53 protein-coding genes, 1 tRNA gene and 1 pseudogene (2 of these 55 running past the window's edge) are annotated in these 55820 nt (G+C 65.3%); 27 read left to right on the plus strand and 28 right to left on the minus strand.

Annotated elements, in window-relative coordinates:
• Nucleotides 1–79: the final stretch of an SDR family oxidoreductase gene (locus tag IFR23_RS00460; RefSeq protein ID WP_192974285.1), read on the plus strand. Its footprint begins 785 nt before the window's first position; only the last 79 of its 864 coding nucleotides appear in the window; the start codon falls outside the window, past its left edge; its stop codon occupies nt 77–79.
• A 158-nt stretch (nt 80–237) separates the two neighbouring features.
• On the opposite strand, the gene IFR23_RS00465 is transcribed toward IFR23_RS00460, so the two are convergent.
• Nucleotides 238–1725, minus strand: a complete 1488-nt coding sequence (locus IFR23_RS00465) for a deoxyribodipyrimidine photo-lyase (RefSeq protein ID WP_192974286.1) — start codon at nt 1723–1725, stop codon at nt 238–240.
• 200 nt (nt 1726–1925) lie between these two features.
• On the opposite strand from IFR23_RS00465, the gene IFR23_RS00470 reads away from it, so the two are divergent.
• Together IFR23_RS00470 and IFR23_RS00475 are read left to right on the plus strand one after the other, a co-directional pair.
• The gene (locus IFR23_RS00470) at nt 1926–2123 is read left to right on the plus strand and encodes a hypothetical protein (protein ID WP_192145383.1); all 198 of its coding nucleotides are present in this window, start codon (nt 1926–1928) and stop codon (nt 2121–2123) included.
• A 6-nt stretch (nt 2124–2129) separates the two neighbouring features.
• Nucleotides 2130–2387 carry a hypothetical protein gene (locus IFR23_RS00475; RefSeq protein ID WP_107961612.1) on the plus strand — a complete coding sequence of 86 codons (258 nt, stop codon included), beginning with the start codon at nt 2130–2132 and terminating at the stop codon, nt 2385–2387.
• A gap of 148 nt (nt 2388–2535) precedes the next feature.
• On the opposite strand, the gene IFR23_RS00480 is transcribed toward IFR23_RS00475, so the two are convergent.
• The 10 genes and pseudogenes from IFR23_RS00480 to IFR23_RS00525 form a co-directional block, all read right to left on the minus strand.
• Complete coding sequence (locus IFR23_RS00480; protein ID WP_192974287.1) at nt 2536–3411, minus strand: SDR family oxidoreductase; 876 nt, start codon at nt 3409–3411, stop codon at nt 2536–2538.
• 192 nt (nt 3412–3603) lie between these two features.
• Nucleotides 3604–4434 (minus strand): EAL domain-containing protein, encoded by an 831-nt coding sequence (locus IFR23_RS00485; RefSeq protein WP_446740877.1) that lies wholly within the window; start codon nt 4432–4434, stop codon nt 3604–3606.
• Nucleotides 4431–5603: an AMP-binding protein gene (locus IFR23_RS00490; RefSeq protein WP_244655407.1), complete on the minus strand. Its 1173-nt coding sequence runs from the start codon at nt 5601–5603 to the stop codon at nt 4431–4433. The genes IFR23_RS00485 and IFR23_RS00490 overlap by 4 nt, the downstream gene beginning before the upstream one ends.
• A 2-nt stretch (nt 5604–5605) precedes the next feature.
• A complete protein-coding gene (locus IFR23_RS00495; RefSeq protein ID WP_192974289.1) occupies nt 5606–6895 on the minus strand; it encodes a sensor domain-containing diguanylate cyclase in 1290 nt (429 codons plus the stop codon).
• Between the two features lie 10 nt (nt 6896–6905).
• On the minus strand, nt 6906–7220 hold the full coding sequence (locus IFR23_RS00500; RefSeq protein WP_244655374.1) for a phosphonate transporter: 315 nt from the start codon (nt 7218–7220) through the stop codon (nt 6906–6908).
• Nucleotides 7221–7568: 348 nt separating this feature from the next.
• On the minus strand, nt 7569–8039 hold the full coding sequence (locus tag IFR23_RS00505) for a PaaI family thioesterase (RefSeq protein ID WP_192974291.1): 471 nt from the start codon (nt 8037–8039) through the stop codon (nt 7569–7571).
• A gap of 43 nt (nt 8040–8082) precedes the next feature.
• Nucleotides 8083–9172: pseudogene (locus IFR23_RS00510) on the minus strand (aldo/keto reductase).
• Nucleotides 9108–9971, minus strand: coding sequence for an alpha/beta fold hydrolase (locus IFR23_RS00515; protein ID WP_192974292.1), 864 nt, complete (start codon nt 9969–9971; stop codon nt 9108–9110). Before IFR23_RS00515 ends, IFR23_RS00510 begins: the two are co-directional and overlap by 65 nt.
• Nucleotides 9972–9999: 28 nt before the next feature.
• Complete coding sequence (locus IFR23_RS00520; RefSeq protein WP_192974293.1) at nt 10000–11001, minus strand: NADP-dependent oxidoreductase; 1002 nt, start codon at nt 10999–11001, stop codon at nt 10000–10002.
• A 52-nt stretch (nt 11002–11053) separates the two neighbouring features.
• Nucleotides 11054–11836, minus strand: a complete 783-nt coding sequence (locus tag IFR23_RS00525; protein ID WP_192974294.1) for an SDR family NAD(P)-dependent oxidoreductase — start codon at nt 11834–11836, stop codon at nt 11054–11056.
• Nucleotides 11837–11907: 71 nt separating this feature from the next.
• Between IFR23_RS00525 and IFR23_RS00530 the strand changes: the two genes are divergently transcribed.
• From IFR23_RS00530 to IFR23_RS00540, 3 genes are all read left to right on the plus strand, one after another.
• Nucleotides 11908–12483, plus strand: a complete 576-nt coding sequence (locus tag IFR23_RS00530) for a TetR/AcrR family transcriptional regulator (RefSeq protein ID WP_197978224.1) — start codon at nt 11908–11910, stop codon at nt 12481–12483.
• Between the two features lie 25 nt (nt 12484–12508).
• Nucleotides 12509–12772: a hypothetical protein gene (locus IFR23_RS00535; RefSeq protein ID WP_192974295.1), complete on the plus strand. Its 264-nt coding sequence runs from the start codon at nt 12509–12511 to the stop codon at nt 12770–12772.
• Between the two features lie 275 nt (nt 12773–13047).
• Nucleotides 13048–16110, plus strand: coding sequence for a TonB-dependent receptor domain-containing protein (locus IFR23_RS00540; protein ID WP_192974296.1), 3063 nt, complete (start codon nt 13048–13050; stop codon nt 16108–16110).
• Nucleotides 16111–16275: 165 nt separating this feature from the next.
• On the opposite strand, the gene clpA is transcribed toward IFR23_RS00540, so the two are convergent.
• Complete coding sequence (gene clpA / locus IFR23_RS00545; RefSeq protein ID WP_107961623.1) at nt 16276–18594, minus strand: ATP-dependent Clp protease ATP-binding subunit ClpA; 2319 nt, start codon at nt 18592–18594, stop codon at nt 16276–16278.
• Nucleotides 18595–18737: 143 nt separating this feature from the next.
• Nucleotides 18738–18932 (minus strand): DUF1192 domain-containing protein, encoded by a 195-nt coding sequence (locus tag IFR23_RS00550; protein WP_056060574.1) that lies wholly within the window; start codon nt 18930–18932, stop codon nt 18738–18740.
• A gap of 123 nt (nt 18933–19055) precedes the next feature.
• On the opposite strand from IFR23_RS00550, the gene IFR23_RS00555 reads away from it, so the two are divergent.
• The 7 genes from IFR23_RS00555 (at nt 19056) to IFR23_RS00585 (ending at nt 26360) form a co-directional block, all read left to right on the plus strand.
• On the plus strand, nt 19056–20036 hold the full coding sequence (locus IFR23_RS00555) for an NAD(P)H-quinone oxidoreductase (protein WP_192974297.1): 981 nt from the start codon (nt 19056–19058) through the stop codon (nt 20034–20036).
• A 431-nt stretch (nt 20037–20467) separates the two neighbouring features.
• On the plus strand, nt 20468–21352 hold the full coding sequence (locus tag IFR23_RS00560; RefSeq protein WP_192974298.1) for a UDP-2,3-diacylglucosamine diphosphatase: 885 nt from the start codon (nt 20468–20470) through the stop codon (nt 21350–21352).
• A gap of 160 nt (nt 21353–21512) precedes the next feature.
• Nucleotides 21513–22535 (plus strand): glycosyltransferase family 4 protein, encoded by a 1023-nt coding sequence (locus IFR23_RS00565; protein ID WP_192974299.1) that lies wholly within the window; start codon nt 21513–21515, stop codon nt 22533–22535.
• Nucleotides 22536–22634: 99 nt separating this feature from the next.
• Complete coding sequence (locus IFR23_RS00570; RefSeq protein WP_055873545.1) at nt 22635–23312, plus strand: DUF1013 domain-containing protein; 678 nt, start codon at nt 22635–22637, stop codon at nt 23310–23312.
• Nucleotides 23313–23613: 301 nt separating this feature from the next.
• Nucleotides 23614–24678, plus strand: coding sequence for an MBL fold metallo-hydrolase (locus tag IFR23_RS00575; RefSeq protein ID WP_192974300.1), 1065 nt, complete (start codon nt 23614–23616; stop codon nt 24676–24678).
• 34 nt (nt 24679–24712) lie between these two features.
• Nucleotides 24713–25582, plus strand: coding sequence for a dienelactone hydrolase family protein (locus IFR23_RS00580; protein ID WP_192974301.1), 870 nt, complete (start codon nt 24713–24715; stop codon nt 25580–25582).
• A gap of 163 nt (nt 25583–25745) precedes the next feature.
• Nucleotides 25746–26360: a glutathione S-transferase N-terminal domain-containing protein gene (locus tag IFR23_RS00585; RefSeq protein ID WP_192974302.1), complete on the plus strand. Its 615-nt coding sequence runs from the start codon at nt 25746–25748 to the stop codon at nt 26358–26360.
• A 518-nt stretch (nt 26361–26878) separates the two neighbouring features.
• On the opposite strand, the gene IFR23_RS00590 is transcribed toward IFR23_RS00585, so the two are convergent.
• From IFR23_RS00590 to IFR23_RS00600, 3 genes are all read right to left on the minus strand, one after another.
• Nucleotides 26879–27403: a thioredoxin family protein gene (locus tag IFR23_RS00590; RefSeq protein WP_192974303.1), complete on the minus strand. Its 525-nt coding sequence runs from the start codon at nt 27401–27403 to the stop codon at nt 26879–26881.
• Nucleotides 27403–29112, minus strand: coding sequence for a DEAD/DEAH box helicase (locus tag IFR23_RS00595; RefSeq protein WP_192974304.1), 1710 nt, complete (start codon nt 29110–29112; stop codon nt 27403–27405). Before IFR23_RS00595 ends, IFR23_RS00590 begins: the two co-directional genes overlap by 1 nt.
• A 272-nt stretch (nt 29113–29384) precedes the next feature.
• Nucleotides 29385–29852: a hypothetical protein gene (locus tag IFR23_RS00600; RefSeq protein WP_192974305.1), complete on the minus strand. Its 468-nt coding sequence runs from the start codon at nt 29850–29852 to the stop codon at nt 29385–29387.
• A 121-nt stretch (nt 29853–29973) separates the two neighbouring features.
• Here IFR23_RS00600 and IFR23_RS00605 point away from each other — a divergent pair, with 121 nt between their 5' ends.
• The 4 genes from IFR23_RS00605 to zwf all read left to right on the plus strand — a co-directional run bounded on the left by IFR23_RS00605 (nt 29974) and on the right by zwf (nt 35624).
• On the plus strand, nt 29974–31401 hold the full coding sequence (locus tag IFR23_RS00605; protein ID WP_192974610.1) for an FAD-binding oxidoreductase: 1428 nt from the start codon (nt 29974–29976) through the stop codon (nt 31399–31401).
• Nucleotides 31402–31463: 62 nt separating this feature from the next.
• Nucleotides 31464–32249 carry a SapC family protein gene (locus IFR23_RS00610; RefSeq protein WP_107952090.1) on the plus strand — a complete coding sequence of 262 codons (786 nt, stop codon included), beginning with the start codon at nt 31464–31466 and terminating at the stop codon, nt 32247–32249.
• Nucleotides 32250–32493: 244 nt separating this feature from the next.
• Complete coding sequence (locus IFR23_RS00615; protein WP_192974306.1) at nt 32494–34041, plus strand: cation:proton antiporter domain-containing protein; 1548 nt, start codon at nt 32494–32496, stop codon at nt 34039–34041.
• An 83-nt stretch (nt 34042–34124) separates the two neighbouring features.
• Nucleotides 34125–35624, plus strand: a complete 1500-nt coding sequence (gene zwf / locus IFR23_RS00620) for a glucose-6-phosphate dehydrogenase (protein WP_192974307.1) — start codon at nt 34125–34127, stop codon at nt 35622–35624.
• A 119-nt stretch (nt 35625–35743) separates the two neighbouring features.
• Here the strand turns inward: zwf and IFR23_RS00625 are convergent, their stop codons facing one another.
• The gene (locus tag IFR23_RS00625) at nt 35744–36031 is read right to left on the minus strand and encodes a hypothetical protein (RefSeq protein ID WP_056047554.1); all 288 of its coding nucleotides are present in this window, start codon (nt 36029–36031) and stop codon (nt 35744–35746) included.
• 52 nt (nt 36032–36083) lie between these two features.
• Nucleotides 36084–36314, minus strand: a complete 231-nt coding sequence (locus IFR23_RS00630; protein WP_192974308.1) for a hypothetical protein — start codon at nt 36312–36314, stop codon at nt 36084–36086.
• Between the two features lie 119 nt (nt 36315–36433).
• On the opposite strand from IFR23_RS00630, the gene IFR23_RS00635 reads away from it, so the two are divergent.
• Nucleotides 36434–37495, plus strand: a complete 1062-nt coding sequence (locus IFR23_RS00635) for an SDR family oxidoreductase (RefSeq protein WP_192974309.1) — start codon at nt 36434–36436, stop codon at nt 37493–37495.
• Nucleotides 37496–37661: 166 nt separating this feature from the next.
• On the opposite strand, the gene IFR23_RS00640 is transcribed toward IFR23_RS00635, so the two are convergent.
• Nucleotides 37662–40049 (minus strand): hypothetical protein, encoded by a 2388-nt coding sequence (locus IFR23_RS00640; RefSeq protein WP_244655377.1) that lies wholly within the window; start codon nt 40047–40049, stop codon nt 37662–37664.
• Nucleotides 40050–40377: 328 nt separating this feature from the next.
• Between IFR23_RS00640 and IFR23_RS00645 the strand changes: the two genes are divergently transcribed.
• Nucleotides 40378–41697 carry a hypothetical protein gene (locus IFR23_RS00645; RefSeq protein WP_192974310.1) on the plus strand — a complete coding sequence of 440 codons (1320 nt, stop codon included), beginning with the start codon at nt 40378–40380 and terminating at the stop codon, nt 41695–41697.
• A gap of 304 nt (nt 41698–42001) precedes the next feature.
• Here IFR23_RS00645 and rplL read toward each other — a convergent pair whose 3' ends face one another.
• Nucleotides 42002–42376, minus strand: coding sequence for a 50S ribosomal protein L7/L12 (gene rplL / locus IFR23_RS00650; RefSeq protein ID WP_056047577.1), 375 nt, complete (start codon nt 42374–42376; stop codon nt 42002–42004).
• Between the two features lie 64 nt (nt 42377–42440).
• Nucleotides 42441–42956, minus strand: a complete 516-nt coding sequence (gene rplJ, locus IFR23_RS00655) for a 50S ribosomal protein L10 (RefSeq protein ID WP_055879768.1) — start codon at nt 42954–42956, stop codon at nt 42441–42443.
• Between the two features lie 469 nt (nt 42957–43425).
• Between rplJ and IFR23_RS00660 the strand changes: the two genes are divergently transcribed.
• Together IFR23_RS00660 and IFR23_RS00665 are read left to right on the plus strand one after the other, a co-directional pair.
• A complete protein-coding gene (locus tag IFR23_RS00660; RefSeq protein WP_192974311.1) occupies nt 43426–43692 on the plus strand; it encodes a hypothetical protein in 267 nt (88 codons plus the stop codon).
• The gene (locus tag IFR23_RS00665) at nt 43689–44936 is read left to right on the plus strand and encodes a hypothetical protein (protein ID WP_192974312.1); all 1248 of its coding nucleotides are present in this window, start codon (nt 43689–43691) and stop codon (nt 44934–44936) included. Before IFR23_RS00660 ends, IFR23_RS00665 begins: the two co-directional genes overlap by 4 nt.
• A gap of 262 nt (nt 44937–45198) precedes the next feature.
• On the opposite strand, the gene rplA is transcribed toward IFR23_RS00665, so the two are convergent.
• From rplA to IFR23_RS00685, 4 genes are all read right to left on the minus strand, one after another.
• Nucleotides 45199–45891: a 50S ribosomal protein L1 gene (rplA, locus tag IFR23_RS00670; protein WP_056047582.1), complete on the minus strand. Its 693-nt coding sequence runs from the start codon at nt 45889–45891 to the stop codon at nt 45199–45201.
• Nucleotides 45892–45895: 4 nt separating this feature from the next.
• Nucleotides 45896–46327, minus strand: coding sequence for a 50S ribosomal protein L11 (gene rplK, locus IFR23_RS00675; protein ID WP_056047586.1), 432 nt, complete (start codon nt 46325–46327; stop codon nt 45896–45898).
• A 196-nt stretch (nt 46328–46523) separates the two neighbouring features.
• Nucleotides 46524–46712, minus strand: a complete 189-nt coding sequence (locus IFR23_RS00680; protein WP_192145324.1) for a DUF1508 domain-containing protein — start codon at nt 46710–46712, stop codon at nt 46524–46526.
• Between the two features lie 88 nt (nt 46713–46800).
• Nucleotides 46801–47991 (minus strand): EAL domain-containing protein, encoded by a 1191-nt coding sequence (locus IFR23_RS00685; protein WP_192974313.1) that lies wholly within the window; start codon nt 47989–47991, stop codon nt 46801–46803.
• Nucleotides 47992–48632: 641 nt separating this feature from the next.
• Between IFR23_RS00685 and IFR23_RS00690 the strand changes: the two genes are divergently transcribed.
• The 5 genes from IFR23_RS00690 to IFR23_RS00710 all read left to right on the plus strand — a co-directional run bounded on the left by IFR23_RS00690 (nt 48633) and on the right by IFR23_RS00710 (nt 53131).
• Nucleotides 48633–49286, plus strand: a complete 654-nt coding sequence (locus IFR23_RS00690; protein ID WP_107961644.1) for a carbonic anhydrase — start codon at nt 48633–48635, stop codon at nt 49284–49286.
• 254 nt (nt 49287–49540) lie between these two features.
• Entirely contained in the window at nt 49541–50488 is a 948-nt protein-coding gene (locus IFR23_RS00695; RefSeq protein WP_192974314.1) for a hypothetical protein, read from the plus strand.
• 99 nt (nt 50489–50587) lie between these two features.
• A complete protein-coding gene (locus tag IFR23_RS00700; RefSeq protein ID WP_192974315.1) occupies nt 50588–51367 on the plus strand; it encodes a hypothetical protein in 780 nt (259 codons plus the stop codon).
• Between the two features lie 13 nt (nt 51368–51380).
• Nucleotides 51381–52526: a M48 family metallopeptidase gene (locus tag IFR23_RS00705; RefSeq protein ID WP_244655378.1), complete on the plus strand. Its 1146-nt coding sequence runs from the start codon at nt 51381–51383 to the stop codon at nt 52524–52526.
• 11 nt (nt 52527–52537) lie between these two features.
• Nucleotides 52538–53131 (plus strand): hypothetical protein, encoded by a 594-nt coding sequence (locus IFR23_RS00710; RefSeq protein ID WP_192974317.1) that lies wholly within the window; start codon nt 52538–52540, stop codon nt 53129–53131.
• Between the two features lie 246 nt (nt 53132–53377).
• Here the strand turns inward: IFR23_RS00710 and nusG are convergent, their stop codons facing one another.
• From nusG to IFR23_RS00725, 3 genes are all read right to left on the minus strand, one after another.
• Nucleotides 53378–53914 (minus strand): transcription termination/antitermination protein NusG, encoded by a 537-nt coding sequence (gene nusG / locus IFR23_RS00715; protein WP_055872668.1) that lies wholly within the window; start codon nt 53912–53914, stop codon nt 53378–53380.
• A gap of 13 nt (nt 53915–53927) precedes the next feature.
• Entirely contained in the window at nt 53928–54125 is a 198-nt protein-coding gene (gene secE, locus IFR23_RS00720; protein WP_056047594.1) for a preprotein translocase subunit SecE, read from the minus strand.
• A gap of 538 nt (nt 54126–54663) precedes the next feature.
• Nucleotides 54664–54740: transfer RNA gene (locus tag IFR23_RS00725), tRNA-Trp, on the minus strand.
• A 168-nt stretch (nt 54741–54908) separates the two neighbouring features.
• Between IFR23_RS00725 and IFR23_RS00730 the strand changes: the two genes are divergently transcribed.
• Nucleotides 54909–55820: the 5' portion of an alpha/beta fold hydrolase gene (locus tag IFR23_RS00730; RefSeq protein ID WP_192974318.1), read on the plus strand. Its footprint extends 102 nt past the window's final position; the window shows 912 of its 1014 coding nt (coding positions 1–912); it begins with the start codon at nt 54909–54911; the stop codon falls past the right edge of the window.

Raw genomic sequence — 55820 nt, forward strand, 5'->3', positions numbered from 1 at the left:
GCTCAGCACGCTGATAGGCCGCCCGACGACGCCGTGGCGGACGACGCTCGCCGCCGCGGTGAAGGGCAGCCAAGACTGACAATCGTAGTGAAAAAGCGCCGGCCGGATCGCCCCCGGCTGGAACGCGCGCGGGAACGTCGACGACCGTCGTTCCCGCGGCGACTTCCAAGGGCGTGATCGAAGCCGGACTTGGAAACGCACCCGATACGTCGATGCCGCGCACCTGCCGGACCGCAGTCAGGTGGCTGGCTGATCCGACAGATACAATTCGACGGGTAGTCGTGGTGCAGCGCCCGGCTCGGGCCTTGCGCGCGTGGCTGCCGCTTCGATCCACTCGGGCCCCCCAGGACGGCGGCGGGTCGACCCGTCGGAGCGCGTCGGCACCTTGCCGTAGATCGCGGGTCCGTCGCTGCCAGGCGACCCGCCGCCAAAGGATGCGGCGATGTTGCCATAGGTCGAGGGATCACGGCCATCGAGGCTCAGTCGGTCGTTGAGGTAACAGGCGGTAGCCCACGCCGTTTTGGGGTCGGGCGTCATCGCGATGATCCGCTTGCCCCAGTACATGCGGAGATTGTTGTGCATCCATCCATCGATCAGGAACTGGCGCTGGCAGGCGTTCCAGGTTTCGTCGCGCGTCTCGCCGCGCAGTAGCGCTTCGAGCGTTTCGAGGTCCGGCCGTTCGTCCGATGAATGTGCCTCGAGCGTTTCGCGTGCCCATCCCGAAATCCGCTCGTACTGCTCGGGCGCGGGCAAGGCGCGTGCCTGATAGTGGAACCATTCGCGCCACGTCAGCAGCTCGTCGGCAAACTTCTCCTTGGCATTGACGGGGGCAGCCGCCGCCTCGACCGTGGCCATGATCTCGCGCGGCCCGATCACGCCGAAATGCAGATACGGCGACAACATGCTGGCGCCTTCGGGGCGGGTCGCATCGTTGCGAACCGCCGCATAGCTCGGCAACACGTTGTCCATCAGCCGCTCGAGCATCGAAAGCGCGCCGTCGCGGCCGAGGGGGAACAGCGGGCTCAGCGTCAGCGAGTGATCGATCGCCGCGTTCCCGATCAGATGATCAATATCCGCATCGGTACGATCTTCGAGCCGATCCGAGGCAAAGGGCAGGGGCCCGTCATACGCCGCTGCTGCCGGATGAAGATCGTCCATAGCGCTCCAGTCTCCGCGCAGGGGCTGATGCCGCCGCCGAAATCCGGTGGTCGAGCCGATGTCGTCGCCAAGCACGGCGGGCGGTACCAGGCAGGCCGCATTGACGGCGAGTACGGCGCGATCGGTGCGCGCTGCGAACCGTTCCGACTGCCAGCGCGCGACGAAGGTCGGCTGGTCCTCGACGATCACGGCCGCGCTGTCGGCGGCGAGGCGGTAGACCAGTCCTTTTTCACGGGCATCCGCCTGTTCGACGTGCTGGACACACGCCAACCCGCGCTGCCGGCATTCGCGTGCGAGGTCGCGGCTTGCCCCCAGGATGAAGCGGTGGAGACGATCCGAGGCGTACGGATAATCCTCGCGTAGCCCGTGATAGACGAGCACGGGCAGGCCGAGGTCGTTGGCGAGGCAGATCGCCGCGTCGATCACGGGATTGTCGCGTGCGCGCAGCGCTTGCTGAAGCCAGCACAGGACGTAGCAGCCGTCGGTCCGGACGCTGCACGCGTTCAGGGAACGAACGCGGGGGGCTTCGGACCAGGTGGCCAACGCGTTGGGGAGGGACGATGTCATAGCGCCCCAACCATCGGCATGCCCTCGCGATCCCGCAGCATGTATCGACCGTAGTGTCCGGGGCGCCACCGTCGAAATCGGGGCGCCTTCGACGGCAGCAAGCCGTAGCCATGCTCTTGTCCGGAAGTCGGTCCGGACGGCGTGCGCGCGCTGTTTTGCGGTCCCTGTCGTGCGACGTGCGATGCTGCTATCGATTGCCGATGCTGAACCTACGAACGAAGCGTCGCGTCGCAACGGGAGACCGGGCTTCTGCGCGGCTTGCTGAGATACAGGCGTCGGTCTCGGCGCTTGTCGACGATGATCTGCTCGATCTCGCGGATATCTTCAAAAGCACCGCGCCGACACCGTTGTGGGATATCGCACAGGCTGAAATGACTCGGCGCGACCTGAAGCTGTGACCGTTCGTGGTTGACGATTACGCGCATGGCCAGCGCGACGGCCTTCGGCTCGCTTTATCGATCCTGGCAGCGGAGGAGGCCAAATGGGCGGCCTTGCTCGGTGAAAGCTCCTCGTGGCGGACCAACGCTACCCGGGAGGTGCGGCACAAGACGTTGCAGGTGGCGCAGGCACGGTTGCAGACCGCGCTGAACCGGATGAGCCGGAAGAATGCCCCCGAAGCCGAGGCCGAGATCGCATTGGCCCTGACGAAGCTGGGACTGTGATCCACGGTCCAGCTACCGATCCCTGTCTCAAGGCACTCACGTCTCCGGATTTTGGAAACAGCGCGCAGGCTGCAGCGCTTCGGGTCTGGCCCTGCATCCGATGAATGGACGCGGTGGTCACGTACGTGCCCGACCGCCTGTTCTTCGGTCAGTTGATCGGCACGCCGCCGGTCACCGCGATCACCGCGCCGGTCATGTAACTTCCCTCCGACGAAGCAAGCAGGACATAGGCGGGGGCGAGCTCGGCAGGCTGTCCGGCGCGGCCCAAGGGCGTATCCTGGCCTAGCGTCTCCAGTTCTTCCGGCGATTTTGCGATCGGCTGGATCGGTGTCCAGATCGGGCCGGGCGCGACCGCATTGACGCGTATCCCCTTCGCGACGAGCAGGTTGGACAGCCCGACCGTCATGCTGGAGATCGCACCTTTGGTCGCCGCGTAGACGATCATGCTCTTGGTCGCGACCTTGGCCTGTTCGCTGGTGGTGTTCACGATGGCGGACCCCGGCTTCATATGCGGCGCAGCGGCCTTAGACAGACGGATCATAGCGAACACGTTGGTGGCGAACGCGCGCTCCATCTCTTCGTCGTCGATGCTGTCGAGATCCTCGTTCATGGTCTGCGCCGCGGCGTTGTTGACCAGAATGTCGAGCCCACCAAGCTCCGCGACGGTACGCTCGACCAGAGCGACGCAGTGGCCTCGGTCGCTTATGTCGCCCGGCAACAGAACGCAGCGCTGCCCCGCTTTCTCGACCCAGGCACGCGTATCTTCGGCGTCGGCCTGCTCGACCGCGAGGTAGGAGATCGCGACATCCGCACCCTCCCGCGCATAGGCGATCGCAACCGCCTTGCCGATGCCCGAGTCTCCACCGGTGATGAGCGCGACCTTGCCCTTCAACAGGCCTTTGCCGACATAGCTGTCCTCGCCGTGATCGGGTTTCGTCTTCATGTTCGCGACGAGGCCGGGGCTCGGCTGTTGCGGCTCGCCGGGGAAGCTGGTCGGCTGGCTGTTGCGTGGGTCGTCAGTCATCCGAAAATCCTGCCTGTTCTGGTCATCGACCGAACGGTCCGCGTTCCATTAAGTGCCGCTTGTTTCCGGCACTCGGCGATCGAGCCGTGGCATCATCGTGCATCGAAGTCGCGGATGGCCGATGTCGGTACGACGGGCAGGTGACTTGCCGGTGGTTGCTCGCACCAACCGCTTGATGCGCGACGCGGCGCCCTATCGATTTGCCGCCGTGGTCACCGTGCCCGAGGGCAATGCGGGCGCGGGCAGGACTTCGATCGCGGGACGCGCGAACAGGTATCCCTGGCAAAGGCGGACACCGATCTCGCGCAATGCCCGCAGTTCCGCCGCGGTCTCGATCCCCTCCGCGATACAGCGGATGCCGAGTTCGTCGGCCATGCGAACCACGCCCGCGACGATCGTCCGACGGGCTGCCGAGCCGTCGATCCCGCGGATCAGCGCCATGTCGAGCTTGAGCATGTCCGGCCGCAGGTCCGCGAGCAGGCCGAGCCCGGCATAGCCCGCGCCGAAGTCGTCGATCGCGGTGGTGAACCCGCGCGCCTGATAGGATTCGATAATATGTCGGACGTGGACGACGTCGACCATCCGCTCGTTCTCGGTAAACTCGAACATCAGCCGTCCGGGGTCGAACCCGACGCGGCGGGCGGCGGCCAGCGACGCACGGATGCACGCGTTCGGCTCGTACACCGCGTTGGGCATGAAATTGATCGACAGTTTCGCATCGCCATCGGGCGCGAACAGTGCGCCGGCCAGTTCGATCGCCTTTACCCGGCACGCCTGGTCGAACTTGTAGATCATGTCGGGCTCGATGCTGGACAGCACTTCGCCGGCGGATTGGCCGTCCGCTCCCCGCACGAGCGCTTCATAGGCGAACACGGACCCGGTTTCGATATCGACGATCGGCTGGAACGCCATCGTGATCGCGCTCCTGAGCGGCGCGCCCGTCCGGCAGCCCCGGCACGCCTGCGCAAGGGACAGTGGTGTGGCGCGCGCCGTGTCGGCCGCGGTGATGGGTGCGTGCATCATGTCCAGTCTTCCAGTTTTCCCATCGCGTTGCGCGGCAAGGCCGGTCCGAAGCGATACGTCTTGGGACGTTCGGGATCGGTCAGGCGCGCGGCGACGACCTGTTCGATCCGCGCGGAGATCTGCACGGGATCGCTATCCCTGTCGGGAACGACGAACGCCTTCAGTCGTCCGTTCGCGTGCAGCCTGACGGCGACGTCCGCGGCGCCGTCGATCGTTCGCAGGACGCGCGCGACGCGCTCCGGCCAGACATTGTGGCCTGCGACCTGGACCGCGCCGTCTCGCCGGCCGATCGGCCGGATCGCGCGATCGCCGATACGCTCGATATGATCCGGCAGGTCGCACAGCCGGCCATCGCGGTCCACGAGGCGCCAGTCGTCGTCACCGTTCGGGGCCAACCGCCAGCGGGGCAGAAGATCATATGCGGACGCGGGCAGATCGCGCATCGCGATGCCGCCGGTCTCCGACGAGCCATAGATATCCACGAGCCGCGCGAGCCCCGCCGCCGCCAGTCCCGCCGCGACATCGTCGTCGAGCGACCCCGCCGAACTGACGCCGACGACGTCGTCCGGAAAGCGGCGGATCATCCGCAACAGTACCTGCCACTGATCGGGTACGGCAACGACTAGATCGCCCGCGGCCAACGCGAGTGGTGCGCCGATCGAGCGCGCGACGACCGGCACGCCCAGCGTTGCGGGCAACAACGCGGTCCAGATGATCCCGTACAGGTGATGCGCCGGCACCAGCGCGACCACCCGGCGTCGTCCGGCGAACCGTGTCGCAAGCACCGCAGCCTCGTCGAGGAGGTCGGTGATCGCATGGATGCAGGGCCGCGGACGGCCGGTCGAGCCGGAGGTGGCGACCGTCATCCGCCCGGTTCCCCCGGCGTCTTCCGCATGTGCCTGCATGATCCAGTCGACCCACGCGCTCACCGTCCGCGGCGGATCGTCGCTCAGCAGACTGTCGTCGAGGTCGAACGCTTCGGCCAGCGCCCCCAGCGCACCAAGCTGCTCGATCGAATCCAGGCCCAGTCCTTCGTCGCCGATCTGCGTCGAGTCGGGCCAATCCCCCTTCGCGGCGTCGGGATGGGGCGTATCGCGCAGGCGGCGCACTTCGGCGGCTACGACGGCGCACGCGATGCGGTGCGCGGCCGCACGCTGCAATTTCGGCATGGTCACGCGGCGGAGGCTTGGTGATGACAGACCTGGTTTCGTCCTGCCTGCTTCGCGACGTACAGGCGCTTGTCGGCCAGCGCGATGAGCGCATCGATCGAACCGTCGGCTTCATCCAGCGACGCGCAGCCCAGGCTGGCGGTTACCTTCAACTGCCCGCGCGGCGTTTCCACCTCGAGCGCAGCGATCGCCGTGCGCATCTCCTCGGCGAGCGTCATCGCCTGATCATTGTCGTAGCGCGGCAGCAGGGCACCGAACTCTTCTCCCCCCAGCCGGGCGAAGATGCCGCGCGGCGGCAGCAGCGCGGTACAGACCTCCGCCACCCGACAGAGCAGGATGTCGCCGACCGGATGGCCATGCGTGTCGTTGACCGATTTGAAGTGATCGAGATCGAGAACGATCAGCGAAAGCGACTGCCGCAGTTCGCGCCAATGCGCCTGCTCGCGCTCCATTACCTGGCCGAAGTGCCGGCGGTTCGCCGCGCCCGTCAGGTGATCGCACGTCAGCAGTCGGCGTACGTCCTCCGCGGCTTCCTCGCGTCGCGGTACGTCACGCAGGATGACCGAAAAACCGGACGCGCGGCGTTCATCGCCCTCGGAGCGCGCGACGACCAGCCGTTGGCACCAGTAGCGCTCGCCGTCCGCGCGTTGTTGCCATCCTTCCTGCAGATGCCACCCGTCGCGTCCCGCGATCACCAGTTGCTCTTCGAGCCTCAGGTCGCCCCCGGTTGCTTCGGTGTGCAGCAGCTCGGTCAGATCGCGGCCGAGCACGTCTGCGCAGTCATGCCCGGTCTGGCGGGTGAAGCAGGGGTCCGCCGATTCGATCCTGCCGTTCTGCGTGATCGTGAGCGCGGCATAGTCGTTGACGCCGTCCAGCAGCGTCGCGAACCAGGTATCCGCCTGGCGCAGCCGCTCCTCCTGGACCACCTGCTGGCTGATATCCGACAGCGTCGCCATCAGCCGGTCGGGGCCCAGTTTCATCAGCGTGCACGCCAGCACCTTGGGCGGGGCCGTGCGTCGGCGTGATCCGAGATCGACGAAGATACGGTGCCCGTCGCAGATCCGGCCTGTGGACGGCGCATAGGACGCGACGATGCTGCGCATCTCAGGGGCGTGCTGCTCCAACGCCGCAAACAGGTTGCCGGGATCGCGCGCGCCGGCGAGCGGCAACAGGTGCTGCATCGCATGCGGGTTCATCAGCGCGATCTCGCCCGCGATGTCGCATTCGATCAGCCCGACGGGGCAGGCGTACAGGAATTCGAGAAGCTGTTCCTCGCTGGAAATATCGCTCATGATCGCGGTCTCACCGTTCGATGAGGATATAGCGGCGCGGCGTTCCGGGGGCCGCCAGCAGGCGCAGCCGCACTCTCGTCGGACGCATCCGCAGCGTCAGGACATAGGGTATGATGTCGTCGATCTCGGGCTCGTCCTCGAACCGCTGGGCGACCATGAAATTGTTCATGCACTGCGCCACCGCGTCGAAGAACGGCACGCCGATGACCGTTGCGGGGTCGAGTCCCGACATGCGCGCCTCGGTCGCGTTATAGGACTGCACGATCGTATCCGTTTCGAAGCCAACCACCCCGAACGGCAGGGCATCGCGTTCGTCGACGCTCATCGTATCGAGGTCGCTCAACGCAACCGCTTCAAAACTGGCTTCTTTTAGCGACACACCCATGTCTCCCTTGCAACGGCGCTATGCCTCCGGTTGCGTTAAGCATCACCTAACATCGTGCATCGGGAGCGACGGAGTCCGTCGACGGTCGCTCGGCGAGCGCCGGCGACCGAGACTTTGGCATCTGCGTACGGCCCTTCGGGGTGGGCGATACGTTGCGGCCCGCAGACGCTACCTGCACCGGACATCGGTACAACGAACGAGCGCCGGGTTCAAAGAGGCCGCGAACGTCGGGGGCGTTGGGTGGAGGGCAGATGACTGTTCCGGAGCGTCATCCGGACATGACGCTCGTCAGCCCGTCGTCGCCGGGCGTTCGATCGGGAAGATCAGCAGCGTCGAGGTTGCCGTTGCGCACAGGCGGCCGTTGCGATCGGTGAGCCTGGCTTCGGAAAACGCGGTGCGGCGGCCGATCGAGACGATCCGGCCCTCGGCGCGGACCGGGCCGCTCATGTCGTTCAACGGGCGATGATAGGCGACCTTCAGTTCGAGCGTGGTGTAGCCTTGCTCGGCGGTCAGTTTGGAATGCACCGCGCACCCGCACGCGCTGTCGAGCAGCGTCGCCGCATAGCCGCCATGGACCGAACCGATCGGGTTGTAGACGCTCCGGTCCGGGCTCCCTTCGAACACCGCGCGGCCTTTTTCGACCTCGACCAAGGTGAACCCCAGCGTCACGTTGATCGGCGGCGGCGTGTTCTCGGCGATGATCGCGTGGAGTTGCTCCAGGCCCGACAGGCCGGATGCGTTGTTCTTGATGATATCCATGATGCGTCCTTGCGGTCGAGGCGGCTGGTGTGGCGGGGTGGAATCAAACCTCTCGGGCAGGCGCCTGCGAAGTCGCGCTGACCGCGTCGAGGCGGCGGGACTGTTCGTCGGTCAGGACGACATCGAGCGCACCGAGGTTGCTGGTCAGTTGCGCCATCGACCGGGGCCCGATCATCGGCACCGCGCCGTGGCTTCCGGCCCAGGCGATCGCGACCTGGTCGGGGCTGGCATGTAGCTCGTCGGCGATCGCGATTACGGTGTCGATGATCGCGGTACGTTGCGCGGTGTCCTCCGCCTGGAAGACCTTGCCGCCGAACCCTTCGGCGCGGCCGGTCTCGCCCTTGCGGTACTTGCCGGTCAGCACGCCGCCGCCGAGCGGCGACCAGGTGACGACGCCTAACCCCAGCGCGCGCGAGGCGGGGAACAGGTCGGCCTCGGGATCGCGGTGGACGAGGCTGTGCTCGAACTGCGCGGCTGCGATCGGCAGCGCGCGGGTCAGGTCCGCGATCGTCGCGGCCTGCGCAAGGCGCCACGCCGGGAAGTTCGACAGGCCTGCGTAGAGGATCTTGCCGGCCCTAGCGAGGTCGTCGAAGCCGCGGACGATCTCGTCGGTCGCGGTCACGTCGTCGGGATGGTGCACCCAGTACAGGTCGATGCGGTCGGTCTTGAGACGCTTGAGGCTCGCTTCGACCGAGGCGATCATCGCCTTGCGGCTGTTGCCGGTGACGAGCCGGTTGGCATCGGGGGCGGCGCCGTTGCTGAATTTCGAGGCGAGCACGAAAATCCTCGCGCCGCCCCGCCAGCGCCTTGCCGATGATCTCTTCGGACTGGCCGAACTGATAGACGTCGGCGGTATCGAGGAAATTGCCGCCCGCATCCGCATAGGCGTCGAGGATCGCGGTGCTGGTCGCCGCATCGGCGCCATGGCCCCAGCCGGTGCCGAAGTTGCCGGTCCCGAGTGCGATCTGCGACACGGTCAGGCCAGTGCGGCCGAAGGGTATGTAGTCCATGATCAATACCTTCTTGGAGGGGCGATGAGTCTTGAGGGCAACGACTGGGGGAGGGGGCTCAGGCAGCCAGAAACGCACGCACGCGCTGCACGAAGTCCTCGTGATACTGGAAGATGCCGCCATGGCCGGCGTCGGGGTACAGGACGAGCTCGGCGCCCGGGATGCGGCGCGCCATGTCGGCGGAGTTCTCGCTCGGCACCATGATGTCGCGATCGCCGTTCGCGACCAGGACAGGCTTGGCGATGCTCCCGAGATCCTGCGCGGGCTGGCGCCCCCATGCCGTGATCGCCTTCAACTGGCGCAGGAACACCGTCGGGGTGATCGGCGCATCGCGGTCGATCTTGCGCGCCTTCAGCCGAAGCAGGAACGCCTTCGCCGCCTGCCGACCGTTCGCGGTCGAGGTGAAGAAGAGATAGGTTTTCGGATCCTTCAGCGTCAGCAGGCCCTTGATCATGAGCGGCCACGCGACCGCGCCGACCCGCGCGATGCCTGTGCCGCCTGCCGGCCCGGTACCCGCGAGCACCAGCTTGCGGACCAGGTCGGGGCGGGTGAGCGTGATCTGTTGCGCGACGAAACCGCCGAGCGAGACGCCGATCAGGTCGATCGTGCCGAGCCCGAGGCTGGCGATGACCGCGACGATGTCCTCGGCCATCGCCGCGATCGTCGTCGGCGCGTCGCCACCCGACTTGCCGACGCCGCGGTAATCCAGCGCGTAGACCGGCCGGTCCCGCGCCAGACCATCGACGATCCGGGGATCGATATCGTCGAGATTGGCGACCCAATGGTTGAGCAGGACGACCGGGACACCCTGCGCCGGGCCAAGCCGACGATAGGCGAACGTCGTTCCCGCCGCCTCGATGGTCAGCGTCGGCGTTTCGATCCAGGTTTCCGTGGCACGGATATGCGAAGCGGGTTGTGACATGACAGCTACCTTGCTGGGGGAACCGCGATCAGCGGATGCTGACGACGACCTTGCCCTTCGCGCGGCCGGTATCGATGTAGGCCATCGCATCGTTCAATGCGGCGAAGGGGAAGACGCGGTCGACGACAGGCCGGATCTCGCCGCCCTCGATCAGCGTGGCGATGGTCGCCAGCTGCTCGCCGCTCGCCTGCATGAACAGGAACGAATAGCTGATTTCGCGGCGTCTGGCCTTGGCGCGGATACCTGCGCTGAGCAGCCGCATCACCAGACGCAGCCCCCAGTTCAGCCCCTGCTGTCGCGCAAACGCCGGATCGGGCGGCCCCGAGATCGAGATCAGCTTGCCGCCGGGCTTGAGCGTATCGAGCGACTTGGCGAGCGTCTTCCCGTCGAGGCTGTTGAGGGCCACATCATAGCCGGACAGCAGCTCGGCGAAATCCTGCGTCTTGTAGTCGATGACCGTGTCCGCGCCGAGATCGCGAACCAGGTCGAGGTTGCTCGTGCCTGCGGTCGTCGCGACGTGCAGACCCAGGTGTTTCGCAAGCTGGATGGCGAATGTCCCGACACCGCCCGATCCGGCGTGGATCAACACATTCTGTCCGCGCTTCAATTTGGCGCGCTCGACCAGCACCTGCCACGCGGTGAGGCCGACGAGCGGGATCGACGCGGCCTCCTCCATCGAGAGGTTCACGGGCTTCAGCGCGACATCGGCCTGATCCACCGCAATGCGCTCGGCGAACGTGCCGATCCGTCCCTGGCGCGGGCTGCCATAGACCGCATCGCCGACCGCGAACCGCGTCACGTTGGCACCGACCTGCCTGACGATCCCGGCGAAATCCGCCCCCAGGACGAAGGGTGGCTTGTACGGCAGGATGAGCTTGAACTCGCCGTTGCGGATCTTCGAATCGATCACGTTGAGCGCGGCGGCGTGGATCTCGACCAGCACGTCGTCCGGCCCGACGACCGGGTCAGGCCTGTCGCCGAGGCGCAGTCGATTGGCCTTGCCGTAAGCGTCGAGGATATAGGCTTTCATGATGCTTCCCTCTGGAGGCGTCGGGACTGCGCCCGGCGTGGAGCGCGTCGGATCAGGCGGCGGCGTAGCGATCCGCGCGGAGAAGCTGGGCGAACCGCGGCACCATCGCCTTGCGCGCGTCGTCGAACGCATCCCAGAGTTCGCCCTCGTGCAGCGTCGGGATCGTCACGCCTTCGCGACGATCGAAGCCGACCAGCGCCGCATCGACCAGTTCGTTGACGTCCATCATTCCCGACAGATCGGCACCGACCATTCCGGCGCGACCCCATAATTCGGTGCCGGTTGCGGCCGGCAACACGGCCTGGACGTAGACGCCCTTGGGGCCCAGTTCGAGCGCGAGGCCCTGCGACAGGAACAGCACGAACGCCTTGGTCGCGCCGTACACGCTCATGCCGAACTCCGGTGCGAGCCCGACGACCGAGCCCAGGTTGACGATCGACCCGGTGCCCGCCGCCACCAGACGCGGCGCGATCGCATGCGCGAGCCGGACGACCGCCGTCGTGTTGAGCGCGACGTTGCCGCGGACGGCCTCCGCGGACTGATCGACGAAGCTTCCGCCGAGCCCCGCGCCCGCGTTGTTGATCAGGATCTCGATCTTCGCGTCGTCACGCAACCGTGCCTCGACCGCGGCGATGTCGGCCTCGCGGGTCAGGTCCGCCGTCAGGATATCGACCGCCACACCGGCCTCCGCCGCGAGCTGTGCCGCAAGCGCTTCGAGCCGCGCGGTGTCGCGGGCGACGAGCACGAGGTCGTGGCCGCGACGGGCGAAACGATCGGCATAGGTCGCGCCGATGCCGGTCGAGGCGCCGGTGATGAGAACGGTCGGACGGGTCATGGGATTGCTCTCTTTCGGTCGCTGCTTATATACATGACGGACATCATGATTGCTTAAATATGATGAGCATCATGAAACTGTCAATGCCGATCCAGGAGTTTTTCGTCATGAAGGTCAGTCGCGAGCAGATGTCGGCGAACCGCACCCGCATCCTCGATGCCGCCAGCACGCTGTTTCGCGACCGCGGGTTCGACGCCGTTACCGTGTCGGAGGTGATGAAGGCGGCAGGTCTGACGCATGGCGGATTTTATGGTCACTTCGCGTCGAAGGACGATCTGATCGCGCAGACGGTCACGCATGCGCTGACCCCGTCCGACGCCGTCAGTGGTGACCTGAAAGCGTATCTCGATGCGTATTTATCACCACATCACCGCGATCGCGCCGCGACCGGCTGTCCGACCGCCGGCTTTGCCAGCCCGTTACGCCATCAATCGCCCGAGGCGCGTGCCGCCATGACGAAGGGGCTGTCCTCCCAGATCGACCGCCTTGCCCAAGCTGTGCCGGGAGCGGACTCCGCGGAGAAGCGACGCGCGGCGATCGGGACGTGGGCGGCGATGGTAGGGGCGGTCATCCTCGCACGCGCCGTCGATGATCCCGTGTTGTCCGACGATGTGTTGAAGCAGACACGCGCCTGGATCGAGGGCTGAAAGCGAAGACGGGGCATCGATTTCGGTGAAGCCCGCCTCCGTCGAGGCGTTGGCGCATCGATTTGTCCGTAAATTTTTGTTGCGCATCGGCCACGGTATCGACCGACTTGGGGCGGACGGTCGGCGCGAAACCTGGTCATGCGCGGTGGTGGGCTGTCTTCCCGACGGGGGTCATCCTCAACGCGGATTTGCCGTTCGACCGCTGCGTTTGCTCGCGTCGGCTACGATGGATGATCCGCAAGTATCCGCAAATGTGCGCCTCAACCATTTGATGGACGACGATTTTTAGAGGTCGGCTGCCGTCGTGGACTGAGCGAGGCTCCCATGGAACTTCAAGCAATTTTGCGCCGCCGCGTGACGGTCGCGGATGCCCGATGGCTGCCGTCCGGACACGGCGTCGACCCTGCCAAGCGGAGAACCAGAGGGGTACCTTTCTGAAATATTATGTCGGCAATGTATTCTATAGGTATTGTTTGGGTATTGACTGGCACTGTGATCTGACCAAGTCTGTCGTTCGAGCCGACTAAAGCGCCAGACGCGGTCGGTGACAAAAAGGGGTGCTAAATGATCTTTGACCAGACCGTGTCTCGTATTGCGCTTTCGGGGGCGCTGCTGTTTTACGCGATGCCTGCGATGGCGCAGGATCCCGCCGCCGGCGCCCAAACGCCAGCACAAGCCAAGGTCGAGGCGGATGCGCAGACTGCTCTCGCCTCGCCCGATGCCGCACCCGCGACGAACGACATGATCGTCGTCACCGGTTCCCGCATTCAGCGTCCGAACATGACGTCGGCCGCGCCGATCACGTCGATCACCGCGCAGGACATTCGTGCCCAGGCGCCGACCAATATCGAGGACGTGCTCAACCGCCTGCCGCAGATTTCGCCTGACGCGCAGCAGACCTATCAGGATTCGGATGGTCGCCAGCGCATCAAGCTGCGCAGCCTGGGGTTCGAGCGCACGCTGACGCTGATCGACGGCAAGCGCCTCGGTACGCAGAATGGCGCGGACGTCGGTATCATCCCGCCGTCGCTCCTCGAGCGGGTGGACGTGCTGACCGGCGGCGCCTCGTCGGTCTATGGCTCGGACGCGGTCGCCGGCGTGGTCAACTTCATCCTCAAGAAGGATTTCGAAGGGCTCCAGATCGACGGCAACTATAATTTCTACAATCATGACAACAAGGACACGATCGTCTCGCCGCTGGCGCGCGCGAACGCGTTCGGCAGCCCACGCGGAATGACCAACGACGGCGGCCGGGCCGACATCACCGTGACCGCAGGCAGGAAACTGTTCGACGGCAAGCTCCGCCTGTCGGGCTTCGTCAACTACCGTCACACCGACGCGGTCGATTACGACGCGCGCTCCAGCTCCGCCTGCCAGCTCATCCAGACCGGCAAGGACGGCCCGCTGTCCTGCTCGCTGTCGACCTATTCGCGCAGCGGCTACGTCTCGCCGCGCTCGGGTGCGAACAACGGTGCTGCCTACGTCAACGATCCGAGCGGTACGCGCACCTTCGTCCCCTACGGCGTCGGTGCGGGCAACGCGGCCAACCCGTATGATGGCTATTCCTATCAGCGCGCGTCCGAACGGTGGAACGCCGGCGGCTTCGTCAGTGCCGATCTGACGTCCGATATCGAAGTCTATGGTTCGGGCATCTGGTTTCGCGACGAGTCCGAGAACGTCTATCCGGCGCGGATCTACAGCTACACCGTCTATGGCGATCAGCCGTATCAGGTGAACTGCAACAATCCGTATCTGTCCGGTTCGCAGGCGACTGCGATCTGCGGCGGCGCAGCCGGCACCAACACGAAGGCGCCGATCGAGCTCCGCTACCGCTTCAACGATCTCGCCGACATTCCCGATATCTATATCAACAGCGGCGTCCGCGCGACCGGCGGCTTCCGCGGCAAGGTCGGCGATGCGTGGACCTGGGATGTCGGCGGCGTCTATTCGCGCAACCAGCAGGTGGCGAACTACGGCAATCTGCCCGATTACGACCGCGTCAACCAGTCGCTCGACGTCGTCAACGTCAACGGCGTACCGACCTGTGCCAGTGGCGTCGCGGGCTGCGTGCCGTTCAATGCCTTTGCCGCCAACACCCCCGGCCAGCCGGTCGCGAACTGGCTGTTCACCGCGCCGGGCGGCAGCACCAAGGGTGTCGGCACGCTCTGGGATGGCCTGATCTCCGTGACCGGCGATCTCGGCAAATACGGCGTCACCTCGCCGCTCGCGAACCAGGGCGTCGCGATCGCGCTGGGTGCCGAATACCGCCACGACAACTACACGTCGACCGCCGACTCCTTCTACCGCGACCTGAACGGCGGCAGCGATCTCGACATCTCGCAGAGCGTCTGGGAGTCGAACATCGAGGTACAGGCGCCGCTGATCGAGGAGCGTCCCTTCGCGCATCTGTTGCAGGCCAATGGCGGCTACCGCGTGTCGAAATACAGCAGCAATCCCAAGACCTTCAACACCTGGAAGATCGAGGGCATCTACGCACCGGTCAGCGATCTGACCTTCCGAGCCTCGTACAACAAGGCGCAGCGCGCGCCGACGGTGATCGAGATCGGCCAGTCGCGGAACATCAGTTATGGTCTGCAGGGCGGCTCGCAGAACGATTTCTGCGCGCCGACCGTGACGACCAACCCTGCGACCGGCGCGGTGACATACGGCACGCCGGTCGCATCGCGCGACGTCTGCCGCGCGACCGGACTGTCCGATGCGCTCTATGGCAGCCCGACGCTGTTGTGCGCACAAGGTGACGGCAACCAGTGCACCGTCCAGTCGGGTGGATTCACCGCCGACCCGGAGACCGCCTACACGCTGACCTACGGTCTGGTGGTCAAGCCCAGCTTCATCCGTGGGCTCGTCTTCTCGGTCGATCGCTATCAGATCAGAATCGACAACTCGCTCGGGTATAACGATTACACCTACTACACCGATGGCTGCCAGCGCTCGAACGGCGATCCGTTCTTCTGCTCGGGCATCGTCCGCCAGCCGGGGACGGGCATTCTCTACGCTCCCGCCAGCAGCAATCCGACCAGCGGTTTCATCCGCCAGGGCACCACGAACTACTACAAGTCGATTGCGCGCGGCATCGATTTCCAGGCGCAATACACGCTCGGTCTCGGCGGCGCGGGCAAGGTCGACTGGAACTTCAACGGATCGCTGACCACGTTTGCCGGCGGTCAGGATTCGCCGGTCCAGCCCAAGCGCAACTGCGTCGGCTATTACGGCAACGGCTGCAGCCAGTTGCTGCCGAAATGGTCGCACGGTCTGCGCACGACCTATACGACCGGCGATGGCATCTTCAGCACGTCGTTCAACTGGCGCTATGTCGGTTCGCTGACGCACGCCGACAATTCGGGCGACGAGGCGATTGGCGGCACGCCGGAGCGGGCTCGGACGACGTTCTATCACATCGCGCCGGCCAGCTATTTCGATCTGGCGTTCACCTTTGCGATCGCGAAGGACTTCTCGCTGCGGTTCATCGCCAACAACCTGCTCGACAAGACCCCGCCGATCCTCGCCAACTCGTACGATATCAGCCTCGCGCGGAGCAACACGATCCCCGCGCGCTACGACTCGCTCGGCCGCAACCTTGCGATCGGCGCGACCGTCCGGTTCTGATCCGGATCGACGACTATCGGGCCCGTCACCAGACGGGCCCGACACGCCGCATTATCGACGAGAATTGCAAGACTGTGGACCTTCACATCCGTGAGCGGCCCACAAAAAAGCCTGCCGCTGGAACGCTCCAGCGGCAGGCTTTTTTAAACACCGGTCGTGTAAAGGCTACTCGGCCTCGACGGTCTCCGTCTTGCCCTTCTTCTTGGGCTTCTTCGGCGCGGCAGGCTCGATCGCGAACGACAGCGCGCCGTCCTTCATCTTCACCGTCACCTCGCCGCCGTGCACCAGCTTGCCGAACAGCAGCTCCTCGGCGAGCGGCTGCTTGATCTTCTCTTGGATCAGGCGACCCATCGGCCGTGCGCCGTACAGCTTGTCATAGCCCTTGGTCGTGAGCCACGCCTTCGACTCGTCGTCGAGGACGATGTGCACGCCGCGATCCGCCAGCTGGAGTTCGAGCTGAAGGATGAACTTGTCCACCACCCGCGCCACCACTTCGGTGGGCAGATACCCGAACGGCACCACCGCATCGAGACGGTTGCGGAATTCCGGCGTGAACATCTTCGTCACGGCCACCTCGTCCTCGCCTTCGCGCGACAGGTTGCCGAAGCCGACCGTCTCGCGCGCCATGTCGCTGGCACCCGCATTGGTCGTCATGATCAGGATGACGTTGCGGAAATCGACCGACTTGCCGTGCTGGTCGGTCAGCCGCCCGTTATCCATCACCTGCAACAGGATGTTGAACAGATCCGGATGCGCCTTCTCGATCTCGTCGAGCAACAGGACGCAATGCGGGTTCTGATCGATCGCATCGGTCAGCAGACCGCCCTGGTCGAACCCGACATAGCCCGGAGGCGCACCGATCAGACGGCTGACCGAATGCCGCTCCATATATTCGGACATGTCGAACCGCTGGAGCGGAATGCCGAGGATCGTCGAAAGCTGCTTGGCGACTTCGGTTTTGCCGACGCCGGTAGGCCCGGTGAACAGATAGTTGCCGATCGGCTTCTCGGGCTCGCGCAGACCTGCCCGCGCCAGCTTGATCGCCGACGACAGCTTCTCGATCGCCGCATTCTGACCGAACACCACGCGCTTCAGATCCGTCTCGAGCGTGGCCAGAGCCAGCTTGTCGTCGGTCGAGACCGACTTCGGCGGGATGCGTGCCATCGTCGCGATGACCTGCTCGATCTCCTTCGGTGTGATCGTCTTCTTGCGCTTGTTCGGCGGCACCAGCATCTGCATCGCGCCGACCTCGTCGATCACGTCGATCGCCTTGTCCGGCAGTTTCCGATCGTTGATGTACCGCGCCGACAGCTCGACCGCCGACTTGATCGCATCGGGCGTGTACTTGACGTTGTGGTGATCCTCGAACGCCGAGCGCAAGCCAGCGAGGATCTTGATGGTATCCTCGATCGTCGGCTCGTTCACGTCGATCTTCTGGAAGCGCCGCAGCAGAGCGCGGTCCTTCTCGAAGTGGTTGCGGAACTCCTTGTACGTCGTCGAGCCGATGCACCGGATCGTGCCGCCCGACAAAGCCGGCTTGAGCAGATTCGAGGCATCCATCGCCCCACCACTCGTCGCACCCGCACCGATCACGGTGTGGATCTCGTCGATGAACAGCACCGCGTCCGGCAGCTTCTCGAGCTCGTTGACGACCGCCTTCAACCGCTCCTCGAAGTCGCCACGATACCGCGTCCCCGCCAGCAACGCGCCCATGTCGAGCGAGTAGATGACGGCAGGCAACAGCACGTCGGGCACGTCGCCCTCGACGATCTTGCGCGCCAGGCCTTCCGCGATCGCGGTCTTGCCGACGCCGGGATCACCGACATAGAGCGGGTTGTTCTTCGACCGGCGGCACAAGATCTGGATCGTGCGATCCACCTCCGGCCCGCGCCCGATCAAGGGATCGACCTTGCCGTTCTTGGCCTTCTCGTTGAGGTCGACCGTGAATTGCTTGAGCGCGCTTTCCGTCTTGCCCTTCTCCTGTCCCTTGGCCGGCTTCTCGTCGTCCGCACCCTTTGGCGTGGATGCTTCGGTTGCCTGCTGCCCGCCCTTGCCGACACCGTGGCTGATGAAGCTCACTGCATCGAGGCGGCTCATGTCCTGCTGTTGCAGGAAATAGACGGCATAGCTCTCGCGCTCGCTGAACAAGGCGACGAGCACGTTGGCACCGGTCACTTCGTCGCGGCCCGAGGACTGGACGTGCAGGATCGCGCGCTGGACGACGCGCTGGAACCCGCTGGTGGGGGAGGGGTCGGTCGCCGCATCGACCTTGAGCGCGTCGAGTTCGCTGTCGAGGTAGTGCGAGACGGTATTCTTCAGATCGCCGATCTCGACGTTGCACGCGGTCATGACCTTCGACGCATGTTCGTCGTCGATCAGCGCGAGCAGCAGATGCTCCAGCGTCGCATATTCGTGACGCCGGGACGATGCCGCCTCGAGCGCCTTGTGCAGCGTGGTCTCGAGGGCGGGTGCAAATGATGGCATTTACAATACTCCTGTCGGGCCGCGAGAACGCGAGCCCTTTGCCACTATGTCGGAACTGATATCGGTCGCATCAAGCACTTGAACCCGGCCCCGTCCGTTCCTGCGCTGCCTAAATGCAACGCTTGTGGAGGCGGGCAGCGCGATCACCGCCTGAACAGGTCGTCGGCGCTGGCGCGGTGACTGACCGCGCGATCCTTCTTCAGCTGGCAACGCGCGATCTCGCCCTGCAGCACGGTGATCCGCGCATCGAGCTCGGCGACCGACAACGGATCGAGGTCCTGTCGCACGAGCGCGTCGAGCAGATCGTCGGGACGGGAGGGGGTGTCGTCCGGTTCCATAGTTTCTGTAACGTTGACCCGCACCAGAGTGATGTCAATAAGGCGCGGAAATCTAAAGGGACGTGACGAGCGATGACCGCGATACCCGAAAACCAATCCAGTAACTTAGGTGTACCCGACGTCATGAAGGCGATCGATCCGGAACAGCCCGGCGGTCCCGAAGTGCTGGTCCTCGTCGACCGTCCCGTGCCCCAGCCGGGGCAGGGTGAGGTGCTGGTCAAGGTGGCGGCCGCCGGGGTCAACCGCCCCGAGGTCATGCAGCGCCAGGGCAAGTATCCGCCCCCGCCTGGTGCGCCCTCGATCCTCGGCATGGAAATCTCCGGCACGATCGTCGCGGTCGGCGAAGGCGTCGGCGACGAACAGGTCGGCCAGCTCGTCTGCGCGCTGATCTCGGGCGGTGCGTATGCGGAATATGCGGTCGCACCGTTCGGCCAGTGCCTACCCGTCCCCGAGGCGCTGACGATGGTCGAGGCGGCGGCGATGCCGGAGACGCTTTTCACCGTCTGGACCAACCTCTTCGAGCGCGCCTACGCGATGGAGGGCGACACCGTCCTCGTCCACGGCGGCACCAGCGGGATCGGCACGATGGCGATCGCCCTGTGCAACGTCTTTGGCATCGACATCATCGTCACCGCCGGCTCGAAGGCGAAGTGCGAAGCCGCGCTCAGCCTCGGCGCGACGCATGCGATCGACTACAAGTCCGAGGATTTCGTCGAGCGCGTGAAGCAGATCACCGGCGGCAAGGGCGTCGCCGCGGTGCTCGACATGGTCGGCGGCGACTACGTCCCGCGCAACCTGCAATGCCTCGCCGAAGACGGCCGCCACGTATCGATCGCTGTCATGGGCGGCGCGACGGCGACCGTCCCCCTGTTCGAGATCATGCGCCGCCGCCTGACGCTGACCGGCTCCACGCTCCGCCCACGCGACACCGCATTCAAGTCGCTGGTCGCGGACGAGCTCGCCCGGACGGTGTGGCCGCACGTCGAGGCCGGCAAGCTGAAACCAGTGATCGACCGCGTGTTCGCATTTGCGGACGCCCCGGCGGCACACACCCGGATGGAAGCAGGCGACCACGTGGGGAAGATCGTGCTGACGATGGGGTGAGGGGAAGGGGAAGGGGAAGGGGAAGGGGACCCGCTCCCGCTCCCGCCCCGGCTCCCCGCCGTCACCCCAGCGAAAGCTGGGGTATCCCGTTTGACGCCCGACGCGCCTCCCCAATACTACCACCCCGGCGAAGGCCGGGGCCCAATTGGAAAGGCCGTTGTGTTGACGCGCACCGCGTTCTTACTCAGCATCCCCATTTGGGCCCCGGCCTCCGCCGGAGTGGGGCCTCAAAGCGCTACCCAACAAAACTCGTTCTCCCGCGAAGGCGGGAGCCCAGTCTGGATCCCCGCCTTCGCGGGGAAACATGCTGACCTTGTTTCAGCTATAAACACGACAGATCCGCTGACTTCGAACAGTCACCAGACTGCGACCACTGTGTAACAATACTCGGCTAATACTCGCGGCAAGGATAGTTTTGCGGGGGCAGGCTCATGAACGCCATCACGACGTTTTCGCCATCTAGCTTCGTTGGCGCCGATATCACCGATATCGCCGACTTCATCCACTCCCGGCCCGCCGTACCCGAGCCGGTCGTCGAGCGCCGCCAGTATCGCACGATCTGGATCTCCGACGTCCATCTCGGCACGCGCGGCTGCAACGCGGGGATGCTCAACGACTTCCTCGATCACGTCGACAGCGAGACGATGTACCTCGTCGGCGACATGATCGACGGCTGGCGGCTCAAGAAGAAATTCTACTGGCCCGCCGCGCACAACGACGTGATCTGGCGCCTGCTCAAGCGTGCCAAGCGCGGCACCCGCGTCGTCTACATCCCCGGCAACCACGACGAGGTGTTCCGCCAATATTCGGGCCTCGACCTGGGCGGCATCTCGATCCGCCGCAACGCGATCCACGAGACCGCCGACGGCCGCCGCCTGCTGGTCCTCCACGGCGACGAGTTCGACGCGATCACGCTCGCGCATCGCTGGATCGCGCACATCGGCGACGCCGCCTATACGATGCTGATGGGACTCAACCGCTGGGTCAACGGCGCGCGCCGGCGGATGGGCATGCCATACTGGTCGCTGTCGAAGCACGCCAAGGCCAAGGTCAAGAACGCCGTCGCCTTCATCTCGCACTTCGAGGAAGTCGTCGCGCATGCCGCCGGCGTCCGCGGCGTCGAAGGTGTCGTCTGCGGCCACATCCACACCGCCGAAATGCGCGAGATCGCCGGCATCGCCTATTACAACGACGGCGACTGGGTCGAAGGCTGCACGGCGCTGGTCGAGCATTTCGACGGCCGCATGGAGCTCCTCCACTGGGGCGACGAAATCGCCGCCCGCGAACGCGACAAGGTCATAAGCCTGGTCGCTTAATTAACCCTCTCCCCGACGGGGAGAGGGCGAGCCGCGTCAGCGGCGCGGGTGAGGGCAAGTCCGCAACGCCAGTTGAAGCGTGCCCTCACCCTCCCACCCGGCTGCGCCGGCCGGGCCCCTCCCTCTCCCTATGGGAGAGGGGCAAAACGGAGAAGACACGATGCGTATCGCGATCGTCACGGACGCCTGGAGCCCGCAAGTCAACGGCGTCGTCCGCACCCTCCAGTCGGTCCAGCGCGAGCTCGAATCCATCGGCCATGAGGTCCTGGTAGTCTCCCCCGAACGCTTCGCCTCGATGCCATGCCCGACCTACCCCGAGATCCGCCTAGCCTTTGCCCGCTCGGGCGCAGTCGGTCGCATGCTCGCAGCATTCGGCGCCGACGCGATCCACCTCGCCACCGAAGGGCCAGTCTGCCTCGCCGCCCGCAACTGGTGCCTGGCCCGCGCGCTCCCCTTCACCAGCGCGTATCATACACAGTTCCCCGACTATATTGCCGCCCGCACCGGCGCGAACCCAGACTGGATCTGGCGCTACATCCGCTGGTTCCACCGCCCCGCCCAGTCGATCCTGGTCTCCACGCCGTCGGTCGCGGCAACGCTCGCAACCCAAGGCCTGCATCAGGTCCGAGAATGGGGCAGGGGCGTCGACTTCGCGCAGTTCGGCCTCGACGGCGCGCGCGACCCCGAGATGGCGGCACTGCCCGGCCCGATCCTCCTCTATGTCGGGCGCGTCGCGGTCGAGAAGAACATCGAGGCGTTCCTGTCCTCCGCACATCCCGGCACCAAGGTCGTCGTCGGCGACGGCCCTGCTCGCGCAACGCTCGCGCGCCGCTTCCCGCAAGCCGTCTTCCTCGGCCAGCGCTCCGGCCTCGACCTAGCCGCCGCCTATCGCACCGCAGACGTCCTCGTCTTCCCGAGCCGCACGGACACGTTCGGCCTAGTCATGATCGAAGCGCTCGCCTGCGGAACTCCCGTCGCGGCCTACCCGGTCACCGGGCCGATCGACGTCCTCGACGACCGCGTCGGGGCCATGCACGAAGACCTCGACACCGCGATCGCCACCGCGCTAACGCGCGACAGCGTCACCTGCGCCGCCTATGCCGCGCGCTACAGCTGGCCCGCCAGCGCACGCCAGTTCCTTCACGCGCTCGTCCCCCTCGAAGGAAAGCTCATGGCCGCCTGAGCTTGTTCGCTTGCCTGTTGCCCCCGCGCGCACTAAGTCTCTCTCATGTCAGGCCGCTCCGAAAGGGGCGGCCCTTTCTATTTTTACGGAGTTTCCGCCGTGGCCCAGCCGCTCATGCCCCACGCGACCGCCGCCTGGATGGTCGACAATACCGCGCTCAGCTTCGAGCAGATCGCGGACTTCTGCGGCCTGCACATCCTCGAGATCCAGGCGATCGCCGACGACACCACCTCGACCAAGCTCACCGGTCGCGATCCCGTCCGCGCGCACGAAGTGACGCAGGACGAGATCGACAAGGGTGCCGCCGATCCCGACTACCAGCTCAAGATGATCAAGGGCCCCGAGCAGGTCCGCCGCACCAAGGGGCCGCGCTACACGCCGGTCTCGAAGCGCCAGGACAAGCCCGACGGCATCTCGTGGATCATCCGCAATCACCCCGAGATCACCGACGGCGCGATCTCGCTGCTGATCGGCACGACCCGCACGACGATCGCCGCGATCCGCGATCGCAGCCACTGGAACATCGCCAACATCACCCCGAAGGATCCGGTCACGCTCGGCCTGACCTCGCAGCGCGAACTCGACGCAGCGGTGGCGAAGGCGGCGAAGGCAGCCGGCATGGAAGCCCCGACCGACACCCGCCTCGAAGGCGACCGCGAAGTCCTGCTCCAGCAGCTCCGCGCAGAGCGCACCCAGGCGGCCGCGGACGCACAGTTCGTGGCAGACGGCGGCGTCCTCCCCGTCAAGCCGCTCTTCGACGACCCCTTCAAGCGCTGATCGTCCTTCCCGGTATTGTCGGCAAAAAGATAAAGAGGGGCGGTGCCGAAAGGTGCCGCCCTTTTTCGTGCGGAACGCGGTGCTATCCCGTCGCACCTCTCCGGCGCAGGCCGGGGCCCAGTTGGGGGACGGTCATGGCGATGACGGCGCACCGTTACTTCAACCTTTCCAACTGGACCCCGGCCTAGGCCGGGGAGGTGGCTTAAGGCATATCAGTTACCGACTCGACTGCTGGCTCTGGCTGACAGCTGACGAGCCAATGCCGCTGGCCTACAAACCGACCAGTTGCTAACCGCAACGGATGGCAACCGCACCCGACACCGATTTCGCGCCCACCAGCCACAAAGGGCTGACCTACCCGTTTGGTGGCGCAGAACCTGAAGTAGGCGGCACGATGCAGGTCGCCCCCGGCATAGACTGGGTCCGCCTCCACATCCCCGGCCCCTTACGCCATGTAAACTGCTGGCTCCTCGCCGACACCCAAGGCGATGCACTGGTCGACACCGGCATGAACACCGCGGCCGCGCGCGACGCCTGGAAAGCCATCTTCAACGGCCCCAAAGCCGACACCCGCATCAACAAGATGATCGGCACCCACTTCCACCCCGACCATATCGGCCTAGCCGGCTGGATGTGCGATCATCATTCCGCCCCCTTGATCATGACCCGAGCCGAGTGGCTGACCGCGCGCATGCTCGCCGCCGACGCCCGCGACTCCGTCCCCCACGAAATGCTAACCTTCTGGCGCGGCGCAGGCTGGGACGCCGCACAGATCGACCATGCCACCGCCAAGGGCTGGGCCGGATTCCGAAAGATCATCACCCCGCTGCCGCTCAGCTACACCCGCATCGAAGACGGCGACACGCTCACCATCGGCGCGCGCGACTGGCGCGTGGTAACCGGCTCGGGCCACTCCCCCGAACACGCGTGCCTGTACGACGAAGCCGGCGGCATCCTCATCGCCGGCGACCAGGTCCTCCCGCGCATCAGCCCCAACGTCTCGCTAGGCGTCACCGAACCGAACGCCGACCCCTTGGGCGAATGGTTCGCCTCGATCGCCAAGCTGAAGACGCTGCCCGCCGACCTGCTCGTCCTCCCAGGCCACGGCGACCCGTTCACCGGCCTCCACACCCGCCTCGACGCCATGGACCGCGAACACCGCGAACGGCTCGACGAACTCGCCGTCTTCCTTGCCGAGCCCCGCCGCGCGGTCGACTGTTTCGGCCGCCTGTTCCGTCGCGCGATCGGGCAGGACGTGCTCGGCATGGCGACCGGCGAAGCGCTCGCGCATCTCCGCCGCCTCGAAGTCGAAGGCCGAGCGACCCGCGACACGCTCGATGGCGTATGGTGGTGGCGCGCGGCCTGAGTTAGCATGCGGCCAAATTCAAGAGGATAGCCCCATGTGCGACGAGCATACCGCAGACGATAACGAAGCCTATCTGGCCGGAGTCTCGCGCCGCCAGTTCGGCGTCATGACCGGAGCGATGGGCCTGACGATGTTGCTTCCCGCGCCCGCGAATGCCGCCGTCATCAAGGGCCGCGACGTCTCGATCACCACCCCCGACGGCAAGGCCGGCGCCTATTTCGTCGCGCCCGCCACCGGCAAGCACCCCGGCGTGCTGGTCTGGCCCGACATCATGGGCCTGCGCCCAGCGTTCCGCCAGATGGCCGACCGGCTCGCGCAATCGGGCTATGCGGTGCTCGTCGTCAACCAGTTCTACCGCTCGACCAAGGCGCCGTTCCTGAAGCCCGGCGAATCCTACGACCAACCCGAAGTCAAAAGCCGCATCGCCCCATTCCGCGAAGCGCTGACTTCCGAGGGCACGGTCCGCGACGCGCGTGCCTTCACCGCCTTCATCGACGCGCAAGCGCAGGTCGATCGCAAACGCGGCATGGCCACCACCGGCTATTGCATGGGCGGCCCGATGGTGATGCGCACCGCTGCAGCCGTGGCGAACCGCATCCGCGCAGGCGCGACCTTCCACGGCGGCGGCTTCGTCACCGACAAGCCCGACAGCCCGCACCTCCTGATCCCGCAGATGAAGGCGCAATACCTCATCGCGATCGCCGCCAACGACGACGCCCGCGCCCCCACCGAGAAGGACACGCTGCGCACGGCGTTCGCCGCCGCGAAACTCCCCGCCGAGATCGAGGTCTACGAAGGCACGATGCACGGCTGGTGCCCGCCCGACTCGAAGGTCTACAATCCGGTCCAGGCGGACAAGGCCTGGGCGCGCATGCTCGCGCTGTTCGACAAGGCGTTGGTATAAGGGCGCGGGGGCTTAATTGTACGTCCCGCCTTCTCCTTGTTCTCCCGCGAAGGCGGGAGCCCAGCCTGGATCCCCGCCTTCGCGGGGAAACATTCTGCATGGCCTTGACCGCACCCCTGCTCCATGTGACCATCGTTCACGATCCGTTCTCAAGGAGAGTCGCGTGGCCCTGACCCTGTACACCAACCCGATGTCGCGCGGTCGCATCGCGCGCTGGATGCTCGAAGAGGTCGGCGCCGAGTACGAGACGGTCGTGCTCGGCTACGACACGACGATGAAGGACGAGGCGTATCGCGCGATCAACCCGATGGCGAAGGTCCCCGCACTGGTCCAAAACGGCAAGACCATCACCGAATGCGCCGCGATCTGCGCCTATCTAGCCGAGGCGTTCCCCGAATCGGGCCTGGCGCCAAACGCAGATGAACGCGCCGACTATTATCGTTGGCTCTTCTACGCCGCCGGTCCGGTCGAATCCGCGATCACCAACCGCTCGCTCGGCGTCGTCCCCACTGATGCGCAACAGCGCATGGTCGGTTATGGCAGCTTCGATGCCGTCGTGGACGTGCTTGAACGCGCCATATCCACGCACCCCTACATCGCCGGCGACCGCTTTACCGCAGCCGACGTGTATGTTGGGTCGCAGATCCTGTTCGGTCTGCAATTCGGCTCCTTACCCAAGCGCGAGGTGTTTGCAGACTATGCCGCCCGCCTGATCGAACGTCCGGCATACAAGCGGGCAGGAGAGTTGGATGACGCGCTGATCGCGGCTGCAGCCTAGGGTCGACCGACGGCGCGCGCGACGGGGCATACCTAACCTCGTCATCCTGACGAAAGTCAGGATCCAGAGTCACGAAGGCGAGCTGTCGGTACCCTGGATCCTGACTTTCGTCAGGATAACGGCGGGTATTGGGCCGGCACGGTGCGTTGAAATTAGCTTCTTGGCAGAACCGATTGCGTTCGTGGCGCCGTTGGCGGGCATCGGATCGACGTCACACGGGCAGGGGGCGTTGGATGCTTCCGGCGAGAAAGAGGGGCCGACTCACGAATACGACCGGTAGCAATGGTCCGGACAAACCTTGCCCTCACCCTTCCCACGGTCAAGTGGCCGCGGGCCCCGTCCCTCTCCCGTAGGGGAGAGGGAGAGACGCGAAGGCGGCGATGGGTGAGGGCACGCCGCTAATTGATGTTTTCAGGCACTGAGCGTGAAAGCCGCCGGCGAGGCGCCTGACTAACGACGCCACTTCAAGCTAAACGTGTAATAGCAACTCAGCCGCTAGCCGACCCTGCAAGCGTGGATCAGGCCGCCCACTTCGCCAACCAGTCGGCCAACGCCTGCGGCCCCATCGACCGGGCATCCGCCAGTTCGGTCTCATGCCCTGCATTCAACAGCTTGTTGGTCCGCGGATCGACCACCAGCACCGCGGGCACACCCTTGAGGCGGCCCTTGATCCCGTAGCCCGCTGCAATCTGCCCGTTCTTGTCGAAGCGGCCGATATCGACCGTCACCACCACGAACTTGCTGTCCACGAAGCGCTTCATCTCGGGCAGGTCGATCGTTCCCGCCAGCAGGCGGCAATCGAGGCACCAGTTGCCGCCGAGATCGATCAGCAACCGCTTGTGCGTCTTCAGCGCGCGCGCCCGCGCCGCCGCAACCTGCGCATTGGCGTTCGCCGACTCGTTATATGGCAGTGGCAATGGCTGCGGCAGCTTGTCGAAGCTCGTCGTGTTGACGTGCGGCGCCGCGACTTTCGCGCGGGGCGCGGCGGGGGCGGCCACGGCGGTTGCGAGCAAGGCAAGCGCGGCGAGACGGCGTATCGACATCATTCATATCCTCCGATCACGGCATTCAGGAAGCTCGGGAATGGTCCGTTCCAGCCATCCACCGGCGTTTCGGCGACCGGTTGGCGGCGACCACCGGTTGGATTCGCAGGGATGCGCTCCGTCCGTGGCGGCTCGACCTTCGCGGCTTCCGAACGAACAGCTTGCATGCGAACTGGTTCCGACCGCGCAGGCTCCGACCGCGCAGGCTCCGACCGAACGGGCGCCGCGCGAACCGGTTCGACATACGCCGGTTCGACATACGTCGGTTCGACCTGCACCGGCTCGACCCGTGCGGGCTCCGCAACGCGCGGCTTCACCGCGGGCACGGGCTCGTCGATCGGCGTCCGCTCCCAGCGCGGACGCTTGGCCGCCGCAACCGGCTCGGCCGCAGCCAGCACCTCGGCGACGATCGCCGGGGCCACCGTATCCGCCCGCGGCACCCGCCGCGTACGTGGCCGATCCGACTCCTCGGCAGCCGCCGCCGCAACCGGCACTGGCGTAAACGTCTCGGACCGCGCGCCGCGACGCGGCCGTGCGCGCCGCGTCGTGCCATCGTCTTCGGTCGCAGCAGTAACTGCCGCCGTCTTCGGCTCGGCAACCTTCAGCCGCTCGATCGTCTGCCCGGTAAGCTTCTCGATGTTGACGATATTCTCGGCATCGTCCGGCGCGACGAACGTGTACGCCGTCCCCGTCGCCCCGGCGCGACCCGTCCGACCGATCCGGTGGACATAGTCGTCGGGATGCCACGGTGCGTCATAGTTGAACACCGTCGACACGCCCTTGATGTCGAGCCCGCGCGCGGCGACGTCCGAGGCGACCAGGATAGTCACCGCGCCGGTCTTGAACAGCTCGAGCTCGGCCAGCCGCTGCGGCTGTTCCATGTCGCCGTGGATCTCGCCCGACTTGTAGCCCGCCTGCTTCAGCACCTTGTTCAGGTCGCGAACCGTCGTCTTGCGGTTGCAGAAGATGATCGCGTTGGTCACCTCTTCCTGCGCGAGAATCCGGCGCAGCGTATCGCGCTTGGCGGTCTGGCTCGGCACCGGCACCAGATACTGCTTGATGTTGAGGTTGGTCGACGCCGGGCGCGACACCTCGATCGTCTTGGGATTGGTCAGGAACTTGTCCGCCAGCTTCTTGATCGGCGGCGGCATCGTCGCCGAGAACAGCAAAGTCTGGCGCTGCTTCGGCAGCTTGGTGCAGATTTCCTCGATGTCGGGGATGAAGCCCATGTCGAGCATCCGATCCGCCTCGTCGATCACCAGCATCGAACAGCCGTTGAGCATGATCTTGCCGCGCCCGAACAGGTCCATCAGCCGGCCCGGCGTCGCGATCAGCACGTCGACGCCTTTTTCGAGCGCGGCGAGCTGGTCGCCCATCGACACGCCACCGATCAGCAACGCCATCGAGAGGTTCGAGTTGACGCCGTATTTCTCGAAATTCTCCGCCACCTGCGCGGCGAGTTCGCGCGTCGGTTCGAGGATCAGCGAGCGTGGCATCCGTGCGCGGCTACGGCCATGCGCGAGGATGTCGATCATCGGCAGCACGAACGACGCGGTCTTGCCGGTGCCCGTCTGGGCGATACCGATGATGTCGCGCATCATCAGCACGGACGGGATCGCGCCGGCCTGGATCGGGGTTGGCTCGGTATAGCCGGAGTCGGTGACTGCCTTCAGCAGTTCGTCGGAGAGGCCGAGATCGGCAAAACTCATGCAAATGTCCGGTAAATGGAGGGTGAAATGCACTGCCCTCAAGCGTTCCGGCGCTCGCCGATTTGGCGACAAATGTCAAGGAAACGCGGTGGATCGAAGGTGGGGAGGGGGCGGCGGGCCGCGTATTTCCGCAAAAACCCCCGTCATCCTGACGAAAGTCAGGATCCAGAGCCAAGCAGCGTACCGTCAGTTACTCTGGATCCTGACTTTCGTCAGGCTGACGGAGCTAGGTGAGACTGCGTTCGCCACACACGCGACTGGCCGGCCCCCCGCTACTTCTTCGCCCGCAAACTCTTGAACCCCTCGATCTCGCAGCGTGCACCCGAACGCATCCGGATCGCATCGCGGTCCTTACAGATCATCCCGTCCGGGCCCGGCCGCAGATAGAACCCCGAATAATAATCGAGCGGCTTGCAGTCGCCGTCGAGCCGCGCACGCAGCCGCGTCGTGTCGTCCATCACCAGGTCGACGGCGCCGTCCTTGTTGAGCATCGCACCCGCGATCTCGTCGACCGCGATGCATTTCGGGCCCTTATGCTCCTTCCACTCGGTCGGCGGCGCGTAGGTGCGGACGGGGGCCCGGCTCATCCGGGGCACGCGGATGATGATGCGTTCGTGGATCGAGAGCTGCGCGATCTGCAGGCCATCGAGCCTGAATCTGGGCGAAGGGACATCGCGCATCGCCATGGCAAAGGGACCCGCTAGCGCGAGCAGGGTGGCGGGTATCGCGGGATGGATCATGGTGTCTGGATCATGCTGACGTAATCGTTAGGGCCTATCGTTGAACGCGCGATGAATTTTGTCTAGCGCCGCGTACATGGCCGAAATTCAGTCAGCAATCCTGACGCCTTCGCAGGCGGCAATGCTCGAATCGCTCTCCTCGTGGCTCGGCGCGAAGGCGATCGTCACCGACCCCGCCGACATCGACCCGTGGCTGCACGATTGGCGTGGCCGCTTCCACGGCGCGGCGCCCGCAATGCTCGCGCCGACATCCACCGCCGAGGTCGCGCTGATCGTCGCGGCCGCCGCAGAGCACCGCGTGCCGCTGGTCGCGCAAGGCGGCAACACCTCGATGGTCGGCGGCGCGACCGCCCCCGCGGACGGCAGCGCGCTGATCCTGTCGCTGCGTCGCCTTAACCGCATCCGCAGTCTCGATACCGACGCCGGGCTCGCGATCGCGGAGGCGGGCGTGATCCTCGCCGACCTCGACGGCGCGGCGCAAGCGCAGGGGTGGCGCTTCCCGCTGACGCTCGGCGCACGCGGCACGGCGACGATCGGCGGGCTCGTCTCGACCAACGCCGGTGGCACGCAGGTCCTCAAGTTCGGGACGATGCGCGGCCTCGTCGCAGGCGTCGAGGCGGTGCTCGCCGATGGCAGCATCTACGACGGCCTGTCCGCGCTCAAGAAGGACAACCGCGGCTACGATCTCGACCAGCTCTTCATCGGCGCGGAGGGCACGCTGGCGATCGTCACCGCCGCCACGCTCCGCCTGGCCCCCGCAATCGCAGCGCGCGGCACCGCCTGGGTCGGCGTCGGCTCACCCCAGGCGGCACTCAAACTCCTGCGCACGATGCAGGCGAAGACCGACGCGATCGAGAGCTTCGAGATTCTCCCCGCCGAGTCGCTCGACGCCGCCGTCGCGCATCTCCCGAACGCCCGCGCGCCGCTCGCCGGTCGCCACCCTTGGCACCTCCTGATCGAGGCGACCTCGGCCACAACCGAAGGCGAGTCCCCCAGCGCCCTCCTCGAACGCCTGCTCGGCAAAGCGCTCGAGGACGGCGCGATCGAAGACGCGACGATCGCCACCAGCGAAGCCCAGTCCACCGCGTTCTGGCTCCTGCGCGACTCGCTCTCCGCCGCCGAACGCGCGCTCGGCCCCGCAACGCAGCACGACATCTCGATCCCCGTCGAGACGATGCCGCGCTTCATGATCGAGGCGGCGGCGGCGTGCGATGCGCGCTTCCCCGGCACGCATGCGAGCGGCTTCGGCCATCTCGGCGACGGCAACGTCCATTTCCACGTCCGCGCCGCGCCCGGCACCGATCCCGCGGACTGGTATGCCGAGGATGCGCCGGTCGTCACCCGCTTCGTCGGCGACCTTGTCGTCGCGGCCGGCGGATCGATCTCGGCGGAGCACGGCATCGGCCAGATGAAGCGCGACGAACTCGAGCGCCTCTCCTCGCCCGCACGGATGACAGCACTCCGCGCGATCAAGTCCGCGCTCGATCCGCTCGGCATCCTCAACCCCGGCAAGCTCGTCACACTTGCACGCCCGCCCGGCGCACCATAGAGCCTCGCCCCAATCGGTGGCATGAGCCACCGGCATTTCGACCGACCGATCCGGAGAGTAACATGGCCAGCACCGCCCAGCTTCCGCTTTTCTATAATGGCCTCGAGCCGCTTTCGAGCGACACGCACGCGAACTACAAGGTCCGCCCGCAGGACAGCGCGCCGTTCCTGGTCGGCCAGCATGCGATCCCGATCACCGTCGACGAGTTTCCGCTGGTCCAGCGTCACATGCCGATCGTCTTCTCGGTCGGTGACGACGCGATTCCGCTCGCGCTGATGGGCCTCAACGAGGGCGTCAACGTGTTCGTCGGCGAAGACGGCAAGCTGACCGAGAACACGTTCTACGTGCCCGCCTATGTCCGTCGCTACCCGTACATGCTCGCGCGCCTGCACCCGGAAGCACAGGAGCTGTCGCTCTGCTTCGACCCGACCTCGCAGGCGATCGGTGATTTCGAGGACGGCGATGCGCTGTTCGAGAACGGCCAGCCGACCGAGCTGACCAAGAACATCCTCGGCTTCAACGAGTCGTTCGAACAGGCCGGCGCGCGCACGCAGAACTTCATGAACGAGCTGCGCGAGCTCGAGCTGTTGATGGACGGCGAAGTCACGATCCAGCCCGACGGCGCCGACCAGCCGTTCGTCTATCGCGGTTTCCAGATGATCAACGAGGAAAAGCTGATCGACCTGCGCGGCGATGCGCTGCGCAAGATGAGCAAGTCGGGCATGCTCCCGCTGCTGTACGCACACCTGTTCTCGCTCTCGCTGATGCGCGACATCTTCGCGCGCCAGGCCCAGCTTGGCATGACCCCGCAGCAGCAGATGCCAGCTCCTGCGCAGTTCAACGTCTGATAGCGAAACCGGGAGGGCGCGAAAATTATTTGGGGTGCGGTGCAGCAGGGGTTGAACCAAAACCGCGCTCACCCATTTAGATCCTGTACGGCATCGTGTCCCCCCCTTTCGCGGCGCCGTACGGGACGCTTCTAGCGTCCCTCCTCCCTGAACCTAGGCCACTCCGTGCGACATGCACGGGGTGGTTTTTTTTGGCCTTCGCGATGCGCCGGGCCCGTCCGCTCCTCCCACCCGTTGCGTGCCCGTGGAATTATTCGAAAGCCTCGACGTCATCCTGCTCGCCGCGCTGGTCCTGCTGGTCCTGGCGCGCAAGCTGAACGTGCCGTACCCGACCTTGCTGGCGGTGGCCGGCATCGCCTTTGCCGCGCTGCCATTCGCCCCGAAGATCACCGTCGAGCCGCATCTGGCGCTGGCCTTGTTCATCGCACCTGCGTTGCTCCACGCCGCGTATCACACCAGCCCGCGCGCCTTACGGCGACACTGGTTCCCACTGCTGAGCCTTGCCGTGTTCGCCGTACTCGTCACCGCCGCAGCGGTCGCACTAGTCGGCGTGACGCTAGGCGGGTTGCCGCTTGCCGCCGCGTTTGCCTTGGGTGCGATCGTCGCGCCGCCCGATGCCGCCGCATCGGAAGCGGTGCTCGGCGAAGTCGGCATCCCCCGCCGCGGCCTATTGCTCCTCCAAGGTGAGAGCCTCCTCAACGACGCCACGGCACTGTTGTTGTTTGGCCTCGCGGTGGCCTTCGCGACGCATTCGGACACCCCAGTGACGCCGCTCGCGCTCGCCGCGGCTGTGCCGGGCGGGATCGTCCTCGGCGTCATCGCCTCGTGGCTGTACCTCCGCGTGACGCCGCTGTTCGCGCGGACGCTCGGCGCGAGCCTCGCCGATTTCGCGGTGACGTTCGGGATCTGGCTGCTGGCCGAGCGGCTGCATATCTCGCCGGTGCTCGCGGTCGTCACGTTCGGGATGATCGTGTCGCAGCGCCGCCCGATCGGCCAGCCTGCGCGCGATCGGTTGCAGGGCGCGGCGGTATGGTCGGCGGCGGTGCTCGTCCTCAACATCATCGCGTTCGCGCTGATGGGGCTGCAATCGCGCGACGTGCTTGTCGGCCTGCCCGCCGCCGAGCGCTGGCCCGCAATCTGGTTCGCCGCCGCAGTGCTGGCGACCGTGCTCGTCACGCGTATCGCGTGGGTGTTCTTCGTGCGGTTCGTCGAGGGCATGATCGCCAATCGCTACGCACCGTCCTGGCTGCCCAAGCCGCCCCCCTGGAACGCGTCGATCATCCTGTCCTGGTCGGGTATGCGTGGCCTCCTGACGCTCGCGACCGCGTTCGCGCTGCCACGATCGGTGCCGGGCCGCGACCTGATCGTGCTCGCCGCGTTCGGTGTCGTGATCGGCACGCTGGTGCTGCAAGGGCTCACGCTAGGCCCGCTGATCCGCCGCCTCGATCTCGGCGAGGATACCGGCCTCGCCGACGAGATCGCCCCCGCGCGCAAGCGACTGATTGATGCAGGGCTAGCGGTACTGCCGGCGCGCGAAGGTGCGGCGGCGGACGCGCTGCGCTTTCGCTACGGGGCGGCGGGAAAGGTCACGGCCGAGGCGGACGACCCACAGGCGACCTCCGAATTCGACGAACTGCACCTGGAGATGATCGCCTGTCAGCGCGTCGTGCTCCACGAAATGCGCGACAAGGGCGAGGTAGCGGAGGACGTCTATCGCCGCCTCCAGGAGGAACTCGACTGGGCAGAGGTCGACGCGCGCGCGTTCGGTGACAACATCCTCACGGCGACCTGAGCGCGAGCGGGGAACATCGGCACGCGCTACGCTGTTTGAAGGAACCACCGTAGAAAGGGTCGATACATGCCAGAGGCGTCTTCGTGAGCAAATCCGTCAAGCCCGCCCCGCCGACGACGCTCGTGATCTTCGGCGCCTTCGGTGACCTGACCCGCCGCCTGCTGATGCCGGCGCTGATCAACATGACACGGCTCGGGCTGGTCGGTAACGACTTCCACGTGCTCGGTGTCGGTATCGACGAAGGCAACGACCAGTCGTTGCGCGACGCGCTCGGCACGTTCGACGCGAAGGGCGGCGAGGGGGCCGGCGAAAAAGGTGACGCGTGGGCGCGGCTCAAGGACCGCGTCGGCTATCTCCAGGGCGATTTCACCAAGGACGACGTCTTCGAGCAACTCAAGGCCCGGGTGAACGGCAACGTCGCGTTCTACTTCGCGGTGCCCGCGAAGTTCTTCGGCACGATCGTCGACAAGCTCGCCGACCACGGCCTGATGGCAGAGACGCCGCATGGCTTCCGCCGGATCGCGATCGAGAAGCCGTTCGGCCACGACCTCGCCTCCGCCCGCGATCTCAACGCACGCATTCTGGCCCGCGTGTCCGAGGCGCAAATCTACCGGATCGACCATTTCCTCGGCAAGGAAACCGTCCAGAACATCATGACCGCACGGTTCGCGAACATGATGATCGAGCGCGTCTGGAATTCGGATTGCATCGCGCACGTCCAGATCACCGCCGCCGAGACGGTCGACGTCGGCACCCGCGGCAAGTTCTACGACGGCACCGGCGCGCTGCGCGACATGGTCCCCAACCACCTGTTCCAGCTGCTCGCGATGGTCGCGATGGAGCCGCCCGCTAGCTTCGATGCCGAGGCGATCCGCAACGAAAAGGGCAAGGTGCTCAAAGCCGTCCGCGTCTATTCGCCCGGCAAGGCGAAGCGCAACGGCGTCCGAGGCCAGTATACTGCGGGAAAAGTGAAGGGGGTGGATGTCCCCGCCTACACCGCCTCGCCCGACGTCGCGCCGGACAGCCGGACCGAGACCTATGTCGCGCTCAAGCTGATGGTCGACACGTGGCGATGGGCGGGCGTGCCGTTCTACCTGCGCACCGGCAAGGCGATGACGTGTCGCGACACCGAGATCGCGATCACCTTCAAGCCGGTCCCGTTCGCGTCGTTCCCCGGCGCCGCCGCCGACATGCTGCCGCCCAACCGGCTGATCATCCAGATCCAGCCCGACGAGGGGCTGAGCATGGACATCAACATCAAGCGCCCCGGTCTCGAAGTGGCGACGGCGCCGATCGCGCTCGATTTCCGGTATGCCGACGAATTCGATATCGGTCACCTGACCGGGTACGAGTCGCTGATCTACGACCTGTTCGTCGGCGACCAGACGCTGTTCCAGCGCGCGGACGCGATCGAGGCGGGCTGGGCCGCGGTGCAGCCGTTCCTCGACCTCTGGGCGCATGACGCGAGTAAGCCGGAACCCTACGAGGCAGGCACGCTAGGCCCCGCGGCGGCAGATGCCCTTCTAGCGCATGACGACCACACCTGGCACGAACTTGCCCCGGCAGGGCAGACGGTGCCGTAACTCATCCCTCACTGTTCTCCCGCGAAAGCGGGAGCCCAGGGTCTCAAACGATGGTGCTCGTGACCCTGGACCCCCGCCTCCGCGGGGGAACAGCATTGGTCGGGACCATCAATGAGCGCTCAAACCCGCTCGGTCAGCTCGATCTCGCCCTCGACCTCCATCTCGTCCTCGTCACCCATCTCGTCCATGTCGGGCATCGTGAAGTCGGCCTTCCAATCATAGACCTTCTCGACCCCGCCCTGCACCCAGACGCGCACCGCGCCAGACGTAATCTCGCCGCCCATTGCGCCGACGAAATCCGCCACCAGCGAATCCGCCGCATCCTCATGATCGGTCGCGCCCGGAATCGTCGCGGCGGTCATTTCCTCATCGAGTTCGATGATCTGCGCCCAATATTGCTTCGCCATGTGTCGCTCCTGCGTAGATGAAAGGCCGTCAGCCGGGGTCTATGAGACGCCGTCAGCCGGCGGTGATGATGGGACGATCCTCGCGCAGCCGGTCCGCCAGCCGCTCGACCGCGTCGACCTCGCTCGCGCTGCCCGACGGGGTCACCGCCCAGTTGCAATGCGCGTGGGTCGCGAGGCTATACACCTTCACGTCGCCGACGATCAGCCGCCACCGCCGCCGGTCGCCGCTATTGTACCGGACGAGGTTGGTGACGAAAAGGCTCTGGAGATCCGATGCGGTCATCCGCGCTCCATAGCGACAATCGCCCGCCCGTCGCCACCGCAAACGGCCCGTGGTGGATCCCATCCAAATTACGGCGCGTTTGGGTTCGGAACAGATCATCTACATTACGGGAATTGCACATGGCTAAGACGGCGTTGGTAGTGGGAACGAGCGGGATCGTCGGCAGCGCGACCGCCGCGGCGTTGGTGAAGGCGGGCTGGACCGTCCACGGTCTCGCGCGGCGCCCGACCGAACAGGACGGCGTCCAGCCGGTCGCGGCGGATCTCCAGGATCCCGCCAGCCTCGAAACGGCGCTCACCGGCCTCAAGCCCGACGCGGTATTCATCGCCACCTGGTCGCGCCAGGACAGCGAGGCGGAGAACATCCGCGTCAACGGCGGCATGGTCCGCAACCTGCTCGGCGCACTCTCGCCCGCCGGCAGCGTCGGTCACGTGGCGCTGGTGACGGGCCTCAAGCATTACCTCGGACCGTTCGAAGCGTACGGCAAGGGCGTCCTCCCGCAGACTCCGTTCCGCGAGGAGCAGGGCCGTCTCGACGTCGAGAATTTCTACTATGCACAGGAAGACGCCGTGTTCGAGGCCGCCGAGCGCGACGGCTTCGGCTGGAGCGTCCACCGCCCGCACACGATCATCGGCAAGGCGGTCGGCAACGCGATGAACATGGGCACCACGCTCGCGGTCTACGCGACGCTGTGCCGCGAGACCGGCCGCCCGTTCCGCTTTCCCGGCTCGGCGGCGCAGTGGAACGGCCTAACCGACATGACCAGCGCGACGATGCTCGCCGATCACCTGATCTGGGCCGCGACCACCCCCGAGGCGCGCAACGAGGCGTTCAACGTCGTCAACGGCGACGTCTTCCGCTGGAGCTGGATGTGGAGCCGCATCGCCGAGTGGTTCGGGATCGAGCCGGCGCCGTTCGACGGCACCATCCTGACGCTCGAAGAGCAGATGAAGGATGACGTCGGCCTCTGGCGCGAAATCGCCGCGCGCAAAGGTCTGGCGGAAGCCGACCTGTCGCGGCTCGCCTCGCCGTGGCACACCGACGCCGATCTCGGCCGCCCGATCGAGGTGGTCACGGACATGGGCAAGAGCCGGCGCCTGGGGTTCAAGGAATACCAGCCCACGGATGACGCGTTCTTCGACCTGTTCGCGGAACTGCGTGCAGACCGGCTGATCCCGTAAAACTTGGAGCGGGGTGGAACCCAATCTTGAAATCCTCCCCCGCCAGGGGGAGGTGGCTGGCCCTTGCCAGACGGAGGGGGCGGCAAGCGAAACGCGTGTTCCGTGTCCTCCCCCTCCGTCACCTTCGATGCCACCTCCCCTTGCGGGGAAGGAATTCGAGGGGAAGTCAGCTTTTGACCGCCACCGTCGCCACCACCACCGGGTCATCCCGAAGCTTCAGAAACAGCGCACCGCCCACCGGCTTCGGCACCATCAGCGAAACCCCGGTAAACCCCTCCGGCACCCGCACCGCATCCGCGAACCCCGCATTCGCCGCCACCGAATCGATCAGGAACAGGTCGCTTCCCGCCAGCGTACAGACGTCCTTGCACGTCACCCCAGCCAGCGCCGGCACGCGCACCAGGCTCGTCAACGGCACCCAGTCGCCCGCAACCCCGTCCTGCACCAGTCGCCATCGCAGCGGCCCGTGCGCGGACACCCCCAGCGCCTTGCCCGGCTCGACCGACACCACCGCGATCCGCTCGTCCTGCACGGTAAGCCCGCGACCCGACGCGACGCTCGTCGTCGGCCCACCGGCAACCGTACCGATCTCGACGCCGTCCCCCGCCGCGAACCGCGTCGTCCCCTCGGCACGCAACGAGAAGGTCAGCCGGGCGTCCTGCGCGATCGCCGTATCGCCGGCCAGCACGACGGGAAGCCCGGGGGAGGGGGGCGCCACCACGCTCTTGGCGATCAGTGTAGCCTTGGGCCGCGCCGCCGCGACGGTGAACTTCACCGACCGCTTCCGCCCGTCGGTCAGCGTGACAAGCGCGGTCTTCGCCTGCCCCGCCGTGAACGTCGGCGCCGTATCCGCGGTCAGCCCCAGCAGATCGCCCTTGTCCGCGCGCACTACGTCGCCCGGCTTGAACGCGACCCCGTCGACGGTCATCGACGCGACCAGATCGAGCCGGGTTCCCGCCAGTGTCCCCGCCGCATCGCCCGCATACAGCGTCAGGCCATCGATCCGCCCCGCCTCGGCGAGCGCGGTCAGCGCGATCTTCTCCGGCGCCTCGACCCCGTATTGCTTGACCAGCAACGTTAGTTTCCCCGGCGCGGTCTTCGCGAGCGGCAGCGTCAGTCCGATCCGGTCGCCATTCGTCGTCCACGCCAGCGGCACATCGCCCGAGGCTCCAACCAGCGTCACCGCCTCGACGCAGCTCGGCGTCGGTCCCGCCAACGCCACCGAATTGTCGCGCCCGACTACCAAATTCTCAGGATCGGTATCGACCATCGTCCACCCGCCGGCGCGCGGCACCTGCAAGCGGAACCGGGGTCCATCGAACGGCGTGAAGCCCCAGCGCCCGTGCAACGTCGCATCGGTCACCGAACTCAAGCCCGCGGTCTGCATGCCGACCTGATCGAGCACATAGCCGCCGCGTTCCGCATCGGCCTGCACCGGCAGTTCGACCACGCCCCCCTGCGGCGTCGTCACCCGCAAGCTCATGTCGTGTGCGAACTTGGTCGCATAGATCAGCGGCGCGCCCTCGACCGGCAGCACCAGATCGGGCTTTGCCGCACACACAAGCCGGTCCGCCTCCGCCCGCCGCATCGTCGGCGTCTGCGGTGCACCCGTCTCGATCACCGGCATCGCCACGACCATCACCGACTTCGGGCTGGCGAACGACGGCGCCGCGTTCAGCAGCAGTGCCAGCCGATCATCATGAGCCCGCGCCAGTGCCGGAATGTACCGGAACTGCGTCGTCTGGAACGCGCCGAAGATCTTCGCCAGATCGCGCACCACGCCGATATACGGACTGTAATAGCCAAGCCCGCCCTCCGGCGTCGCGCTCAGTTGCAGCGCCAGATCGGTCGGCGCCCCCACCAAGGTATCCGCCAGCGTCGAACTCTGCCCATCCGCCAGCACCAGCGAATCGCGGCTCTGCGTCAGACAGGAGGCTTGCAGGTCCGCCGCGAGATCAAGGCACTCCGCTTTCAGCTTGATCGCCAGGCTGCGTGAAAGCAGCGGCGAGACCGCCTCGATCCGCTCCGGCCGCGTCCGTTCCAGCGCATGGATCCCGTCGAGAAACGCATCGAGCCGCGCTCGATCGAGCGACGCTTGGTCGAGATCCTGCACCGCACGCACGAACGCCCCCGGCTGCTTGCGCACCGCCGACACGACAGCATCGAACCCGCCGCTCTCGGGCACCAGGAACACCACCAGTTGCCGCGCGCCCTCCGGTACCGTCAGCGCCAGCGCGTTCTTCTTCGCCTTCCACGTCTCGGCCTTGAAGAACCACGACTTCGGCGGCGGCTCGGTCGCGCCGCGCAGGAACGCCGCGACCAGCAGATAGCGCGCGCCGTCGTCCTTCTTGCCGACGGCCAGATCCGCCGCGATCGACACGCGGTCGCCGGTCGCAAGTCTTGGCACCTGCGCGATCGGCAACGTCGTCGTCCCATGCGTCACCCCGACGCGCAGGCTGGGCCCGGTCAGGTCGAACGGTGCCGGATCGGCGCGCGCAGCCAAGGGCACCAGCGCAGCAGCCAGCGCGCAGAACGGAAGACATCGAAGCATCATCACAGGCGATCTCGTCGTCGGAAGCATCACAGATGGCCTGAACCGGTGTCGAGAATAGGGCAAGGTAGACGAGCCGGTGCGACACGCGCGCACCCCTGCGATCCGGTCCGCTGCCGACGATGCGACGGCAATGGTAACCGCGAGAAGACCGGAGATATCGAGTTCGTGTCGGAAACGGTAGAGCGCTGCCGATATCCGGGAAGTTCAACGCCGGTCACGTTTCACCGCTGCCCAGGCGCGCCTCGTCGCATCGCGGGTTGCCGTCGGACGTCGTTCAGCCTCCCCCGCGCACAACGCCGCGACGACCGCGCGCAGGGGATTTTCGACGATGACGACCGATCGCGGGGCGCTTGCCGCCCTGCTCGCCACCATGATCTTGCCGGTTTCGGTAGCGAGCCCGGCGATGGCGCAGACCGAGCAGACCGCCCCGGTCCGTGGCCTGGAGGGGTTGGCGACACCCGCCCCGCAAACGGATGCAACGGTTCCAATCCCCGATGCGCCGAAAATCGTCCTGCCGACCGAGGCGGCGGCCCCCCGCCGCGCATCCCGCCCGCCCGCTGCGGAAAAGGCCGCCACCGACAAGGCCGCCACCGAACGCTCGGCTGCGCGCAACGAACCGGCAACACGCCCAACCCGCACCTCGACCGAGCCGACGCGCTCGCCCGCACCCACCGAGCCCGTACCGGTAGCGACGCCTGAGCCGGCATCGCCTCCACCGCCAGCCGCGACCTCGTCGACGAAGGCCGTCCCGCAGGCTGCCACCTCGCAACCCGCGCCGACGCCGACGCCGACGCCGGTCACGACACAGCCAACGGTATCCGTCCCCGAGACGGGCAGGGCGATGCCGCTCTGGCTTTCGCTCGCAGTGATCGTCGTTGTCCTGGCCGCGCTCTGGCTGCTCCGCCGCAAGCCTCGCAACCATCGGCGGGACGGCGTAGAGGCCGAAACCGTTGTCGAGCCCACAGGGGAACCGTCAGCACCCGAGCCTGCCACCGCTTCGGTCATCGCCCCCAGCGTCGCCGCAAACCCAGTCAGATCCGTCGAGCCAATAGCGGTGCCGGTCGCCGCCGCCTTCTCCGAGCCCGGAGCAGCAGCACCGAAATTTCTCGAACCTCGCGCAAAAGCACCGCCGCCGCCACAAGCCGCTCCCCGGGCGCGCGTCACCTGCGATCTTCGTCCGCTACGCGCCGGTCTCAACCTCCTGAGCGCCACGGTCGAGTGCGAGCTGGTCGTCACCAACACCGGCACCGTGCCCGCCGACGCGATCCGCACCGGTGTCGCGCTCCTCACCGCACATGCCGGTCAGGACACCGATCTCGCGCAGTTCACCGCCGCCCCGATCAGTCGTCCGGCGACGCCGCCGTTCGCGCTGGCACCCGGCGAGACCCGCACGATCCGCACCGTCGTCGCTATCGCCCGCGATGCGATCCGGACGATGACCGCCGCCAATCGGCCGATGTTCGTCCCCGTCGTCGCCACCAACATCCTCTATGCGACCGCCGGCGAAGACGCTCAAACCGCTCGAGCGTGGGTCGTCGGGATCGAACGCGTCGACTCCGCCAAGCTCGCCCCGTTCTGGTTGGACGCCCCTGCTCGCATGTTCACGACGGTCGCAGCCCGACCGCACGCGGCGACGTTCGAACGCTAGAGCGAAGGGTGGGGGCGAGATGTCGTTGGCCCCGCCTCATTCGTACTGAAGCTACCGGGTAGCGTCGCAAGAACGTATCGAGGGCTCCTATCGAAGCACGGGTTCTGCTGCGCAACGTCATTGCGTGAAAACCACGGGCCATAGCCAGACACGAAAAAGGGCGACCCCATCGCTGGGGCCGCCCTTTTTCTTAGCTGCGGCCAGCAGGGGCAAAGCCCCTGCTTCGTCGGTCGGTGCAGGCACCGCCGGCCGGCCTTGCGGGAGAGACGCTTCAGCGTGGCTGAAGCGTCTCTCCAGCTGCGGCTTACTTGACCTCGACGGTCGCGCCAGCTGCTTCGAGCTGAGCCTTGATCTTGGCTGCCTCGTCCTTCGACACGCCTTCCTTGACGGCCTTGGGAGCCGACTCGACCAGCGTCTTGGCTTCGGTCAGGCCGAGCGCGGTGATCGCACGGACTTCCTTGATGACGTTGATCTTCTTGCCACCGTCGCCGGTCAGGATGACGTCGAATTCGGTCTGCTCTTCTGCTGCAGGAGCAGCTGCGCCGCCGCCTGCTGCCGGTGCTGCGACCGCTGCTGCGGCCGAAACGCCCCACTTCTCTTCGAGCAGCTTCGAAAGCTCAGCTGCTTCGAGAACGGTCAGTTCGCTCAGGCTCTCAACGAGCGCGTTCAGGTCTGCCATGATAAATCTCCATCTCGGGGCTCGTGCCCCATCAGTTCAAAAAGGTAACGAAAGGCCTGCAAGATCAGGCGGCTTCCTTCTCCGCGTAGGCGGAAAGCACGCGCGCGAGCTGCGCTGCCGGAGCCTGCGTGATCGTTGCCAGCTTCGTGGCGGGTGCCACGATGAGGCCAACGATCTTGGCACGCAGTTCGTCCAGCGAGGGCAGCGTTGCGAGCGCCTTCACACCGTCGACGTCGAGGGTCGTCGCGCCCATCGCCCCACCCACGATTTCGAACTTGTCGTTCGTCTTCGCGAATTCCACGACCACCTTGGCGGCCGCGACGGGATCGATGGAGCTGGCCAGACCGACCGGACCCGTGAGCATGTCGCCCAGCGAGCTGTAGTCGGTGCCGTCCATTGCGATCTTGGCAAGCTTGTTCTTCGAGACCTTGTAGGTCGCGCCGGCGTCGCGCATCTTGTTCCGCAGCACAGTGGACTGTGCGACGGTCAGGCCGAGGTTGCGCGTGACAACGACGACGCCGACCTCGGAAAAGGTGCGGTTCAGCTCGGCTACGGCCGCGGTCTTTTGATCACGATCCATGCCATTCTCCACGTTTTACGAGTTCACCGCTTGCGCAGTGGACCCGGTTACTAACCGGAGGCGCAGACAAACCCGCGCTTCCGGGGTGTCTCATCGATGGGGCATGGGAGAGGGGCGGCGCGCAGATGGGCCGACAAAATCTCATTCCCCGTCTAGGTGGGAGATTAAGCACCGGCAAACCCGCTGCACCCACTGTCTCGGACGGAGTTCGACGAGCAAGCCCGCCGAACGAAGGTGCCGCTTAGCGGAATTGGCGGGGGAGTCAACGGATATGCGTGGCCTCGATCCGCGCTACCCGATGAGGCGGACAGTTTGCGCCGAAATGGTTGGGCACGTGCTTTGAAAGCACAGGTGCCGCCAAAACGGATACTGTATTTCTCCTCTGCAGACTTGATCAGTAGTATTGGTTGCCCTCCGAATATCCTCCTTCAGTGAAGTGAGAGTATATCGGTAGCTGGAGGTAGCGGACATGTTCGGACTGATACTCAAGCATTATCTGAACTACACGACGCAGGATCCCGTGCAAGTCGCGGTATTGGACAAGTTCGCGACATTGATGGGTATTGTTTCGGTCGATCCGTCATCCGCCGCTGCTTCATGGCCACGCGCCGATATCGTTCCTCTCGCGCGGCGTGATGTCGAGTCGCAATTCGGTGGCGGTACGCTCGACGCCTATGTCTGCACGTTGCGTACGACAGACTACCAAGCCGAGTTTCCGGCCGGCGGTGGGCGGTGAAAAAGGCATATCTTTTCGGGGTGCTCTCGCTGAGCGCGTGTGCGCATCCAGAGGATCGTCGCTGGGCGGCACTGGTTGCCAGCCCGATGGGTGCGAAGATACCGAGCCCGAAGGGGCCGGATGCCGAGCACCCGAAAGTGACGGTATACTCCTTCGCGATGCCGGTGGAAGCGCGGCCGTCGACGCGGTTGCGCGATCTCGCTGGGGAGGGACAAGCAGCGTATATCGCCCAGATGAGTGTCGCGGACGACGCGTCTACCCTGCGGAAGAAGCTGGCTGCGCCGATCGCCGGCGAGTGGGGCCTCGGACCGACTATTCTTCCGGCCTTTGATCGAACGCTCGTCGTGTCGGTGCAAAAGCCGCGCGATGCGGGTGTCGGCGACCGCCTGATATCGACGGTCGTGACGATCGTGCCCGTCGCGGATGCGTTCGAATTTGCCGGCTACACCGTCGTCGCGACCGACAACCAGGTTCAGGACATCGCGAAGCTCTCGACGACCAGCGACGCATCGCTCGACGTCAGCGTGGCGCCGCCGATCAAGGCGCTCGGCGATGTCGGCATAGCCGGCAAGGCATCGCGCAGCCACACGACGACCGCCGATATCGTCCAGCAATACGAGAAGCTGAACGTCGATATAGAGCCGAAGACGATGACGATCATCCGGGAAAGCGAGCGGGGCCTCGACGTCGTTGGCAACACGATCATCAATCTGACGATCGTTCCCAAGCAACCGGCAAACGGTGCGGTCGTCATGCAGGTCTTTCTTGCCGTCGGGCAGGACCTTGTTGCGAAGGGCGCGTTGCGCTCGGCCAAGACCGCATCGATCGATCTGGAAGATACCTATCTGTCGCAAAGATGCGCGCTGAAAGCGTCCGTCACGATGCGGTATCTCCTGCGGCACATCGTCTCCGGCAGCGAATATTACACCGAAGGCAAGCAGACGGTCGCGCTGATCAAGGACAAGACCGAGACCACCATCCATACGTTGATCCGCAAGGACGAAACCCAACCCCCCTTATGGCGGATCGTCGCGGCCAATGGCCACGGCCTCAGTGTGAAGCCGGTGTTGGGTACACCGCATATCCTGGTGTTCGACAATTACGCTTCGGCCCAGCAATTCGCCGGTTGGCTCGACCAAAATCGTGCAGGCAGGATCGGCAAGGACGGTGTGCTTTTGCAGGTCGATGCCGCCGCCATCACGTCCAAACCCAGCGTCATGCCCTATGCGGTGGAATGCGCGTAATCGTTCGTTCGCGATAGTGTCGTGCTCTCCGATCGGATGATTTCTTACGTGTCGGAAGAGGCGATGTGCATCGCGAACTCGCTTAATCGAGCGCCGTCCGAAGCTTCACGCAAAAGGGCCGGGATTGCTCCCGGCCCTTTCTGTCTCTAAGCGGCGGGACGGGAGTAAATCCCGTTCCCGTCTCTGGCATCGTCGGTCGCGGTTGCCCGCGCCGGCCGCGCTTTCGCCGTCTCGTGGCTAGCTTTCGCTAGCCACGTGCGGCTCAGGCGCCTGCAACCTCGGTCGTGTCGACCTTGATGCCTGCACCCATGGTCGACGAGATCGCGACCTTCTGGACGTACTTGCCCTTGGCGCCGGTCGGCTTGGCCTTGACCACCGCGTCGACCAGTGCGTCGAAGTTCGCGCGCAGGTCTTCCGCCGGGAACGACGCCTTGCCGATGCCCGAGTGGATGATCCCGGCCTTCTCGACGCGGTATTCGATCTGGCCGCCCTTGGCTGCCTGAACGGCGGCTGCGACGTTCATCGTCACCGTGCCGAGCTTCGGGTTCGGCATCAGGCCCTTCGGACCCAGCACCTTACCGAGGCGACCGACGATGCCCATCATGTCCGGGGTCGCGATGCAGCGATCGAAATCGATCGTGCCACCCTGGATGATTTCCATCAGGTCTTCGGCGCCGACGACGTCTGCGCCTGCTGCGAGGGCTTCCTCAGCCTTCGCGCCGCGGGCGAACACGCCGACGCGGACGGTCTTGCCGGTGCCCTTGGGCAGCGTGACGACGCCGCGGACCATCTGGTCTGCGTGACGCGGATCGACGCCCAGGTTCAGCGCGACTTCGATCGTCTCATCGAACTTCGACGTGGCGCCCGACCGTGCGAGACCGATGGCCTCGTCGATGCCGTGCAGCTTGACGAGGTCGACCGTGACGGCCTTCTGCTTCTTGCTCAGCTTAGCCATGATATCAGCCCTCCACCACTTCGAGGCCCATTGCGCGGGCGCTGCCTTCGATGATCTTCGTCGCAGCGTCGATATCGTTGGCGTTGAGGTCCTTCATCTTCGTCGTGGCGATCTCGCTCAGCTGCGAGCGCTTGATCGTGCCGGCGACGACCTTGCCCGGCTCCTTCGAACCCGACTTGAGACCGGCGGCCTCCTTGATCAGGTACGAGGCAGGCGGAGTCTTGGTCTCGAACGAGAACGAGCGATCCGCATAGACCGTGATGACGGTCGGGATCGGCATGCCCTTCTTCAGTTCGCTCGTGCCGGCGTTGAACGCCTTGCAGAACTCCATGATGTTCACGCCGCGCTGACCCAGCGCAGGCCCGATCGGCGGCGCGGGCTTTGCCTCGCCTGCAGGGACCTGCAGCTTGATGTATCCGGTAATCTTTTTAGCCATGTCACTCTCTTTATGTGAGCCTAGCGGTGATGGCGGCCGTCTCGCGACAGCCTCCCGCAAATTCCATCAATGAAGGTGGAAGCCGGCGCGCATAGCGTAAAAGCGCGAACGCGGCAACATGAGTCCGCGGGTCGTATCGGCCCGGTATCGGAAGGGGTATCGGCTGCCGCAGTTAGGCTGGTGCCGGCGGTGCGGCCTATTCGAACACGTCGACCGGCCAGGCGATCTGCCTCGCCGCTGCGTAGCACGCTGCGCGCGACGGATAGCCGTCCGAATAGCTGATGAGAGTGCCGTTCTCGTGAAACAGCAGCCACGCCCAGTCACCGGTCAGCACGGGGGGAGGCTTGAGGTCGAGCTCGTCGACCTTGCGGATTTCCAGTTTCATGACGAGTGTTTCCGGTCGTCGAAGATCGGTGTCGGAAGGCAGCGCCGTGTTGCCGGTGGATTTTGCGAGGGCGCGGCCGAACCGACCGTCAGGCGGCATGGTGCGACGTGATCGATTGGTACGGTACGGGCTTGCCCCAGTAGAAGCCCTGGCCGCAATCGGCGCCCAGCAGTTCGGCCAGTCCGAGATCCTGTTCGGTCTCGATGCCTTCGATCACGGTTCCGATGTGCCTGCTCCTGCAATAATCGATGATCTCCTTCAGCAGCGACCTGGGGAATTCGCCTTTGCTGCATTTCCGGAAGATTTTGCGGTCGATCTTCACTTCCGAGACGGGCAGGTCGGCGATGCGATCGAAATTGGTCGCCCCCTTGCCGAAATCGTCGAGCGAGATCGGCACCCCCATCCGCCGCAGTTCGTGCATGTTGTCGAGCAGGTTGCCGTCGAGTCCCGAATAGGTGATCTCGGTCAGCTCGATCCCGATCATCCCGGTGGCGACCTGATGTCGTCGCAGCAGGATCGGGATCGCCGCGATGAAGTCGGGATGGGCGAGAACCGCGGCGCTGCAATTGGCCGCGATGGGTACCGGCCGTCCGTCCTTCGTCAGCGCACCCAGCAGTCGCGCCGCCGCTTCTACCGCGAGCAACGTCGCGGCGATCTCCAGCGACAAGATCGTCGATGGCGCGAATATGTGTTCGGGGTTGAGCGACGGACGGTTCCGCAGCCTGGTCAGCGTTTCATATCCCGCGACGCTGCCGGTGCGCAGGTCGCGCTTGACGTGGAACTCATGCGTCAGGTTGGGGAGCAGCCGGCCCTGCTGGATCAGCCACGACAGGAAATGCCGATCGCCCGTGTCGCCGTCGTGATCGTGGCGGACGATCCCGGGCAGTCGATCGGCGATGCTCTGCGCGGTGTAGGGCGCATCGAGCGTATCGACATGCGCGATGTCCGACTGCTCCGCCGCGACCATCGCATCCTGGAAATGAAACCCGGCCCGCAGCACGGTAAGTGCTCCGTCGTAATGATGTTCGTCGAGCAACGCGATGATCGCGTGCCGGTTGGCGATCGATACGTCCGGATTGACGATGACGAGGTCCGGCTGGAACGCGACCCCGGCTCTTTCCTCGCTTGCCATGCCGATCCACGCGACCTTGTGGCCCATCGCTTCGAGCTGGCGATGGACGATGTTGCAGCGCTCGCCCTCATGGTCGAGAAATAGAATCCGATGTCCGAAAGAGATCGGAGTCGAACGAGGCTCTTCCTGCGGCAGTTCTCGTCTCATGATGTTTGTCGATTGCATCGATCACTTTCCACCGGCGAAGTTTTTCACGAGAACGCGTACGGGCCAAAACGGCACGATGCTTTCGCTCGGCAAGAGTATCGGCAACGGCAATTTTGGTGGTCGCTATCACTACATTGGCGATAGCCTGAGAAGGGGCTGAGCCACAGAAGTTAGCGAAATGTAAACCGACCTGGTTAACGCTGGATAGAGGTTAACGCGGTATCGGGGCCAAGCCACGGTCACCCCGCGTAACTATATGAAAACATTCAAGTGCAACCTATGTTTGGTCGCTAAAATCAATATTTTACAATTAAATATTTCCGAGTGTTACAGGGTGAATTCGCTCCGGACGTGCCTCCCGAGTTCTGCAAAGGACCTATCCGAAGCAGTCCGCAGACCAATGGCATCACCCAACGAGGCCGAGCTCGCGAATCAGCTTTGCGACGGTCCGACGGGATCTGATCGTCACGCATGCGCCACCGGGTCTCGCCGGACAGCGCCGGACCTGCGAAAAGCGTGCGTAATCGCCACGGGTCATCGCGCATTCGGCCCCGATCGACCCGCGGTGCAGGAACCCGCAAGGTATTGAAGAGGTTTCACAGCCATGGCCCGTTGGGCCGTTTTCCGGGAGAACTACAACAATGACTGACTTTTCCGACCTCGTGGATGGCTATCAGCGGTTTCACACGTCTGATTGGCGTCGCGAGCGTGAGCGCTGGACGCAGCTTGCAGGCGAGCAAAAGCCCCGCGTGATGGTGATCGCCTGCTCGGACAGCCGGGTCGAGCCTGCACAGATTTTCGATACCTTGCCCGGCGAGATCTTCGTCGTCCGCAACGTTGCCGCGCTGGTCCCGCCCTGCGAGTCGGGCGATGGCGGCTATCACGGCGTTTCGGCCGCGGTCGAATTCGCGGTGACGCAGCTCAAGGTCGAGGAAATCGTCGTCCTTGGTCACGGCAGCTGCGGTGGCTGCAAGGCGTCGCTCGCGCGTACCTTCGAGAAGACCGAAGACGGCGCGGACGGTCGCTTCATCGGCGATTGGGTCGGCCTGCTCGACGACGCACGCGACAAGGTCGAGAGCGAGTATGACGATCTCACCAGCCGCGAGGCCTATCGTGCGATGGAGCAGGAAGGCGTGAAGACGTCGATCCGCAACCTCCGCACCTTCCCGTTCGTCCGCAAGGCTGAGGAAGCAGGCGAGCTCAAGATCCAGGGCGCGGTCTTCGCGATCGACGACGGATCGCTCGTCGTGCTCGACGAGTCCGGCAAGTTCGAGGCTGCCAAGCCACGCATGTAATGCGGTGATCCATAGAAAAGCGGCGCGATCATCACGGTCGCGCCGCTTTTTTCATGCCCGCAAGGTCGGGATCCATCCCACGAAATTCTCGAGTGCCGACGCAGCGCTCCGGTCAGGCACCGCCGCCAGGCCAAGATGTCCAGCCACTGCACAACCCGCTGCATCATCGGTCACGCTCATCCTGCACGATGCCATCCTGCACGAGGCGAAGAACCGGCCTTGCAATGTAAGATATCCAGGCAGACCCCCGCGCAATGGCGCGCACTTCAACCCCCGACGTGTTCACCCGACGCCAGGCCGCGCAGAACGCCGCGTTCCTCGCCAGCCTTCGCCGCACCGGCAACGCGCGAGAAGCCGCCCGCGCGCTCGGCTATAACCGTTCCACCTTCACCAAGCGCCGCGCCGTCCACCCCGCTTTCGCCGCAAAATGGGAAGCCGCGCTGGCACTAGCATCCGCAGCCCTGAACCTCCCCTCCCGCCTGCGGGAGGGGTCGGGGGAGGGGAGTGCCAAGAACGCCGCCGTCCCAACCGGATTCCCCACCACGACAAGAACCGCCAACGGCCGCCTCCAGCTCCGTCGCCCCACCGCCAACCGCCTCGACCACGCCGCCGAGCAAGCCTTCCTCGCGGCGCTCTCCGCCACCGCCAACATCCGCCTCTCGGCCGCCGCCGCCGGGTTCAGCCACTCCGCCTTCTACGCCCGCCGCAAGGCCAGCCCCGCCTTCGCCCGCGAGATGCGTCTGGCATTGGCGGCGGGCTACGAAACCGTCGAGTCCGCGCTGATCGCCGGCTCGCTACCCGGCTCGCACGACCACGACGAATGGCGCCACAACGCTCCCCCACCGATCCCGCCGATGACCGCGGACCAGGCGCTTCAGCTTCTCCACCTGCACAACCGGACGGTCCACCTCCAGCAGGAGCCACCGCACATCAAACGCCGCCGCGGCGAGTCGTCCGAAGCGCACAGCTACCGCCTGTCGGCGATGTACGAAGCCCGCCAGGCCCTGGATCGCGAAGCCTTCGACATCGCCGAAGCCGCCCGCCGCGAACGCGGCGAACCCACGCTCATGAACCCCGATCCCCCAAGACTCCCGGCGCTCGATCAGGTCACCGGCTGGAGCAAGGCCGACCCGACGAAGGTATCGCACCACCCGGACACGGCGCTGTTCGGCGGCTGGCAACTGGAGGATTGGGACGACTGAACGCGTCCATTCTCGACCTAATTTATCCATCCCGAGCAGGTCTTTCCGGGTTAGCATCGCCCCGATCGGATGGGGGCATCCGATGATACCGGGGGGATCATGTTCAAATCATACCGTACGCTGCTCGCGGTGCTGTTCGCGTCGCTGACGCTTGTCACGACCGCCCACGCGCAGGAAAAGACCGGCATCAAACCAGGTTTCTCCTTGAAGCCCGGCACCGCGCGGATCGTCCTCATGCGGCCGTCGATCCGGGTCGGCGCGCAGTCGACCGGCGGCATGTACGAGCCGAACGCCGACTGGACCGACCAGGCGAAGGAGAACATCGCCACCGCGCTTGCCAAGGCGCAGACCGGCCTAGGCAACAGTGTCGTCGGGTATGTCGAGCCGGTCGGTGTGGGTTCGGCCAAGGTCGCGGAGTACCAGGAACTGTTCGGCGCGGTCGCGTCGTCGGTGATCGAGTATCAGTTCTTCAAGGGCAACCGGCTGCCGACCAAGAAGCGCAAGGACCAGTTCGAATGGGGGCTCGGCCCCGACGTTCGAACGCTCCCCGGTCTGGAGGCGGCCGACTACGCATTGTTCATCACCACCGAGGATCATTTCGGTTCGACCGGCCGGAAGGTGCTGCAGCTTTTCGCGGCGATGGCGCGCGTCCCAGTCACGGCAGGCGTTCACACAGGATACGCCGGACTCGTCGACCTGCGGACAGGCGAATTGGTCTGGTTGAATGCAGACAGGCAGATGGGCGGCGATGTCCGTGATGCCGAAGGCGCCGACAAGCGCGTGCGTCAGTTGTTGGAGGGCTTCCCGGGAAAGCCAGCCGAAGCTCCAGTCGCCATCACTGCTGTTGCAGCCGCTCCCGCCGTAGCTGCGGCGCACTGACATGCGGATACCTATGGTCGGGCTTCTGCTCGCCACCGCGATCGGTACGTCCGCGCTCGCCGCGGACAAGCGCCCGCCGTTACCGACGTACACACAGGCCTATACGCCAACGACGGTCGACGAACGTGGGATATGGATGCAATCCGACGAGCAGGAACGGACCTGGCGTGAATCGCGCTCGCTAATTCGTGACGTCTCGTTGAACGCTTACGTAAGAGGGGTGTTGTGCCGAACTGTCGGGGATGATCGCTGCAAATCGGTTAGGCTCTACATTGACGAAGTCCCTGAATTTAACGCCTTTATGACGCCTAATGGTGCGATGGTTGTTTGGTCCGGACTCTTGCTGCGTGTTCGAAATGAGGCCGAGCTTGGATCAGTTCTTGGGCACGAATTCGGCCATTTCGAACTCCGCCATTCACTGCTACGTTTTCAGAATCGGCGTAGCGGTACTGACCTAATGGCATGGGCGTCTGTTCTCATCCGTAATAGCGGCGACATTCGCTATGCCGCGCAGGGACAGATGTTCTCCTTTACGCGCGATCAGGAGCGCGAGGCCGACATGACGGGCTTCCAGTATCTTGCCCGCTCGCAATATCCGTCGTCGGCTGCCGCGGATGTCTGGGACCACATGATGGGCGAGGCCGACGCGACGGTGATCGGCCGCAAGGGTAAGTCACAACACCAATACGTCGCAGGCTTTTTTGCCACCCACCCGACCGATCTTATGCGCGCTACGTATCTGCGCGCCGCGTCGATCGAGGCGCACGACGTCAAGCCTCCTGTCGTCGACACGCATCAGGCGGCGATGGCGAAATGGCTGCCGATCTTCCTCAACGACCAGATCAAGCTCAACGACTTTGGTGGCAGCGAATATCTGCTCGCCTACCTCGCCGAGGGTGGCGGCTGGACGACGCCGCTGCTGTGCGCGCGCGGCGATCTCTATCGCGAGCGCGGCAATCCCCGCGACCTCGTCAGTGCCGCGCAATTTTACCAGGAGGCAGTCGGCAAGGGCGACGCGCCGCCCGAGGCGTATCGCGGGCTCGGGCTGGCGTTGCTTCGCAGCCAGCAGGTTGCCGAGGGCCAGGCCGCGCTCGCGACGTATCTCCGCCTCAAGCCGGCCGCGACCGACGCCGCGCTCATCGCCACGCTGATCTCGTAAGGAGGACGACCATGTCCAAGAAACTCGCCCTGCTCGCCGCGGTCGCAACGCTCGCGTGCGCAGCCCCCGTCGCGGCCGGCAACAAGCTCATCCCCGCCGGCCAGCGCATCGCCGTCGCCAAGTCGGCGATGACGGTGCAGCCGGGGGCGGAGTGGAACAAGCTCTCGGAGCGCCCCGGTCGCAATGCCGAAACCTGGACGCAGGACGGTGACGAACTGAACGATCTGAGCTTCTATGGCGGCATCGAGTCCGGCCGGCCGCTGTTCCGCGAGGTCGACAAGAAGAACAAGCCGTTGCCGAAGGTCTCGGCGACGATGCTGATCACCGATATCCCGGTGCTGCTCGAAAACAGCTATCGGATCGCGCGCGACGCGTCGTCGATGGCGATCGACACGATCGCGCCGATCCAGTTCGCCGGCAACAAGGGCGTGCGTTTCACCTACACCTTCTCGAAACAGAACGAGACTCTGCAACGGCGCGGTGAAGCACGCGGCGCGGTGGTCGGCGGCAAGCTGTATCTGGTGACGTACGAGGCGCCGAGCTTGTTTTACTACGACCGTAGCGCGGCGGCTGCTCGGGCGGTGGCGGACAGCGTGCGGTTTTAAGGTAGTTGTCCCGACCGGACATAGGCACGGTCTAGGGCAATCACTACGGCGGCCTTGTTCTCCCGCGAAGGCGGGAGCCCAGTCTGGATCCCCGCCTTCGCGGGGAAACAAGCCTTACGTGTCGACACGAATTAAACGGTAACGCGACGCGGGAGTAAATCCCGCGTCGTCGGCCGAGCCTTCGGCCCGCCGGCCGGGCTGGCGGCGTCTCGGGATCAGCCAGCGCTGATCCCGAGCGGCTTGGCCTTACTTGCTTCTTTCGACCTGCTCGAACTCGAGCTCGACAGGCGTCGCACGCCCGAAGATCGACACCGAAACCTTGACGCGGCTGCGGTCGAAGTCGAGTTCTTCCACAAGCCCGTTGAAGGTCGCGAACGGGCCGTCGAGGACCTTGACCTGATCGCCGATCTCGTAGTCGACCTTGACCTTCTGCTTGGGCGCAGCGGCGGCTTCTTCCTTGCTGTTCAGCATCCGCGTGGCTTCCGCCTCGCTGATCGCCTGCGGCTTGCCCATGCTGCCGAGGAAGCCGGTGACCTTCGGCGTGTTCTTCACCAGGTGATACACGTCGTCGTTCATGTTCAGCTTGGCGAGCACGTAGCCCGGCATGAACTTGCGCTCGACCGCGATCTTCTTGCCGCGACGGGCTTCGGTGGTGGTTTCGGTCGGGACTTCGATCTGCTCGACGAGCTGCTCGAGACCCATCCGGGTCGCCTCGGCCATGATCGAGTCGCGGACCTTGCCCTCGAAGCCCGAATAGGCGTGAATGATGTACCAGCGCGCCATGACGGAACCTTGCTTACTGAGCGAGTTTGAGGAGGGCGGAGACGATCGCTTGCAGGATCGAGTCGACGCCCAGGAAGAACAGCGCGAGGATCGTCGTCATGATCACCACCATCACGCCGGTCATGACCGTCTCGCGACGCGTCGGCCACGTGACCTTCGCGGTCTCGTTGCGGACCTGCTGGATGAATTCGAGGGGGGACGTCTTCGCCACGATGTTCTTCGAACCCGCTGATTGAGAAACTGAGATGCGAGGCATAGACCCACTAGCCGCTCCCTGTGAAGAGCCGCGGCGGCAGGTCCGTCCTCGCTGTCGGAAGCGCGGCAGATAGCTTCCACCCGTGGTGAAAGCAAGTGCGCGGCAGGAGAGGGGCGGGCGCCATGCGGAAAGCAGCACGGCGGTGGCCGGGAGAAGTGGCGGGGGAGAGTGCTTGAGTCACTCGATCCCCCGCACGATCGTCTTGCCGGTGCCGGTTTGACCGGCGGCTCCGCTCCCACGGTTTCTATTTATCGTTCGGCTTGACGACGGCACCCGAGGTGTACGCCGAACGCAGACGAAAAAAAAGGCCGGTACAAGACCGGCCGTAAAAGTTTTTAGGAGAGGATGCCTGAAAGGCCTGAGTGTTGTGCATCGCAGCAGATGATTTCTCAAGTGCGCAATATGCATCAAGGAATGCAATTTCTGCAATCGCGATGGGCGCACGAAAGCGGCGAGTGCAATCGCCGCGATTTTTCCGGAAATTTAAAGGGGGTGGCAGGAGTGCTCGGATTCGAACCGAGGGCCTTCGGTTTTGGAGACCGACGCTCTAACCAACTGAGCTACACTCCTACACGGACGCGCCCCTTACCCAGCGTTTTCGCGAAGGGCAAGCGTCTCGCGTGCAATTCGTCTCGCGAGCATCCCTGCAACCGTCATCGTAAGGATGATGCGTTGCACGGTGCATGGTTTGCCCGTTAACCTTAAGCCGTCTCGTTGGATGTAGGAAAGCGTAATCGTATGAAGGCGGGATTGATGATGCTGGCGCTGCCGGCCGCGGCGCTGCTCGTGGGGGCGGTGCCAGTACCGCAGGTGCCGGACCTCGGGCCGCAGCTCGAACGCTTCACCTACCCGTGGCCGGTCCAGACGATGGAAGTCGATATCGTCGGCACGCCTGCGCAGATGGCGTTTATGGATATCGCGCCGCAGCGCCCCAATGGCCGCACGGTCGTCCTTCTCCACGGCAAGAACTTCTGCGGCGCGACCTGGGGCAGCACGGCGCGCGCGCTGAGCGAGGTCGGCTACCGGGTGATCGTTCCCGACCAGATCGGCTTCTGCAAATCGTCCAAGCCCCGCGCGGCGCAGTATAGCTTCGAGATGCTCGCGACGTTCACCAAGCGGTTGCTCGAATCGCGCGGCATCACGCGGGCGACGATCGTCGGGCACTCGATGGGCGGCATGCTCGCGATGCGGTACGCCATTCTCTACCCGGCATCGGTCGAGAAGCTGGTGCTCGTCAATCCGCTCGGCCTGAAGGATCGCGGCGAGGAGGGCGTGCCCTATACCGACGTCGACACGCTGTGGGCGAACGAGAAGAAGACGAGCTACGCGTCGATCAAGGCGTATCAGCTCGAAAACTATTATCACGGCGTGTGGAAGCCGTCCTATGATCGCTGGGTCTGGATGCAAGCGGGCATGTACCAGGGGGCAGGGCGCGACTCCGTTGCGCTCGCGCAGGCCAAGACCAGCGAGATGATCAAGACTCAGCCGGTCGCGCACGAGCTGTACCGGATCACGCCGTCGACGACGCTGATCATAGGCACGCTAGACAAGACCGCGTTCGGGCGTGCGCAGGCGCCAGCGAACTTGCGCAAGTTTCTCGAGCCTGTGCCGATGGTCGCGCCGCGGGCGGTGAAGCAGATGCCGAATGCG

Source organism: Sphingomonas sp. CFBP 13603 (assembly GCF_014892665.1).
Classification (GTDB): domain Bacteria; phylum Pseudomonadota; class Alphaproteobacteria; order Sphingomonadales; family Sphingomonadaceae; genus Sphingomonas.

What these genes read in the sequence shown, in the direction of transcription:
- IFR23_RS00465 (WP_192974286.1), bottom strand. Translation starts at nt 1,725, where the DNA reads ATGACATCGTCCCTCCCCAACGCGTTGGCCACCTGGTCCGAAGCCCCC.
- IFR23_RS00470 (WP_192145383.1), top strand. Translation starts at nt 1,926, where the DNA reads ATGCTGAACCTACGAACGAAGCGTCGCGTCGCAACGGGAGACCGGGCT.
- IFR23_RS00480 (WP_192974287.1), bottom strand. Translation starts at nt 3,411, where the DNA reads ATGACTGACGACCCACGCAACAGCCAGCCGACCAGCTTCCCCGGCGAG.
- IFR23_RS00485 (WP_446740877.1), bottom strand. Translation starts at nt 4,434, where the DNA reads ATGATGCACGCACCCATCACCGCGGCCGACACGGCGCGCGCCACACCA.
- IFR23_RS00490 (WP_244655407.1), bottom strand. Translation starts at nt 5,603, where the DNA reads ATGCCGAAATTGCAGCGTGCGGCCGCGCACCGCATCGCGTGCGCCGTC.
- IFR23_RS00495 (WP_192974289.1), bottom strand. Translation starts at nt 6,895, where the DNA reads ATGAGCGATATTTCCAGCGAGGAACAGCTTCTCGAATTCCTGTACGCC.
- IFR23_RS00500 (WP_244655374.1), bottom strand. Translation starts at nt 7,220, where the DNA reads ATGAGCGTCGACGAACGCGATGCCCTGCCGTTCGGGGTGGTTGGCTTC.
- IFR23_RS00505 (WP_192974291.1), bottom strand. Translation starts at nt 8,039, where the DNA reads ATGGATATCATCAAGAACAACGCATCCGGCCTGTCGGGCCTGGAGCAA.
- IFR23_RS00515 (WP_192974292.1), bottom strand. Translation starts at nt 9,971, where the DNA reads ATGTCACAACCCGCTTCGCATATCCGTGCCACGGAAACCTGGATCGAA.
- IFR23_RS00520 (WP_192974293.1), bottom strand. Translation starts at nt 11,001, where the DNA reads ATGAAAGCCTATATCCTCGACGCTTACGGCAAGGCCAATCGACTGCGC.
- IFR23_RS00525 (WP_192974294.1), bottom strand. Translation starts at nt 11,836, where the DNA reads ATGACCCGTCCGACCGTTCTCATCACCGGCGCCTCGACCGGCATCGGC.
- IFR23_RS00530 (WP_197978224.1), top strand. Translation starts at nt 11,908, where the DNA reads ATGAAACTGTCAATGCCGATCCAGGAGTTTTTCGTCATGAAGGTCAGT.
- IFR23_RS00540 (WP_192974296.1), top strand. Translation starts at nt 13,048, where the DNA reads ATGATCTTTGACCAGACCGTGTCTCGTATTGCGCTTTCGGGGGCGCTG.
- clpA (WP_107961623.1), bottom strand. Translation starts at nt 18,594, where the DNA reads ATGCCATCATTTGCACCCGCCCTCGAGACCACGCTGCACAAGGCGCTC.
- IFR23_RS00550 (WP_056060574.1), bottom strand. Translation starts at nt 18,932, where the DNA reads ATGGAACCGGACGACACCCCCTCCCGTCCCGACGATCTGCTCGACGCG.
- IFR23_RS00555 (WP_192974297.1), top strand. Translation starts at nt 19,056, where the DNA reads ATGAAGGCGATCGATCCGGAACAGCCCGGCGGTCCCGAAGTGCTGGTC.
- IFR23_RS00560 (WP_192974298.1), top strand. Translation starts at nt 20,468, where the DNA reads ATGAACGCCATCACGACGTTTTCGCCATCTAGCTTCGTTGGCGCCGAT.
- IFR23_RS00565 (WP_192974299.1), top strand. Translation starts at nt 21,513, where the DNA reads ATGCGTATCGCGATCGTCACGGACGCCTGGAGCCCGCAAGTCAACGGC.
- IFR23_RS00575 (WP_192974300.1), top strand. Translation starts at nt 23,614, where the DNA reads ATGGCAACCGCACCCGACACCGATTTCGCGCCCACCAGCCACAAAGGG.
- IFR23_RS00580 (WP_192974301.1), top strand. Translation starts at nt 24,713, where the DNA reads ATGTGCGACGAGCATACCGCAGACGATAACGAAGCCTATCTGGCCGGA.
- IFR23_RS00590 (WP_192974303.1), bottom strand. Translation starts at nt 27,403, where the DNA reads ATGTCGATACGCCGTCTCGCCGCGCTTGCCTTGCTCGCAACCGCCGTG.
- IFR23_RS00595 (WP_192974304.1), bottom strand. Translation starts at nt 29,112, where the DNA reads ATGAGTTTTGCCGATCTCGGCCTCTCCGACGAACTGCTGAAGGCAGTC.
- IFR23_RS00600 (WP_192974305.1), bottom strand. Translation starts at nt 29,852, where the DNA reads ATGATCCATCCCGCGATACCCGCCACCCTGCTCGCGCTAGCGGGTCCC.
- IFR23_RS00605 (WP_192974610.1), top strand. Translation starts at nt 29,974, where the DNA reads ATGCTCGAATCGCTCTCCTCGTGGCTCGGCGCGAAGGCGATCGTCACC.
- IFR23_RS00610 (WP_107952090.1), top strand. Translation starts at nt 31,464, where the DNA reads ATGGCCAGCACCGCCCAGCTTCCGCTTTTCTATAATGGCCTCGAGCCG.
- IFR23_RS00625 (WP_056047554.1), bottom strand. Translation starts at nt 36,031, where the DNA reads ATGGCGAAGCAATATTGGGCGCAGATCATCGAACTCGATGAGGAAATG.
- IFR23_RS00630 (WP_192974308.1), bottom strand. Translation starts at nt 36,314, where the DNA reads ATGACCGCATCGGATCTCCAGAGCCTTTTCGTCACCAACCTCGTCCGG.
- IFR23_RS00635 (WP_192974309.1), top strand. Translation starts at nt 36,434, where the DNA reads ATGGCTAAGACGGCGTTGGTAGTGGGAACGAGCGGGATCGTCGGCAGC.
- IFR23_RS00640 (WP_244655377.1), bottom strand. Translation starts at nt 40,049, where the DNA reads ATGATGCTTCGATGTCTTCCGTTCTGCGCGCTGGCTGCTGCGCTGGTG.
- IFR23_RS00645 (WP_192974310.1), top strand. Translation starts at nt 40,378, where the DNA reads ATGACGACCGATCGCGGGGCGCTTGCCGCCCTGCTCGCCACCATGATC.
- rplL (WP_056047577.1), bottom strand. Translation starts at nt 42,376, where the DNA reads ATGGCAGACCTGAACGCGCTCGTTGAGAGCCTGAGCGAACTGACCGTT.
- rplJ (WP_055879768.1), bottom strand. Translation starts at nt 42,956, where the DNA reads ATGGATCGTGATCAAAAGACCGCGGCCGTAGCCGAGCTGAACCGCACC.
- IFR23_RS00660 (WP_192974311.1), top strand. Translation starts at nt 43,426, where the DNA reads ATGTTCGGACTGATACTCAAGCATTATCTGAACTACACGACGCAGGAT.
- rplA (WP_056047582.1), bottom strand. Translation starts at nt 45,891, where the DNA reads ATGGCTAAGCTGAGCAAGAAGCAGAAGGCCGTCACGGTCGACCTCGTC.
- rplK (WP_056047586.1), bottom strand. Translation starts at nt 46,327, where the DNA reads ATGGCTAAAAAGATTACCGGATACATCAAGCTGCAGGTCCCTGCAGGC.
- IFR23_RS00680 (WP_192145324.1), bottom strand. Translation starts at nt 46,712, where the DNA reads ATGAAACTGGAAATCCGCAAGGTCGACGAGCTCGACCTCAAGCCTCCC.
- IFR23_RS00685 (WP_192974313.1), bottom strand. Translation starts at nt 47,991, where the DNA reads ATGAGACGAGAACTGCCGCAGGAAGAGCCTCGTTCGACTCCGATCTCT.
- IFR23_RS00690 (WP_107961644.1), top strand. Translation starts at nt 48,633, where the DNA reads ATGACTGACTTTTCCGACCTCGTGGATGGCTATCAGCGGTTTCACACG.
- IFR23_RS00695 (WP_192974314.1), top strand. Translation starts at nt 49,541, where the DNA reads ATGGCGCGCACTTCAACCCCCGACGTGTTCACCCGACGCCAGGCCGCG.
- IFR23_RS00700 (WP_192974315.1), top strand. Translation starts at nt 50,588, where the DNA reads ATGTTCAAATCATACCGTACGCTGCTCGCGGTGCTGTTCGCGTCGCTG.
- IFR23_RS00705 (WP_244655378.1), top strand. Translation starts at nt 51,381, where the DNA reads ATGGTCGGGCTTCTGCTCGCCACCGCGATCGGTACGTCCGCGCTCGCC.
- IFR23_RS00710 (WP_192974317.1), top strand. Translation starts at nt 52,538, where the DNA reads ATGTCCAAGAAACTCGCCCTGCTCGCCGCGGTCGCAACGCTCGCGTGC.
- nusG (WP_055872668.1), bottom strand. Translation starts at nt 53,914, where the DNA reads ATGGCGCGCTGGTACATCATTCACGCCTATTCGGGCTTCGAGGGCAAG.